This is a genomic window from Bacillota bacterium (assembly GCA_023511485.1).
Lineage (GTDB): Bacteria > Actinomycetota > Aquicultoria > Aquicultorales > Aquicultoraceae > CADDYS01.
The window spans coordinates 1-57,671 of record JAIMBH010000012.1 but is presented as its reverse complement, the minus strand read 5'-3'; the positions used below and the strand labels follow the sequence as shown (position 1 = coordinate 57,671).

Annotated in this window: 47 protein-coding genes, 1 tRNA gene and 1 riboswitch (1 of these 49 running past the window's edge); of the genes, 38 read left to right on the top strand and 10 right to left on the bottom strand. The window is 44.0% G+C overall.

What is annotated here, in order from left to right; genetic code table 11:
* On the bottom strand, nucleotides 1-1,551 hold the 5' portion of the coding sequence (locus tag K6T91_05530) for a PBP1A family penicillin-binding protein (GenBank protein ID MCL6472257.1). 573 nt of this gene lie to the left of the window's left edge; 1,551 of the gene's 2,124 nt are visible here — the first part of the coding sequence; the start codon lies at nucleotides 1,549-1,551; the stop codon falls past the left edge of the window.
* A 412-nt stretch (nucleotides 1,552-1,963) separates the two neighbouring features.
* Between K6T91_05530 and K6T91_05525 the strand changes: the two genes are divergently transcribed.
* The 4 genes from K6T91_05525 (at nucleotide 1,964) to K6T91_05510 (ending at nucleotide 7,650) form a co-directional block, all read left to right on the top strand.
* Nucleotides 1,964-4,495, top strand: a complete 2,532-nt coding sequence (locus K6T91_05525; protein ID MCL6472256.1) for a DUF3656 domain-containing protein — start codon at nucleotides 1,964-1,966, stop codon at nucleotides 4,493-4,495.
* A gap of 240 nt (nucleotides 4,496-4,735) precedes the next feature.
* The gene (gene ala / locus K6T91_05520; protein ID MCL6472255.1) at nucleotides 4,736-5,698 is read left to right on the top strand and encodes an alanine dehydrogenase; all 963 of its coding nucleotides are present in this window, start codon (nucleotides 4,736-4,738) and stop codon (nucleotides 5,696-5,698) included.
* 119 nt (nucleotides 5,699-5,817) lie between these two features.
* Nucleotides 5,818-6,015 carry a hypothetical protein gene (locus tag K6T91_05515; protein ID MCL6472254.1) on the top strand — a complete coding sequence of 66 codons (198 nt, stop codon included), beginning with the start codon at nucleotides 5,818-5,820 and terminating at the stop codon, nucleotides 6,013-6,015.
* 93 nt (nucleotides 6,016-6,108) lie between these two features.
* A complete protein-coding gene (locus K6T91_05510; protein MCL6472253.1) occupies nucleotides 6,109-7,650 on the top strand; it encodes a hypothetical protein in 1,542 nt (513 codons plus the stop codon).
* Between the two features lie 31 nt (nucleotides 7,651-7,681).
* Here K6T91_05510 and K6T91_05505 read toward each other — a convergent pair whose 3' ends face one another.
* Together K6T91_05505 and lsrF are read right to left on the bottom strand one after the other, a co-directional pair.
* Nucleotides 7,682-8,698, bottom strand: coding sequence for a zinc-dependent dehydrogenase (locus K6T91_05505; protein MCL6472252.1), 1,017 nt, complete (start codon nucleotides 8,696-8,698; stop codon nucleotides 7,682-7,684).
* Between the two features lie 16 nt (nucleotides 8,699-8,714).
* Entirely contained in the window at nucleotides 8,715-9,509 is a 795-nt protein-coding gene (gene lsrF, locus K6T91_05500) for a 3-hydroxy-5-phosphonooxypentane-2,4-dione thiolase (GenBank protein ID MCL6472251.1), read from the bottom strand.
* 218 nt (nucleotides 9,510-9,727) lie between these two features.
* On the opposite strand from lsrF, the gene K6T91_05495 reads away from it, so the two are divergent.
* The gene (locus K6T91_05495) at nucleotides 9,728-10,687 is read left to right on the top strand and encodes a transposase (protein MCL6472250.1); all 960 of its coding nucleotides are present in this window, start codon (nucleotides 9,728-9,730) and stop codon (nucleotides 10,685-10,687) included.
* Here K6T91_05495 and K6T91_05490 read toward each other — a convergent pair.
* Both K6T91_05490 and K6T91_05485 read right to left on the bottom strand, forming a co-directional pair.
* Nucleotides 10,672-12,234: a trehalose-6-phosphate synthase gene (locus tag K6T91_05490; protein ID MCL6472249.1), complete on the bottom strand. Its 1,563-nt coding sequence runs from the start codon at nucleotides 12,232-12,234 to the stop codon at nucleotides 10,672-10,674. The genes K6T91_05495 and K6T91_05490 overlap by 16 nt on opposite strands.
* Nucleotides 12,235-12,321: 87 nt before the next feature.
* On the bottom strand, nucleotides 12,322-13,590 hold the full coding sequence (locus K6T91_05485) for a glycosyltransferase (protein ID MCL6472248.1): 1,269 nt from the start codon (nucleotides 13,588-13,590) through the stop codon (nucleotides 12,322-12,324).
* A gap of 304 nt (nucleotides 13,591-13,894) precedes the next feature.
* Here K6T91_05485 and K6T91_05480 point away from each other — a divergent pair, with 304 nt between their 5' ends.
* Nucleotides 13,895-14,962 carry a glycosyltransferase family 4 protein gene (locus K6T91_05480; protein ID MCL6472247.1) on the top strand — a complete coding sequence of 356 codons (1,068 nt, stop codon included), beginning with the start codon at nucleotides 13,895-13,897 and terminating at the stop codon, nucleotides 14,960-14,962.
* 178 nt (nucleotides 14,963-15,140) lie between these two features.
* Here the strand turns inward: K6T91_05480 and galT are convergent, their stop codons facing one another.
* A complete protein-coding gene (galT, locus tag K6T91_05475) occupies nucleotides 15,141-16,133 on the bottom strand; it encodes a galactose-1-phosphate uridylyltransferase (GenBank protein ID MCL6472246.1) in 993 nt (330 codons plus the stop codon).
* Between the two features lie 350 nt (nucleotides 16,134-16,483).
* On the opposite strand from galT, the gene K6T91_05470 reads away from it, so the two are divergent.
* From K6T91_05470 to K6T91_05460, 3 genes are all read left to right on the top strand, one after another.
* Entirely contained in the window at nucleotides 16,484-20,590 is a 4,107-nt protein-coding gene (locus K6T91_05470; protein MCL6472245.1) for a GAF domain-containing protein, read from the top strand.
* Nucleotides 20,591-21,697: 1,107 nt separating this feature from the next.
* Complete coding sequence (locus tag K6T91_05465) at nucleotides 21,698-22,885, top strand: glucosyl-3-phosphoglycerate synthase (GenBank protein ID MCL6472244.1); 1,188 nt, start codon at nucleotides 21,698-21,700, stop codon at nucleotides 22,883-22,885.
* A gap of 60 nt (nucleotides 22,886-22,945) precedes the next feature.
* Nucleotides 22,946-23,022 (top strand) — tRNA-Pro (locus K6T91_05460).
* Nucleotides 23,023-23,029: 7 nt separating this feature from the next.
* Here the strand turns inward: K6T91_05460 and K6T91_05455 are convergent.
* Complete coding sequence (locus K6T91_05455) at nucleotides 23,030-23,365, bottom strand: hypothetical protein (protein ID MCL6472243.1); 336 nt, start codon at nucleotides 23,363-23,365, stop codon at nucleotides 23,030-23,032.
* Nucleotides 23,366-24,229: 864 nt separating this feature from the next.
* Between K6T91_05455 and K6T91_05450 the strand changes: the two genes are divergently transcribed.
* The 8 genes from K6T91_05450 to K6T91_05415 all read left to right on the top strand — a co-directional run bounded on the left by K6T91_05450 (nucleotide 24,230) and on the right by K6T91_05415 (nucleotide 32,140).
* Nucleotides 24,230-24,775: an RsbRD N-terminal domain-containing protein gene (locus tag K6T91_05450; GenBank protein ID MCL6472242.1), complete on the top strand. Its 546-nt coding sequence runs from the start codon at nucleotides 24,230-24,232 to the stop codon at nucleotides 24,773-24,775.
* 28 nt (nucleotides 24,776-24,803) lie between these two features.
* The gene (dsrM, locus tag K6T91_05445) at nucleotides 24,804-25,814 is read left to right on the top strand and encodes a sulfate reduction electron transfer complex DsrMKJOP subunit DsrM (protein MCL6472241.1); all 1,011 of its coding nucleotides are present in this window, start codon (nucleotides 24,804-24,806) and stop codon (nucleotides 25,812-25,814) included.
* Between the two features lie 57 nt (nucleotides 25,815-25,871).
* On the top strand, nucleotides 25,872-27,488 hold the full coding sequence (locus tag K6T91_05440) for a (Fe-S)-binding protein (protein ID MCL6472240.1): 1,617 nt from the start codon (nucleotides 25,872-25,874) through the stop codon (nucleotides 27,486-27,488).
* On the top strand, nucleotides 27,481-27,876 hold the full coding sequence (gene dsrJ, locus K6T91_05435) for a sulfate reduction electron transfer complex DsrMKJOP subunit DsrJ (protein MCL6472239.1): 396 nt from the start codon (nucleotides 27,481-27,483) through the stop codon (nucleotides 27,874-27,876). The genes K6T91_05440 and dsrJ overlap by 8 nt, the downstream gene beginning before the upstream one ends.
* Complete coding sequence (locus K6T91_05430; protein ID MCL6472238.1) at nucleotides 27,876-28,679, top strand: 4Fe-4S dicluster domain-containing protein; 804 nt, start codon at nucleotides 27,876-27,878, stop codon at nucleotides 28,677-28,679. Before dsrJ ends, K6T91_05430 begins: the two co-directional genes overlap by 1 nt.
* Nucleotides 28,672-29,844, top strand: a complete 1,173-nt coding sequence (gene nrfD, locus K6T91_05425) for a polysulfide reductase NrfD (GenBank protein MCL6472237.1) — start codon at nucleotides 28,672-28,674, stop codon at nucleotides 29,842-29,844. The genes K6T91_05430 and nrfD overlap by 8 nt, the downstream gene beginning before the upstream one ends.
* 196 nt (nucleotides 29,845-30,040) lie before the next feature.
* A riboswitch (cobalamin riboswitch) is annotated at nucleotides 30,041-30,238 on the top strand.
* A 258-nt stretch (nucleotides 30,239-30,496) separates the two neighbouring features.
* Nucleotides 30,497-31,279 carry a cobalt ECF transporter T component CbiQ gene (gene cbiQ / locus K6T91_05420; GenBank protein MCL6472236.1) on the top strand — a complete coding sequence of 261 codons (783 nt, stop codon included), beginning with the start codon at nucleotides 30,497-30,499 and terminating at the stop codon, nucleotides 31,277-31,279.
* A 3-nt stretch (nucleotides 31,280-31,282) separates the two neighbouring features.
* The gene (locus tag K6T91_05415; GenBank protein MCL6472235.1) at nucleotides 31,283-32,140 is read left to right on the top strand and encodes an ATP-binding cassette domain-containing protein; all 858 of its coding nucleotides are present in this window, start codon (nucleotides 31,283-31,285) and stop codon (nucleotides 32,138-32,140) included.
* Between the two features lie 89 nt (nucleotides 32,141-32,229).
* On the opposite strand, the gene K6T91_05410 is transcribed toward K6T91_05415, so the two are convergent.
* Complete coding sequence (locus K6T91_05410) at nucleotides 32,230-33,141, bottom strand: DUF475 domain-containing protein (GenBank protein MCL6472234.1); 912 nt, start codon at nucleotides 33,139-33,141, stop codon at nucleotides 32,230-32,232.
* A 327-nt stretch (nucleotides 33,142-33,468) separates the two neighbouring features.
* Here K6T91_05410 and K6T91_05405 point away from each other — a divergent pair, with 327 nt between their 5' ends.
* From K6T91_05405 to tusB, 13 genes are all read left to right on the top strand, one after another.
* Nucleotides 33,469-34,089 carry a DUF47 family protein gene (locus K6T91_05405; protein ID MCL6472233.1) on the top strand — a complete coding sequence of 207 codons (621 nt, stop codon included), beginning with the start codon at nucleotides 33,469-33,471 and terminating at the stop codon, nucleotides 34,087-34,089.
* Nucleotides 34,082-35,074 carry an inorganic phosphate transporter gene (locus K6T91_05400; GenBank protein MCL6472232.1) on the top strand — a complete coding sequence of 331 codons (993 nt, stop codon included), beginning with the start codon at nucleotides 34,082-34,084 and terminating at the stop codon, nucleotides 35,072-35,074. Before K6T91_05405 ends, K6T91_05400 begins: the two co-directional genes overlap by 8 nt.
* 188 nt (nucleotides 35,075-35,262) lie before the next feature.
* The gene (locus K6T91_05395) at nucleotides 35,263-35,916 is read left to right on the top strand and encodes a response regulator transcription factor (GenBank protein MCL6472231.1); all 654 of its coding nucleotides are present in this window, start codon (nucleotides 35,263-35,265) and stop codon (nucleotides 35,914-35,916) included.
* Between the two features lie 7 nt (nucleotides 35,917-35,923).
* Nucleotides 35,924-37,402 carry a PAS domain S-box protein gene (locus K6T91_05390; protein MCL6472230.1) on the top strand — a complete coding sequence of 493 codons (1,479 nt, stop codon included), beginning with the start codon at nucleotides 35,924-35,926 and terminating at the stop codon, nucleotides 37,400-37,402.
* A gap of 268 nt (nucleotides 37,403-37,670) precedes the next feature.
* Nucleotides 37,671-37,868, top strand: a complete 198-nt coding sequence (locus K6T91_05385) for a hypothetical protein (protein ID MCL6472229.1) — start codon at nucleotides 37,671-37,673, stop codon at nucleotides 37,866-37,868.
* 98 nt (nucleotides 37,869-37,966) lie between these two features.
* Nucleotides 37,967-38,899 carry a sulfite exporter TauE/SafE family protein gene (locus K6T91_05380; GenBank protein MCL6472228.1) on the top strand — a complete coding sequence of 311 codons (933 nt, stop codon included), beginning with the start codon at nucleotides 37,967-37,969 and terminating at the stop codon, nucleotides 38,897-38,899.
* An 18-nt stretch (nucleotides 38,900-38,917) separates the two neighbouring features.
* Nucleotides 38,918-39,370, top strand: a complete 453-nt coding sequence (locus tag K6T91_05375) for a TIGR02186 family protein (protein MCL6472227.1) — start codon at nucleotides 38,918-38,920, stop codon at nucleotides 39,368-39,370.
* 2 nt (nucleotides 39,371-39,372) lie between these two features.
* Nucleotides 39,373-39,690: a TIGR02186 family protein gene (locus tag K6T91_05370; protein MCL6472226.1), complete on the top strand. Its 318-nt coding sequence runs from the start codon at nucleotides 39,373-39,375 to the stop codon at nucleotides 39,688-39,690.
* Nucleotides 39,691-39,720: 30 nt separating this feature from the next.
* Complete coding sequence (locus tag K6T91_05365) at nucleotides 39,721-40,575, top strand: universal stress protein (protein MCL6472225.1); 855 nt, start codon at nucleotides 39,721-39,723, stop codon at nucleotides 40,573-40,575.
* Nucleotides 40,576-40,772: 197 nt separating this feature from the next.
* Nucleotides 40,773-41,339, top strand: a complete 567-nt coding sequence (locus K6T91_05360) for a TMEM165/GDT1 family protein (GenBank protein ID MCL6472224.1) — start codon at nucleotides 40,773-40,775, stop codon at nucleotides 41,337-41,339.
* 183 nt (nucleotides 41,340-41,522) lie between these two features.
* Nucleotides 41,523-41,879, top strand: coding sequence for a sulfurtransferase complex subunit TusD (tusD, locus tag K6T91_05355; protein ID MCL6472223.1), 357 nt, complete (start codon nucleotides 41,523-41,525; stop codon nucleotides 41,877-41,879).
* Between the two features lie 38 nt (nucleotides 41,880-41,917).
* Nucleotides 41,918-42,265 (top strand): sulfurtransferase complex subunit TusC, encoded by a 348-nt coding sequence (tusC, locus tag K6T91_05350; protein ID MCL6472222.1) that lies wholly within the window; start codon nucleotides 41,918-41,920, stop codon nucleotides 42,263-42,265.
* 19 nt (nucleotides 42,266-42,284) lie between these two features.
* On the top strand, nucleotides 42,285-42,578 hold the full coding sequence (tusB, locus tag K6T91_05345; GenBank protein MCL6472221.1) for a sulfurtransferase complex subunit TusB: 294 nt from the start codon (nucleotides 42,285-42,287) through the stop codon (nucleotides 42,576-42,578).
* Between the two features lie 267 nt (nucleotides 42,579-42,845).
* Here the strand turns inward: tusB and K6T91_05340 are convergent, their stop codons facing one another.
* Both K6T91_05340 and K6T91_05335 read right to left on the bottom strand, forming a co-directional pair.
* Nucleotides 42,846-44,144: a hypothetical protein gene (locus K6T91_05340; protein ID MCL6472220.1), complete on the bottom strand. Its 1,299-nt coding sequence runs from the start codon at nucleotides 44,142-44,144 to the stop codon at nucleotides 42,846-42,848.
* A 108-nt stretch (nucleotides 44,145-44,252) separates the two neighbouring features.
* Complete coding sequence (locus K6T91_05335) at nucleotides 44,253-45,431, bottom strand: MFS transporter (protein MCL6472219.1); 1,179 nt, start codon at nucleotides 45,429-45,431, stop codon at nucleotides 44,253-44,255.
* 883 nt (nucleotides 45,432-46,314) lie between these two features.
* Here K6T91_05335 and K6T91_05330 point away from each other — a divergent pair.
* From K6T91_05330 to K6T91_05295, 8 genes are all read left to right on the top strand, one after another.
* Nucleotides 46,315-46,551, top strand: coding sequence for a sulfurtransferase TusA family protein (locus tag K6T91_05330; GenBank protein ID MCL6472218.1), 237 nt, complete (start codon nucleotides 46,315-46,317; stop codon nucleotides 46,549-46,551).
* A 719-nt stretch (nucleotides 46,552-47,270) separates the two neighbouring features.
* A complete protein-coding gene (aprB, locus tag K6T91_05325) occupies nucleotides 47,271-47,699 on the top strand; it encodes an adenylyl-sulfate reductase subunit beta (protein ID MCL6472217.1) in 429 nt (142 codons plus the stop codon).
* A gap of 12 nt (nucleotides 47,700-47,711) precedes the next feature.
* The gene (gene aprA / locus K6T91_05320; GenBank protein ID MCL6472216.1) at nucleotides 47,712-49,697 is read left to right on the top strand and encodes an adenylyl-sulfate reductase subunit alpha; all 1,986 of its coding nucleotides are present in this window, start codon (nucleotides 47,712-47,714) and stop codon (nucleotides 49,695-49,697) included.
* Nucleotides 49,698-50,045: 348 nt separating this feature from the next.
* The gene (locus K6T91_05315; protein MCL6472215.1) at nucleotides 50,046-51,314 is read left to right on the top strand and encodes a CoB--CoM heterodisulfide reductase iron-sulfur subunit A family protein; all 1,269 of its coding nucleotides are present in this window, start codon (nucleotides 50,046-50,048) and stop codon (nucleotides 51,312-51,314) included.
* A gap of 4 nt (nucleotides 51,315-51,318) precedes the next feature.
* A complete protein-coding gene (locus K6T91_05310; protein ID MCL6472214.1) occupies nucleotides 51,319-53,463 on the top strand; it encodes an FAD-dependent oxidoreductase in 2,145 nt (714 codons plus the stop codon).
* Nucleotides 53,464-53,474: 11 nt separating this feature from the next.
* Nucleotides 53,475-54,692, top strand: coding sequence for a quinone-interacting membrane-bound oxidoreductase complex subunit QmoC (qmoC, locus tag K6T91_05305; GenBank protein ID MCL6472213.1), 1,218 nt, complete (start codon nucleotides 53,475-53,477; stop codon nucleotides 54,690-54,692).
* Nucleotides 54,693-54,824: 132 nt separating this feature from the next.
* A complete protein-coding gene (locus tag K6T91_05300; GenBank protein MCL6472212.1) occupies nucleotides 54,825-55,478 on the top strand; it encodes a response regulator transcription factor in 654 nt (217 codons plus the stop codon).
* A gap of 14 nt (nucleotides 55,479-55,492) precedes the next feature.
* Nucleotides 55,493-57,523 (top strand): PAS domain S-box protein, encoded by a 2,031-nt coding sequence (locus K6T91_05295; GenBank protein MCL6472211.1) that lies wholly within the window; start codon nucleotides 55,493-55,495, stop codon nucleotides 57,521-57,523.
* Nucleotides 57,524-57,671: the final 148 nt, after the last annotated feature.

Genomic DNA, 57,671 nt, shown 5'->3' with positions numbered 1-57,671 from the left:
GCCTTTCATGATATCAATAGCCCGGTAAGCTATTTGCGGGTCTAGGGCCTGAGAACTTTCTGTTTTAGTTTGCTTTATTATATTGCCCTTTGCATCAGTTATTTTAGTAATAGATACGGGTTTTACGTGTGCGCCACCGTTAGCTATCGTCCCATAGGCTGAGGCCATCTCAAGAGGAGATACACCAACTGTAAGACCCCCGATGCCGATAGCAGGGTACGGGTCGATACGGGTTGTTATTCCCATAGAGTGGGCGGTATCAGCCACATTTTGCGGTCCAACTTTGACTACAAGCTGAGCGTATACCGCGTTGACCGATTTGACTGTTGCTTCGCGAAGAGTCATCGCACCATAGCCGCTTCCCTCACTGTTGTGAACGATCCACGGCGGATTATAGCGGCCGGGTTTGCCTATCTGTATTGCTTTTGGCGAGCTTGAATCAAAGACATCGTTTGGGCCATAACCTTGTTTAAGTGCTGTAATTAATACAAATGGTTTAAATGCCGATCCTGGCTGCCGCTTGCCCTGAACAGCCAGGTTGTATTTAATATTTGAAAAGTCACGACCTCCAACCATTGCGATAATGTGCCCATTCTGCGGAACGATTGATACCAACGCTGCCTGTGGGTCCTTTGGCAGGTTAAGCGTTGAATTTATTGCATCTTGAGCCAGGTTTTGTGCCCGAATATTTAGGGTCGTATAAACACGAAGCCCACCCTTAAATACTTTCTCGACACCGTATTCTTTAATAAGCTGTTGCTTTACATACTCAACAAAATAAGGCGCTATAACCGGTTCCGGTTTAATCGGAGCAAGCTGCGGCCTGTTTTGTTTTGCCGCCTCAGCCTCTGCCCTGGTTATGTAACCCTGCTCAACCATTTTATCAAGTACGATCGCTTGCCTTTGATAGGCAGCTTCGGGATGGGTATAAGGCGAAAATAAGTCGGGTGCCTTTGTTATCCCGGCGAGAAGCGCGGCCTCAGAGAGATTTAGCTCACCGACTTTCTTGTTAAAGAAGACCTCCGATGCCGCCTCTACCCCGTATGCTCCTTGGCCAAAATAGATTGTATTAAGATATGCTTCAAGTATCTGCTGTTTAGTGTATTTTCTCTCAAGCTTAGAAGCGAGTATTGCTTCCCTTATTTTCCTGGAGTAGGTTCTCTCTGTGTTACCAAGACTGAGCTTGACATATTGTTGGGTAATGGTACTACCGCCTTCTACAATTTTGCCGGACCTTATATTAGCCAGAAAAGCTCTTGAAATACCGTAAAAGTCTACCCCATGGTGTTCATAGAAACGCTCATCTTCAATTGCAATGAAAGCGTTTTGAACATACTTTGGAATGCTTTCAAGCGGAACATCTTCACGATTTTCGATGTAAAGACGGGTGAGAACTGTGCCGTCATCGGCTAAAATGTAGGACCTTTGCGCCGTTTTGGTGAGACCTTTATTTTCCGCTTTAACCATCTGGTTTGCCTCACCCGCAAAAGCACTCGCTAACCGTACGGTAAGAAAGAATGCAACAGCAACTAGTAAAGCGTACCTCTTCAATGAACATCACTCTTTCTACAGGAATTTTAACTTTGGACTTAATAAGACTACGGTTATTACGCGTGATTTATCTATTCCCGAAAAACGTTGAAATGAGCCAGGCGGTTACGAATTTTAAAATAATTTTTACTGTCTGGCAAGGTGGTTAAGGCCCAATAAGGCTGGAAAAGGGCATATTTGTTGTTTTTTGCCGAAACGGTAAATTTACCCTTACTCAGAGCATGATAGCTCCGCAGGCATGGGATAAAGTTTTCTTGTTTAATGAGTGAAGGTGGGTTATTTTTGTGTAGTGTGATTTGCGGTTAAAGAAGGTTGCAGCCGTTTATACGGTGCGGACGCACTGCAAATAGATATTTTATCAAAAGCACCGGTAACGGTATTACTAAGTAACTTGTTTTTAGGTGATTGCTTGATGATCGATTATGACGAAAACAAGATTCATAGAAAGCTCGAGCTCCTATCGCCTGCTGGCAGCAGGGCTGCTTTTGATGCAGCATTAAATGCTGGGGCTGATGCAATTTATCTTGGTACCGATAAATTTAACGCAAGACGTGGGGCTGAAAATTTCTCCCTCGATGAGCTCACGAACGTTATAAAGCAAGCCCATCTGAGGAATGTCATGGTATATATTACATTCAACACAATAATCTCCGACGAAGAGCTTCCTGTTGCTGTTGAAAGACTTGCCGCTGTTTGCGATGCTGGCGCTGATGCGGTGATTGTCCAGGACTGGGGCCTTTTCAACATCATAAAGCGCATAATGCCAAATCTGCCGGTTCATGCAAGCACACAGATGAATGCGCACAATACGGCGATGGTAAAACTTCTGGAAGAAAAAGGCGCAAAAAGGGTAACGCTTGCCCGTGAGCTATCCATTGGAGAGATAGAAAAAATATGCGCCTCGACCGCCCTTGAAATTGAGGCTTTTATCCATGGGGCTCTTTGCTTTTCCTACTCGGGTCAGTGTTTGTTTAGCAGCATGGTTGGCAATCGCAGTGGAAACAGGGGTCTTTGCCCGCAGGCATGCCGTATGGGCTACGAACTTGTCGTTGCAGGCAAAAAAGAAGAGGTCTGGCCAATCCCGGGGCGACACATTTTAAGCACGAGGGATTTATGCGGGATACGGCTTATTCCTGAACTGGCAAAAGCAGGCGTAACAGCGCTTAAGATCGAAGGGCGTATGAAGTCGCCGGAATATGTCGCCACGGTTACACGTATATACAGAAGTGCGATAGACAGGTATACGGATGACCCCGACCGTTTTACCATAACCGACGACGAGATAGACGAGCTACAGGAAGCATTTAGCCGTGGCTTTACTGAGGGTTATTTCAAGAAGATAAGGGATGCGCGGATGATGAGCTTTGAAAGGCCTAATGACCGCGGTATTTTCCTTGGCCGGGTAACCTATCTTGATGTTTATAAGGCAAAATTGGGGATCCAGATAAGGCGTGAACTCTGCGTGGGCGATGAGATAGAGATTTGGGTAACAAAAGGCGGAAGAATCAAGGTCAAGGTTGAGGACCTGTTTATCGATAATAAGCTAGTTAAGTGTGCGCCGGCAGGATCAAAAGTGGTCATTACCATAAAAGCGAAAAGGCACAAGATAAAAGCCGGGGATAGGGTTTTTAGGACTTATAACGTTAACATAGCCAAAAAAGCAAAGGATGCGATACAGGGGGCCGATGCAAAGCGCATTCCTATAAGCGTGTCAGCTTATATCGAGGTAGGAGAGCCTATCGTTCTTAAAGCTTCCGTGATTGGGAGCGGTACTTACCCGGAGGTAGAAATAAAAAGTGAATTTCCCGCAGAGAGGGCAGAGCGCAGGACTTTATCAGAGGATGACGTTATCACGCAGTTAAATCGCCTGGGTAATACTGTATATAAGGTTGAATCATGGGATATACATGTGGGCTCGGGCGTCATGGTTCCGCTTGGCAAGCTAAATGATTTGCGCCGAGGGCTAACTAGAGAACTCGACAACCTAAGGCTCAGCGCTTATGAGCGGCCAAAGATTTCAATAAAGAAGGCAAGAGATAAACTTTTAGAGATAATAAAACCTGAGCCGGTAGAAAGAACTGGCAAACCTGCCCTTGCTGCGGATATAAGCAATATAGGGCAAGCCCACAAAGCGGCAGAGGCAGGCGCCGATTGGATTTATATAAGGCCCGGTTTGTCGCGGGTCGGCGGCCCCGATCTCTCCCTGTTTTCAGAGCTTCGCTCAAGCAGTGGTATAAAGCTTGCTTTAGCTACTGGAAATATAATACACGAGCATGAGGCTAAGACATTAGTCGAGTTTATAAAGGATAATAATGTAAACCTAGATGCACTGCTGGTTGACAATATAGGCATGTTTTATTTGGCCAGGGGTATTGGGCTACCCATAATCCTCGACTACCACATAAACAACTTTAATATGGTAAGCACCCGTTTTTTTAAGGAAGCCGGAGCTTTTAGGATAACGCTCTCGCCTGAGCTGGCGCTTGATCAGATAGCTGTAATTTCTAATTCCGTTGATGTAGAGAGCGAATCGCTCGTGCATGGATGGCTCGAGATAATGACTGCCGAGCACTGCGTACCAAGCACGTCCAAGGGAAGCTGTAACGTGTGCTCGTCGCGGAAGTTTTATATTATCGACCAAAAGGGGTTCAAATTTCCGGTTGAGCAGGATACAGAGTGCCGCTCACATATCTATAACTCGCACGAGCTTTATATGCTTCCAAATATAGAGAAGCTTATCAGTGCCGGCATAGCTTCAATGCGCCTGCTTCTAAATCGCTATGAGCCTGAGGCGGTGGGTGAAGCTGTCTCCCTCTACCGCAGAGCGATAGACTTAATATCTTCAGGTGTAAACGATATTACACCTGTTTTAAAGCAAGCAGAGCGTACTGTATTGCGGGATACACAAACCACGACAGGGCATTTTTTTAGGCCAACGCAATAAATAAGTGCAGGAAAAGTGCCAAAGTCTTAATGAGCGACAGCAACAATGTTCTTATTCTCTGACTTTGGCACTTTGGCGCTTATGGACTTCGTACACGCCCTAGATCCATATCACAAAGGATGTAAATGATTCAGAGATTACTTGCTTGGGAATGCTAAGGGTAGCCTATGTACTATGTAATAATATTTGTTACAGATGCCGATAAGTATACAGGAGGGTTTTTATAAAGTGGAGGTTAAATTGAAGACACGCCTGCTCACAGCCTCTGATATATCAAAGATAATTAATATGCCGGATGTGCTTGAGGCGGTAGAAACTGCGTTTCGTGAATATGGCCTGGGTAAAGCAACAATGCCTCCAAAGCTATATCTGGATCTTAAGCAGTATAACGGCGATTTTCGTGCTATGCCTGCGTTTGTCAATAATACGGCCGGTTTAAAGTGGGTGAGCGTTTATCCGGACAACCCTGGAAAAGGCTTACCAACGGTAATGGCGATGCTGGCCTTAAACGACCCTGAAACAGGATTCCCGCTTGCTATTATGGATGCAACACAGATTACAAACTTCAGGACGGGCGCTGCTGGTGGCGTTGCCGCAAAATATCTTGCAAGAGCGGATTCAAAAACGCTTGGCTTGGTTGGTGCAGGTGCTCAGGCCAAAGCACAGCTGACTGCGCTTTTGAATATCTTTGCTTTCGATAAAATATACGCCTGGAGCTTGCGTGATGATGAGGTTGAGTTGTTAAAGGAAAGTTTTAAGAATCAGCCGATAGTAAAGGCGGAGATTGAAGAAGCCGCAGCTTGCGACATAGTCTGCACGACCACTCCTGCACGGGAGTTTATCGTCAGACGGGAGTGGATAAAACCTGGTGCCCATATCAATGCAATTGGTGCCGACGCACCCGGAAAGCAAGAATTAGACCCGAGAATATTAAAAGAGGCCAGGGTTATTGTTGATGATATAGCGCAGGCTGTACATAGCGGCGAAATCAATATGGCGGTAAAGAGAGGGCAGTTTTCTGCAAGCGATATTTACTCTACGCTGGGCGAAATAATAACGGGTGTCAAAAAAGGCAGAACGGGCGATGAAATAACTGTTTTCGACTCGACCGGACTTGCCATTCAGGATATTGCAACAGCAAAAATTCTTTTTGAGAAAGCCAAGCGGGGTGGTATAGGCCACGATTTTGATGTTGTTGGGTAATCGTTAGCCTATTTACCAATTAAACATAGATATTAGCAGGGAGTATCTGTATAATTAGCGAATTAGAAAATAGGTATTCACATACCATAAATGCGTTATTTGTGACAAAGGGGGAGCTAATGGCAGGTATAGGCTTGGTTGAAGTTATCTTAATACTTATGCTAATAGTACTACCGGCAGTGGCAGTATGGAAGATATCTTCGAGGGTAGGCCTGCCACCGGTAATAGCAGTAACACAATTTTTTCCGGTAGTTAACATTGTCGGTCTGCTATATATCGCATTTGCGCAGTGGCCGAACTACGACAAGCAATACTAAAGATTAATAGGCATAGTCAGTCTAGATAATGATATACTAATTTCCATGAGGCCTCTTAATATTAAAACTACTGTTTATCAACTTTTTCGCAGTATGCTGCTTAAAGTTAATGCTGCTCCTGGCAAGGTTACGGCGATTGCTGTTGCTGCTGGGATGTTATTGTTTACCGTCAGTTGTTCACCTAATGGCATGCAAAGTATATCCACTCAGGCTAAAGAAGTGCTGAAACCGATAACCTCAGTGGCCCAAGAAGAGGATGTGCTTAAACATAACTTTCCGGGCCGGGGAATTCCAAAGCTAGTTGACTTGGCTAGCGAGCAATCAAATGACCCGGGCACTTTCGATCCTGCACAGGCGGCTAACACTGACCTTATAACTCTGGCAGTTAATTATAGGGTCGTGCCCTTAAAGGAAAATCCAAGTATTGTCAATCGGCTTGGCCTTGGAATGAAGCCAAAGTTTGTGTTAGTCACCTTAATACCAAAAACGTTAGAGAGCAAGCAACAAGTTTTAAGTACGCAATTTTCCGTAAAGCCTTCCAGAGTGTTTGATTTGGGGAATAACAGGTACGCTGAATTTATTATCGATGACCTCAAAGATACTGTTGATATTCGTATTGAGTCGCGAATAAAGCTCTTTAGGTACGACCTTTCCACTGCAAAAAGTAATCCAAGCGGCTCTGCTTCTACGGATTCGGCTGGCGAGATGTACTTAAAAGAGGAGGAGTATATCGACTTGAGCAACCCAGTTATAAAAGCCGCTTCGGAGCAAATACAAGGGCAAGACGATATTAGTATTGTAAGAAATATCTATGATTTTGATTTACAAACCCTCTCCTACGATTATGAAAAGGCAAATGCGGCAAACGGAAGAACGCTAGGTGCATCTGCCGCAATCCTGGCAAAAAAGGGCGTCTGTGTTGAATATGCCGATGTCTTTGTGGCGCTCTGCAGGGCAAAGGGAATCCCCGCAAAATACGTGGGTGGCATCCCTACCGAGGGAGGTTTGCCTTCAGAGCAGCAGGGAGTCCCGACGGGAGGAAATGCACCGACTGGCCATAAGAAAATATCAAAAGGCCACGCTTGGGCCGAGGCCTATATAAGGCCGTATGGCTGGGTTCCTTTCGACCCCACATGGGGAGATACAAAAGCCGCAAGTTTTGACAGGCTAAGGCCGCTTTATGTCTACCTGACCGATGTGCGAAACGACGAGGTGCTGGGTGGCTCAGATATTTACATGTATAAATATTGGGGCACCTCGGTAAATATAGACTTCTCAATGGAAGTAGACTCAAGCAGGGCAGCGTATCTAAGCAAGTTGCTCTCGCAGATAAATGGCGGGAAAGCAGAGTTAGATCAGCTGAAAAAGCAGCTTGATGCCTCTTATTCTGAGCTGGAATTTTTGAAGGCAGAGTTGGGTCAGCTTAATGGCAATCTTAAGCAGTTAGAAGCAGAAGCGAAAGCAACTTACGATGAGGGTGCGATTGCAAAGTATAATAGTATGGTTGAGACTTACAACGCAAAGGTTGCGGCTTATAATAAAAAAGTAGGTGCATACCAGGCTCAACGTGACGTCTACGAGGCAAAGCGCCGTGCAGTAAATGCTCAGGTAGATAGATATAACAGCCTTAATTAAAGGTGAATGTACAGAGGGGTGTATCAGGGTGTTAATTATCGGGAATTATTACAACCTTAAGAGAGTCTTTTCCGCTCAGCGCTAACTTGAACCCTTTTACTATCTCAGAAAGGGGAATTTTGTGTGTCACCATCTTCCTTGCATTTATCTTGCCGCTTTTGATTAACTTAAGCGCCTCTTTAAGGTCTTCTGGGGCTGCGCCGTATGAAAACGTTACCGTTACTTCATCTCTCCAAAACCTTGTAAATGGAAGCGCCATATCTGTGCTGGGTATGGCAAAAAATAATATTTTTCCGTTTCTATCAATAGAAGAAAAGGCATCGATAACTGCTTTTTCTGCGCCTGCGCAGACTATAACAATGTCGGCCAACCTGCCGCCATTAATGGTTTTTAATTCATCTATAGAGTATTTGTCGGCGTTGATTGCATGATCAGCGCCAAACTCCATTGCCTTTCCCAACCTGTATTCATTGATATCGGTTGCTATGACTCTTGCACCTTTAAGTTTAGCAAGCTGAATATGCAAAAGACCTGAGATTCCTGAGCCTATTATTAAAACAGACTGGTCTTTTCCCAGGTTAACAATCCTTTGGCCTCTGATGACACAGCCTAGTGGCTCAATCATGGTTGCATCGGAATATGTAATTTCGGGGGGAAGGAGAAGTGTGCCGTATTTTACGTTTTCTGCAGGGACCCTTATAAACTCAGAAAATCCCCCGGGTTCATAATTGCCGGTATGTAGCAGCTCGCACGCTGTGTGATTGCCGGCGACGCAATAATTGCATTGATAGCATGGAACATGATGCGATACAAATACCCGGTCGCCCCTCTTAAATCCATCTACGCCCTCTCCAACTTCTACAATTTCACCGGCCATCTCATGACCAAGCACGCGAGGCGCTTTTTTTATCCTGTACCACTCCATCGTATCTGTACCACAGATACCGCATGCCTCCATCCTGACCAGTATTTCTCCTGGAGAAACTGTGGGGACAGGACGCTCTTCAATCCTTATATCGTTGTTATTGTAATAGACAGCTACTTTCACGGTTCAACTGTTTAATTTATACTTCAGCCGGCTGCTTTTTTGAGCTTTGATAGATATCAAATGCCTCATCAACCGATGTGCCGTTATGAACTATCGCTCTTATTGCTTTCATCATGCCAATCGGACTATCGCTCTGGAAGATATTTCTTCCCATATCAACGCCGGAAGCACCTTCACTTATGGCATTAAACGTCATTTGCAAGGCATCTCTTTCCGGCATCTTCTTGCCGCCAGCCATAACAATTGGGACCGGGCAACTTTCAACCACTTTGTAAAACTCCTCACAATAGTATGTTTTTACAAAGTGCGCTCCTATCTCGGCGGCGATTCTGCAGGCAAGCGCAAGATACCTCGCGTCTCTGGCCATGTCTCTGCCGACCGCTGTTATAGCAAGAACGGGCATACCGTATCGCTCTGCCTCGTTTACCAACCTGCCAAGATTAGATATTGTTCTATCCTCGTTGGGTGCGCCAACAAAAATAGACATTCCAACCCCTGAGGCATTAAGCCTTATAGCTTCTTCCATTGACGTTGTGATATCTTCATTTGACAATTCCCCAAGTATGCTAGGGCCACCCGAGACTCTAAGGCAGATTGGAATATCGTTTGTTGGATCAACGCTTGTTCTTAGCATACCTCTTGTAATAAACAGGCAATCTGCATGGGGGATAAGGGGTGTGACGGTGCTTTTAAGATCTCTTAAACCAGTGGTAGGCCCCTGGAAGTATCCGTGGTCAACCGCAAGCATTACAGTCTTGCCTGTTTCGGGTTTGATGATTCTTGAGAGTCTATTTTTTAATCCAAAATCCATACTAACCTCCCGGGATAGTCGTCGCCTGAAACATCTACCAATTATTTAACACGTTTAATCATATCAGAAGGCAATATTTTGATTCAAACACAGGGGACGTTCCTGAAAAACTGAAAAACTTTCATCTGCCAATGGAAGCATCGATAACTATAGGCACAAAAGCGCAGTTGTGTTAATATCCTCTAAAAGGCAATCGTTCTTATTAGTAGGAGGGTCAGATGCCGCGAGGGCCAAGGGCAGAATATCCGGGCGCGCTTTATCATGTAATAGCGAGAGGCAATAACAAACAAGAGATCTTTCATGAACATGAAGACTACAAGTATTACATAAAAAAGCTTAGAACAACTAAAGAGAGTTACGAGTTTTATCTCTACAGTTATTGTCTTATGCCAAATCATGTCCACTTGTTGCTCAGTACTAAGACATGTTCGCTATCGCATATCATGAGGATTGTTCAAACCTCATATGCAAGTTATTACAATCGAAAGTACAATAGGGTAGGGCATGTGTTTCAGGGCCGATATAAATCGATCATATGCGATGCGGACAGATATCTTCTTAAGCTAATCCGATATATCCATCTAAACCCAGTAAGAGCGGGCATCGTTGATGTGCCACAAAGTTACCCTTGGAGTAGCCACAGCAACTACCTACAAAATACAAAAGGGACGCTAGTCGACTCCAGACTGGTCTTGCCTATGTTTTCTAAAAAGGCATTTTTAGCAAGGCAGCTTTTTGGTTGTTTTGTGCTTGACGGGATAAATGGTAGCAACAAAGAAGACCTTTACATAACAGAACATGAAAGGTTTCTAGGTGATGATGAATTTATCGAAGACTTAAGCCAAAGGCTTGATGAAGCAAAGACATGTAAGGCTGCGCTCAAAGCTTGTAAAAGGCCAAGCCTAAAAAGCATTCTTGAGAAAGTTGCTGAGCATTTTTGTTTGGGGGAGCTTGATATTCTGAGCAAAGGACGTTCTAGAGCGGTTGTGCTGCCACGGTACATCTTCATATATATAGCAAAAGAAATGTGCGATTTTCAGTGTAGTGAAATAGCTAATATTTTGGGACGGGATGATTCCTTAGTAAGTCATGCTGTAAAAAACATAAGGGTGCGTTTTAAAGAGGATGAAACGCTAAAATTGTTAGTAGATAACATATATGATCAGGTGGTTATGTAATTATTCAGTTTTTCAGGAACGTCCCCTGACACCCTGACACTGACACGTTTCTTCTCCAAACTTACGATATCTTTTAACTGATAGTGCAGCCACTTAATTGAGTTGTTTTGTTCTACAACCTCTTTTAGAGATTTTGCGCGAATTTGTTTTTCGGAGTCGCTCATGGTAAGTGCCTGATACATTGCGTTGGCGGTCTCTTCGATGTCAAAGGGGTTTACGATAATGCTCGAGCTGCCAAGCTCAGACGATGCACCGGCGTTCTGTGAGAGAACCAAAACGCCGTTGCGCGTATTTATTGCGGGACCTTCTTTTGCCACAAGGTTCATGCCATCAAAAATGGGGTTGACCAGCAATACGTCGTAACATTTAAGTGCGGCAATTGATTCAGGGTAATTATCCTTAAGTCTTAAATAGATAGGGGTCCACTTCTTGGTTTTGTGCCGCTTATTGATTGCCTCAACGGTTGCCTCTATCTCACTGCGGTACCTTTTGTATTCCCGGATATTTTCACGCGTTGGATACAGAAGCGCAAGGAACTTAACTTTTTCTTTTAGCTCTGGGTGCTTGGTGAGCAAAACATCGTAGGCCATAAATCCCCGGACGATGTTCTTCGAAGGGTCGCTTCTGTCGGTGCGCACGATCAAATTCATGCCCTCGTTTTCTTCAAGCAGTTTTTGCTCAAGCTTTAGCACTTTACTGCTTTCGCTCATCTTATGCAGGTTGGCGTGGTCAATTGATATGGGATAGGTGCGCACGTAAACCTCACGACCCTGCCAGACAACAGTTCTTTTTCTCCAGTTTACCTGGGCGCCGAGCAAAGATTCACAACAGAGCAAGAAGTTGCCTGCATAATGTCTTGACTGGAAGCCAACCATATCATTTGCAAGCATTCCTTTTAGAAGTTGTTGCCGTATATCGAAGGGCAGGATGCTCATGTAATCCGGCTCCGGCCAGGGGATATGTGTAAAATGAAATAAAAATGGTTCGTCTGTGATCTCCCTTATATATTTAGCAGCAATAAATAGGTGGTAATCCTGAAGCATTATTATTGGGCTGTCATGTTTGAGGCTCTCTTTAGCCACTGCTTCGGCAAAAAGCTTATTTGCAACGACATATCCATTTTTCCAGGCCTGATGAGTCTCAGCAGTAAATGAGGGGGTCTCGGTTAGATTCCAAATATAGTGGTGAATAAACCAAAGAAGGGGATTACTTATGGTGTTATAATAACTGTTGTATACGTCTTTTGGTATATTAACCAACTTGACACGGTATTGCGGGCTGTCTTCGGGGAAGCCTATCAACGAGTTGTCCTGCGCTATTGATCGCTCCACATCATTCATTGCGGCCGATATCCACACTGCATGCGCCGCCTCGCTAACGGCTGTCATAGCCGTTACGAGCCCTCCGCCTCCTCTTTTCATTTCTATGTCGCCGGAATTGTCTTGCCTGAATTCGACCGGACCGCGATTAGACGCTATAATTATAGGCCTATTTTTGAGAAGCTTCGTAAGGCCTGGCGATCCTCGTTCCCTAATACTGCTTTGCAAGTCGACCATTCCTTAAGATTATAGCCTTGGACGTTAATTAAATTTTAGAGTTACCGTGCTATGCTACGGACGTTACGCTTTATGCTATTATACTACAATCTTTAAGGTGCCGCTCGTATACAGGTAATTAAATAGGTCCATGTAATCGGCCAGCTGTCTTGGACTTAAGAAATTCTTTCTCACATGCTCTTTACCGAACGCACCCATTTCACGCGCCATCTGCGGATCTTTAAGCAATTGGATTAATCTTTGACCGCAGTCAAAAACGTTGCTTACAAGATACCCATTTTGGCCGTTTATAACCTGAAGCGGAATTCCGCCAACGTCGCCACCGATTACCGGCTTTTCTTTCCATAGGGCCTCGCTTACAACAAGACCAAATCCTTCTCGGGTAGACTTCTGTATGATAACATCGGATGCTCTCTGGAAGGCATTGACTTCAAGGTTACCTACGCCTTCGAGGTTAGAGAGAAGATGAATGTCTGGGTCACCGCCGGCATGTCTTGAGGTTTTTTCATAATAGTGCATGCCTTCTGGGTCATCGGTTGCCATGGAGGCAATCATGAGAAGCTGTAAATCTGGAATCTCATTCTTTGCGATCCTGTAGGCGTCGATTACCCCAAGCGGGTCTTTCCATGGGTCGAATCTTGATACCTGAGTGGCAATTGGTCGATTTGGGTCTATATTATATCTTTCAAGGATGCTGTTTATTGTTTCAGTGCTAATGTCCATATTTTTTGGACTCAAAGGATCGATTGTCGGCGGCACTATCGCAATCTTCTCCATCTGGAAACCTTCTTTTACGTATTGCGGCATAGTAAAGACGGCAGCGTCGTACAGCTCCAGGTATGGTTTTAAGAATTCCCAGACAGATAATTTTGCTGCTGTAAGGTCGATATGGCATCGCCAAATCCACTTGCCGCTCCTCTTTCCTTTATCATCTAGGAAGGCAAGCATTGCCGCCGGTTGTGGGTCATGCACCATTACAACGTCGTAATCGCCTGTAAACTGCTCTGCATTTTGCTCGTTTTGCTTTAAATACGCTTCGATCATCTCAGGGGTTGCGATTAAGTCCATACCCTGAAGAGCGTTATGGAATAGCTTAGTTACAGTAAAGAAATCCTCGCTGCCGGGGATTACCTGCCAATCGGCTTCAAGTCCAACATCTCTCATAAGGGGGACGAGCGTGTAAAGCAACTCGGCGACTCCGCCACCAAAGGCAGTAGAGTTGATGTTTAGAATCCTTGCGCCCTTCATATCTTTACCGAGCTGTCGAACCTTTTCGATAATTTCTTCATCAACAATGTTCTCATAATCTTTTAGCGATTTTGTCCCAACAGGAACTGGTGTTAACATGGCATCATTCTCCTTGTACTATGATTTATTCCCGCTACGTACCGGCGAAAAACTGCCTCTAAAATCACATATGTTACAGTATTTATTGTAAATTACAATATCTACCAGCATGGTTTATAAAAAACTTCCATATTATCCCATACAAAAAACCTCTAAAGTACCTATTTTGCGAACTCGATACTTATATCGGTGATACTTATATCGGTAAAAGTTAAAGCCGCTGTAGAATTTTTTAACGATTATTTTGCAAGCAAGAGTCAGAACCAGGAACAGAACTATTGATGAAAGAAAGCGAGGAGAAGTCATGAAGATAGCACAGATTGCTCCAATTTGGTACGCAATACCACCGAAAGGATATGGCGGCATTGAGTACGTCGTTCACTGCATAACTGAGGGGTTGGTAAGAAAAGGCCATGATGTCACTTTGTTTGCAGCGGGTGACTCAGTTACAGATGCGAAGCTTGTAAGTGTATACGACGTTGCGCCGAGCGAGAAGATTGGCCAGACTTATCCAGATCTTTTACATGTAATGAATGCCTATCAGGCGGCCGGTGATTTTGACCTAATCCATGACCACAGCGGCTTAATTGGCCCAGTTATAGGGTCGTTCGTGGATACACCGGTACTTCACACACTCCATGGCCCGGCAACCCAAGAAGCAAAAGATTTTTACCACCGACTGAAAGACAGCATTTACTACAATGCAATTAGTGATTACCAGAGGGAGAGATTCGGCGACCTCAACTTTATCGGCACCATCTATAACGGAGTCGATACAGCTAAGTATACCTACCGCGAGGATAAGGAAGATTTTATCTTCTTTATTGGTAGAATGAATCCGGAAAAGGGCTCGCATGTTGCTGTTGAGGTGGCTAAGAAAACCGGCAAGAAGATGATTATGGTCTCAAAGATGACCGAGCCGCATGAGAGAGCCTACTTTAAAGAGAAGGTTGAGCCGGTACTTAAAGGGGCAAAGAATATTGAGCTTATCGGTGAGATCGATACCAAGACCAAGATTGAGATGTATCAGAAAGCAAGCTGCGTGCTCTTCCCAATCCAGTGGCCCGAACCGTTTGGCTTAGTTATGACAGAGGCCATGGCATGCGGAACTCCTGTTATTGCGATGAGGAACGGTTCAGTGCCTGAAGTAATCGCACACGGCAAGACTGGATTTATCTGCGACAGCACTGATGATATGGTCAAGGCAGTTGCAAGAGTGGACGAAATCGACACAATGGACTGCAGGAAGCATGTTGAGCGTTATTTTAGCGTAGAGAAACAGGTTGATAACTACATCAGGGCTTATGAGGAAATACTCGAAAGAGAAGGCGGTCAGATCAGAGGTCAACTCGAGTTGCTTAAAACCGCCTAAGCGACAAATATAGAAAATTAACTGTAGTAGGGTTTGTCAGCGGTCTCAGTGGAGCTTCATATGAAGCTCCACTTTTTCGTTAATGCAAAAATCTTATTCAGCCATTGATAGAGGAAGTTTATCCTGAACTAAGCGAAAGGCCCAGGCAGTTCTTTAGCTCTTGAGGGCGCCCGGTAGGCTATTCCTCTATGCTTCTTAAAAATTCTGCAGCATCTTCAGGTAGGGTCACATTTATCCATACGTTTGCGCCTAGTTCGAACCCGGCGGCTACTGTTAGCTTAGGGATTATGGATATATGCCAGTGGTAGCTTTCAATCATATCGTAGCCGGGAGGGCTCGTGTGCAGGTACATATTATAGGGTACGTCTCTAAGACCGAAATAGAAGCGTCTGAGCGACCTTCTAAATACGGCGGCAAGCTCTTCTATTTCGCCATCGGATATTTCTTCAAACTGTGGGCGGTGCTTAACCGGCATAATCCGTGTTTCAAAAGGAAGTTTCGCCGCAAAAGGGACGTAGGCAATGTAGTTGTCTGTTATCTCGATGACTCTGTGCCCATCTTTTATTTCAGATGCTATCATATCGCAGTAGACGCAGCGATTGTTAGCTTGATAATATTTGGCGGCTCCCTTAAGCTCAGAATTGGGCAATGGCGGAATAAAAGGTATAGCAAAAATCTGCGAGTGGTCGTGCTCAAGCGATGCCCCAGCCGGTTTTCCATGATTTATAATAATAAGAATATATTTGCCGTACGGTTGTGACATATGATACCTATAACGATGCACATACGCTTTTAGAACTGCCTCAGACTGCTGTATGGGATAGGTGGCCAGATCCAAGTTATGATCAGGCCCGTGTATTACAACCTCGTGGGCTCCGTATGCTTTACGGGTCTTGAACAAGCCATTTTTTGATTCCTCAAAATTGTCTGGCGTAAAAGCGGAGAATTTATTTGGAACAACCCTTACTATCCAACCAGGTGAATTGGGCGGTATATTGTCTGGCCTGAATGCAAACGTTTCAGGCGGGGTCATCGATTCATGTCCATAGTCGAAGGGGCAAACAGGTGGTGCTCCGGCTCCTCCCTCAATGAAGTCACGTGGCCGTTTGGCTCTTTCTTTAGCAATGACAACCCAGTTTTTTGTCACGGGATCCTGTCTTAGTTCAGGCATATTTTATGTCTCCTTATCGCTTTCATTAATACTTGCGTTGCACTCTTAAGAATACAAAATTCACAGCTCCGGGGCTAGAATATATCAATAGGTTGGACTGTTTGCGCTCCTCTATTCCACTTTTATGGACAGTAATGGATAATGTAGTGGAGAAATTGCTGGAATGTTTTCCATATTCTTGTACCTTCACCACATTAAAGCAAGCAAAAGTTTTTTGAGAGTTTTTGCGATTCTTGTTTAATCTAAACACGTAACGGGTAATCTGAAATTTGGTATTTTTATTGACCGCTTACATACCTAATAAGCAATCCGATAACACATTTACATAGCAAGACCAGGGGGCGCACCGTATGTCAATTAACGATCGAAATACAGCTATCGAGGATTTAGTGGGATTGGATTTAGATTTTTCCGACGAAGACGAAAAATTCTGGCAAAAAACATTTACTCAGCTAGTTAAAGGCAACCTTGACATCGGACATGAAATGCAACAAATCTTATCCGGAATTCTTGAGCCGTTTCTTGTCATCTTCAAAGCCAAAACAGGCATTATATTACTCAGAAGCAACGAAGGGACCGATTTTATTGAAGTCACCAGTAATGGTTTTATCCGCGAACAGCCTATAGTCATTAGGAAGAATACAAATGTCGAAAAAGCCCTTTTTAAGTATCTCCCTAAAGACGTTATAAGCGATAGCCGTTGTTTTACAATTATAACTTTAGACGATAAAGGCTCAAATCTTGGAGTTCTTGCATTATATGGCGACAAGAGGTTAAAGAGCGACCCCGCAACAAGGAGTCTGCTTGATGCTTTAAAAAACCACATATCTGATGGGATTAGCAGAATACACTATCTTGATACAACAAAGCGTCGCGATATAGTTACTAAAGCCTCACTAATGCATCTTGGGAAGGCTATGGGAAGTACACTCGATTTAAAGAGGCTAACCCGCCAAATTACGCAAGCGGGCATAGCTATAGCAGAGGCTGATTTATGCGACATATTGCTTGTTAGAGGAGGCTGCCTCGAGTTTCAGGTAGCTTCGGGACATAACAAGATACTAAAGGGTTTTGGAAATGTTCCATTAAAGGATGATCCAGCGGCAAGCATTGTTAAAAACAAAAATCCCTTGCTGATAAAAAATGTCCGATCAAAAAGCCGCTTTCATGATCGACCCTGGATCAATCAAAAACAGTTTAAGTCATATGTTGGAGTGCCAATAAAGCAGGATGAACAGGTTATTGGGGTGCTTGAGGCTTTTAGTGCAAGGCCATCAAGATTTAGTAACGATGACCTAAAGCTGCTTCAATCACTCGCAGGCCCAGTTGCTGCAGCGCTAAAGAACATCAAACTTTTTGAAGAAACAAAAAAGAAGGCAGAAGAGCTAAGGATTTTGCATACGCATATATCCCAAATTGTTGCAGAAATGGATATAGGCAAAATGATGGAGGAGATTGTAAACGCTGCAAGAGAGGCGGTTGGCTCGTTGATGGCCGCCGCCGCATTGTATGATCCGAAAACTGGGCGTTTTGAGTATCGCACATCAAACATTGATCCTACTTTGGGTGTGCCTGCTCAAAGTGAGAACCCGGCTGATAAGTTTTCCTACAATGTAAAGGCTTATGCGCAGATTCTGCGCACTGGAAAACCGCTTAGATTAGATGATATCAGGCTTCTTGAGGGAGGAGGTATTGAGAAGCCTGGTAATCTTCCCCTTAGAGGATTTCTGGGTGTGCCGCTTATCGACCAAAATAAAAAGCCATGCGGTCTGGTTATGGCTAGCCTGAAAAAGGATGGAAGTCTTTTTACCGAAGCCGATGAAGAGGTTCTTACCACACTGGCAAACCAGGCGTCCATAGCAATTCAAAATGCGCAGCTTTACCGACAGCTTGAATATAGAGTAAAAGGTCTAAAAAATCTCTTCAGCGTGAGCCAAAAAATAAGCTCATCGCATGATAGCAAGAAGATTCAAAAGACGGTAGTTGCCGCTATATCGAAATTTTTTAATACGAAGATGGTAGGCATTGCCCTTTGCGATGCACTGGGGAACGAGCTGCGCATTACCGAGTTTTTAGCTGATAATGATATAAATATAGCAGGGAAAAAGCTAGTTTTTGATAAGGCTGGTAAAGCAAGGATTTTCAAGGGAAAGAAACCGTTACTAATAACCTCAGTAAATGGAAGGCTAAGACTTAACGATGAGCAATGCAGCAAATATTTCGATTCTTTTCTTGGTATTCCGCTGATTGTTCAAAATAGGGTTATTGGAATACTAGGCCTATCATCTGATTGGACTCGCGACAGGGCGAGATTCGAGGAAGAAATCGAACTCTTGCAGATTTTTGCGAATCAGATTGCCATATCTATTGATAACTCACGTTTGTATGAAGAGGCCTTATCAAAGGCCGAAAAGCTGGCAATGATATTAGAGGTTTCTAAAATAATTGCAAGCGAGGTGGACCTGGAGTCGATATTTAAGCAAATAGGCAAGGCCTTAAAGAAGTTGTTTGGGATAAAGCACGGGGCTATTTTCTTAAGCGACCGGTCTGATGAGACTCTTGAGCTGGCTTATAAGTGGGGTATATCTTTCTCAGTTATTAAAGAAAAGAGGATACCGGTAACTAATAATACATTAATAGGGAAGGCCTATAGAAGCAGAGCACCGATTATTATTGACAACTTGGAGGAACACGATGAATCACTCACGCCATTGATTAAAATAGGCGAGCCGTTAAGATCCAGGGTGCTTATTCCTTTGCTGGTTAAGGGAAAAGCTTGCGGGATTATAACATTATACTCAAAGGAACCACGTTTCTTTAATGAAGAGCGCCTCTCAATAATAAATATTTTTGTTAACCAGTTTGCTATTGCCATCCGGAATAATCAGCTTTACACAAGGGTGACCGAAGAGAAGGTGGCAAGAAGAGAGGCAGAGCTCTCAGTCGAGTTGCTTGAAGAAAAGGCAAAAAGCGCTGTTGTTCTTGAGAGGACCAGGGAGGGTGTATTTGTAGTCGATCCTGATTTTAGAATCCAGTTATTTAATCCGGCCCTGGAGAAAATAACTGGCAAAAGCGTCGACAAAGCTATTGGTAGGAAATGCTATGAGGTATTTAAAGATGTTTATGTTGATGGTCCACCATGCGATATATGCCCGATGCATGGAAAGAACGGACATATGGAAAAAATAAAAGCCAACATTCGCTCAAGGAATGGTGACTTAAAGTTTGTCGAGATCAATCACTCTTTAATAGACCCCAATGAAAAAAGAGGAGTAATAGGTTCGATAAGGGATATAACAAAAGACCATGAGCTTGAGACCTACCATCACGACCTGCGAATCGCTACCGAAGTACAAAAGAATATTCTGCCGAGAGTCAGGCCGGAGGTAGCCGGGCTTGATATAGGTTTCATGTGCAAGCCTGCTAAGCAAATAGGCGGCGATTACTTTGATTTTATTCCCCTGGATAAAGGCAAAGTAGGTATAGCAATTGGTGATGTTTCGGGCAAAAGCCTGCCCGCAGCCCTTCTTGTATCTATGCATAAGTATATATTACGGTCGGCAGCCGCAAATACCGACTCAGTAATATCACCATTAAGAGCATTAAACCAGATACTCTGGGAAGATACGTCCCCTGAAGTCTTTGTAACGACTATATATGGTGTCTATAATCCGGCAACCGCAAACTTTGTTTATGCTAATGCCGGCCATTTGCCACCGCTTTATTTCTCAAATGGTGTTACAAAATATCTGTGGTCGCCTCAAACACCCCTTGGTATTCAGCAGAACCTTTTTATCGAACAGCAGCAGGTAAAGCTAAGAAAGGGCGATATTCTTGTTCTACTAAGTGACGGTGTTACCGACATGAGAAATAGCCGGGGGGATTGCTATGGTTTCGAACGCTTGAGGAGATTGGTCAAGAAGTTTGCACATCTTGGAAGTCAGGAATTAGCAAATCTTATCTTTGAGCAAACTGTGCGATTCTCAACAGGCGACATGATAGATGACTTTACAATAGTAGTCTTAAAATGCATAAAGGACATCGATGAAGCTCCGGTAAAAGAGCTTGTAATTTCCAATAAGCCTATTGCTGTAACCGATGCACGAAGATTTGTCGCCGAAGCGCTAAGAGAAACCCCAATATCCAAGGCTGATTCATCCGATATTCTCATAGCCGTCTGTGAAGCGGTTACCAATTGTGTCCTGCATGGGCAATCTCCAGATGGCGAGGATAATAATATTAGGGTTAGCTGTGGCCTTGAGCATGGTTATTTCAAGGTAACAATCTCTGATAAAGGCATAGGTTACAACCCGAACCTGACTGAGTGGAGACCGCCTGATTTGATACGGGATAGAGGTAGGGGCATTTATCTTATGCAGCAACTTATGGATGAAGTGCAATTTATTCAGGGAGACAGAGGAGTTATAGTTGTGCTTAAGAAAAAAGTTCACTCTTAGAGTGCGCACGTAGAGTCATACATGGAATGAGCAGATAGGTGGCTCAAATGTCAAATCCAAACATTATCCTAAGATTCCCTTCACTTGTGTGTCCACCTGAGACATAGCAATAGAATGGTTGTAGAGCTTAAAAAAACTTAGCTGGACCTATATTGTTTAATAATTGCTTTTACGCAGTGATGGTTTTGGGTATATAAATTTCACATCAAGAACATGTTAGTCAAGCTTGCAATCCATTAGTAAAATATCGAGCCCTGAAGTGATATATCTTGTTGAGCCGCTTATGCGATATAGCAATTATCAATTAGTTACCGCCTTGGCTCGAAAGCAGAATTTTTTAACGATGGGTATATCATAGAGAAACATCCGTGCATGGATACGGGAGGTAATGGAGTGTTCTATTCGTCCTCTGAATTTAAAATTTTGCTGCCGCTAGTAGGCAGCGATATAAGCACGGACACTATAAAAATAGCGTCTTCAATTTTAGCTGAAAAGCAAGGTAGCCTAGTCATTCTTGGTACCGTTGAGGTACCGGAAGAGATGTCTTTAAGTACGGGTGCGCTACAAGCCAGGAATTTTCGCAATTTTCTGGAGAACTTGAATTGGTTTGACAATGCTCATGCAATCGAGATAAGAAATCGCGTCAAGGTATCACGGCGCATCTGGGATGCAATAGATGCTGCTGTAAAAGATGAGAGCTGCAATCTCTTAATAATCCCATGGTTAGATGAGGATAAGGGCAATATGAGCCAAAGTGTTTTAATAAATGAAGTGCTCGATAAATCTTCGACCGATTTGCTTATTATAAGGCCGGGAAAAAAGAAGAACATAAGGAAAATTCTAGTTCCTCTTAGGGGAGCGCCTCATGTTGACCTGATCATTGATACGGTCATGGCGATTTCGCATAAATTTAATGCGGAGCTTACAATAATGCGCATATTAAACGAAGATGTTACCGACAAAGAAATGAGGCGCGAAGAGGCGCTCTTAAACTCTTATCTAGTAAGGAGAGGCCTTAATAAAGACGACTATAACTTCTTGGCTGCTTGCTCAAATAATACAGCGGAAACGATTATCAAGGAAGCATCACAGCACGACCTTATCATAATGGGAACGCCGCTGTACTCAAAATCGAATGGGACACGGCTGGGGCGTGTAATAAAAACAGTGATTAACAATACCGATGCAACCGTTTTGATTGCACAGGCAGTTGATGCCGCAACTAACACGACCTTCTTGCCAGAGGAGCTACTGAGGTTGAGAAATGGGGAAAGTACCGCTAGCATATCTGAAGTCGTTGACAAGTGGTTTGCGGAGAATACGTTTCATGCCAGCGAATTTTCCAATATCGAAAAACTAATTGAGCTTAAACTTAGACAGGGCTTGACCATAAGCCTTGGCTTACCGGCTTTAAACGAAGAGCAGACCATAGGAGACATCATCGAAACTATTAAGGGTTATCTGTACGACAGGTACCCATTGCTCGATGAGATAGCCGTGATTGATAGCGGATCGTCGGATAAGACAGTCGAGATTGCAAAAAGCTACGGCATAAAAGTTTTTAAAGACGACGAGATATTGCCGCAGTGGGGATCTCGTCTTGGTAAAGGTTGTGCCCTGTGGAAAAGCCTCTACGCGTTAAAAGGAGACATAATCGCCTGGATAGATACTGATATAAAAAATATCCACCCGCGCTTTGTGTATGGCTTGGTCGGCCCAATTCTTAAGTACCCCAGGATAAAATATGTAAAGGGCTATTATAGAAGACCGGTAAAAATCGGCGATCAATTTATAGAAACCGGTGGTGGAAGAGTAACCGAGCTAACGGCGAGGCCGCTTTTAAACCTTTTCTTTCCTGAGTTATCTGGGCTGGTGCAGCCTCTTTCCGGTGAGTATGCAGGCCGCCGTGAGGTACTAGAGAAGGTTGGATTTTACAACGGTTACGGTGTAGAGATGGGCCTGCTCATAAATATACTAGAGCAGTTTGGGCTAGATGTTATCGGTCAGGTTGATTTAATAGAGCGCATACACCGCAATCAGTCTTTGGAAAATTTGAGCAAGATGTCTTTCGCAATAATTCAGGTTGTTATTGAAAATCTGGAAAAGAGGCACCGTGTAGAGCTATTGCAAAAGATGAATAAAACAATGAAGCTCATCATGCACGAACCCAGCCAGTTTTATCTTGAGCTCAAAGCTATCGAGGAATCCATGAAGCCTCCCATTGCCACAGTACCTGAGTATGAGGACAGATTTAATGAATTAATTAGCGAAAATCTGCTTGAAGATATAGGGTGACCGCTAAGCAGCCATGTCGTAACGTTAAAATATTTGTTATAATATCTGTGCAAATTCAGACGGGGCGTAGCGCAGCTTGGTAGCGCACACGGCTGGGGGCCGTGCGGTCGCAGGTTCAAATCCTGTCGCCCCGACCAGAAATTCTTATTTGAACTTGGAGAAAAAAATTACGTCAAAAGGCTCAGCAAACTCATGATTGCTAGCCTTTTTGCCGTTTAGATAGATTTTCTTAAAGAGTGCTTGGTTAAACATTCTCTTGGTCTTCGGCGATCCTTTTTTTGTAAGCTTCATGGCAATTAGAAGCATGGATATAGCCAAATAAATGGTTTCCTCAACTTCATCATTTGTAGCTGTTAATTCTTCAAGTCTGGTCTCAGCGGTCAATAAAGCGTCTGCAATCTTGTTTTGCTCTTCTTTTAGAAGGTCTAGAGGAAAAGCTTTATCAAGATAAGCCACAAGAAGAAGTTGTCTTTTTCCCAAGAGTTTCTTAACTCGTTTATTCTGAAATTCTTGTTTCTTGAGTAGCAAAACCTCGCGTTTGTATAGCTCTTGGACTATAAGCCTTAAGACCGGATAAAAAGGCAAGACTATTTTCTTGTCCGGTTTTAGGGGTTTACTTCAGAGGGTCTCGCTTTTGCTTTACCGTTCGCATCAGATATTTAATTTGGGTTAACGCCACTTTTTAGCGATTCGAATAAATATCTGGAAGCAATCTAAATGAAATTAAGTTATACATAATCTGGAAGTATGGGTGAAACCTGGCGCCTTATAACTAAAAAGCATATCCCTCATGAATTTTATAAGTATTAGAAGAAGTATTTATGCAAAAACAGCATTCACCCTTGACTGATTCCGAATACTAGTAAATCATTGAAATTAATAACGTCGTTTCCATGAAGATAGCTGGCATATACCAGGATTGGTGGTCGGAATTATAGGCATATGCAAGGAAGATTTCTGCCTGGCTCAAAAGCTAACCATAGCGAGGAAAAAGATAAATGAAACAACTTAAAGACCATTAAGGGAGCGTCTCAATTTAGCGAAATACAAAGTAGGCTCTACGGGGGATAAAAAGAAAATAGTGCTGAGATTATTGGTTTTACTATCGGTATGTAGACAGATAAGCTATCTGGCTTTAACGCGTTATTACCGAGTTGTTTGGTGTTTTATTCACGTTAGACATGTTTTATAATGGCATGAAAGGTGGTCAAGGAGGTGAAAAAGATGGAAGTAAGGATACCCTTATGAGATCTTCACTTAATTATGTTACCGGAAAGGCCAATATAAGGCCAGAAGCAAAGACTGGTGTGCCTGGTAAGCAGAATTGCCAGAAACGGAGGCAATATGGAAGCAAAGCTTAAGGACATCTTAAGGGAGAAGAAGCCCGCTATCCTGAAGAGCTGGTTTGATGTGATAATGGAGACGTATCCAGCCGAAGCTGCAGGCTTCTTAAAAGGAACTAAGAACAGGTTTACAGGTGCGGTGGGATATACTATCCATGAGGGCATAGACGGTATCATTGAGGCACTTATAAGAGGGGTGCCATTTGAAGAAATCACTCCTCTCCTCGATAATATCATCAAACTCAGAGCTGTGCAGAATTTTTCTCCTTCACAAGCTGTGGCCTTTATCTTCCATCTAAAAAAGATAATCAAAGAAGAGCTTCGGAATGTTAGCGACACACATGGCGTTATAGACAATGAAACGTTATCTTCACTCGAGTCAAAAATAGATACCCTTGCGCTTATGTCCTTTGATATTTACATGCAATCGCGTGAGAAGATCAATGAGCTAAAAGTAGATGAGGCGAAAAATATGGTCTTCAGGCTGCTACAGAGACAGAGACAATTGTACGGGGCACAAGAGCAAGGTTCAAATATAAAAAGATAAACTCAAGACAAAGAAAAGAGGTGAGAGAATGGGAGCTTTATCTTCCTTTGTTGTAGTGGTACTGCTTATCTTGCTTGCTTACATAGGAGTTGAAGCTGCCGGTTTGCAGTCTTTCTTTGGAATAGCGATACCTTATGCGGCAGTACTAACTTTCATTGTGGGGTTTATTTATCGCGTAATAACGTGGGGAAAGTCGCCCGTCCCTTTCGCTATCACTACAACTGGCGGTCAGCAAAAATCCCTCCCATGGATAAAGCAAGCTAAACTCGATAATCCCTCCAGTACAGCAGGTGTGATCGGTAGAATGGTACTCGAGATACTTCTCTTCCGTTCACTTTTCAGAAACACCCAGAGCGAATTGAGGGATGGGAAGCTTGGCTATGGTTCGGCTAAATGGCTATGGTTGGCAGCGATAGCGTTTCATTGGTCGTTCTGGATTGTCCTGCTTCGACACATCAGATTCTTTGCAACTCCCGCCCCAGCATACTTAGGTTTATTGGAAAGCCTTGATGGTTTTTTACAGATCGGTACTCCAAGGCTATTTCTAACGGGCGTAATATTGCTGGTGGCTGTAACTTACCTGCTGCTTAGAAGATTTTATATACCAAAGGTACGCTATATTTCTCTCGCGTCCGATTATTTCCCACTCTTTTTAATTATGGCGATTGCTTCTACAGGCATCCTTATGAGGTATTTCTTCAGGGTAGATATTACGGGCGTGAAAGAGCTAACGATGGGTTTGGTGACTTTTAACCCTGTTATCCCGGATGGAGTTAGCGCTATATTCTATATCCATATATTCCTTGTCAGTTCTCTGTTTGCTTACTTCCCTTTTAGTAAGCTGGTGCATATGGGTGGTGTGTTTCTCAGCCCAACAAGAAATCTGGCGAACAACAGCCGTGCGGTAAGGCACATTAACCCATGGAATTATCCTGTCAAAGTCCACACATACGAAGAGTATGAGGAGGAATTCAGAGAGAAAATGGAAAACGCTGGGATACCGGTCGAACGTCCCTCGGCAGCATTGATAGAAGACTAGTAGAGGATCTGAAAAGGAAACAAAAGACGCTGTGATACCAGCGGGAAAGGAGTGAATATGGCAAAAGTTCCAAAACCAGAGGAGCTATCAACGATAGATTATAAACTTCCCAAAACGGGCTGGATGGACACCCCTGTAGAATTCCGGGAGGGGATGTATTGTAACGGGGCAAGGCCTGACTATCTTGAAATAGTTGATTTTCCAAACCCCAGGAGATGGTCTCCTGCGGAAGAGGATTGGAAACTGCCCGAAAACTGGAAAGAGATAATCTTAAATGGCATGAAGGAAAGACTTGAAAAGTATCGTTCCTTCCGTCTATTTATGGATATCTGTGTAAGATGCGGTGCATGTGCTGACAAGTGTCACTTCTTCCTTGGTACGGGTGACCCTAAAAATATGCCCGTTCTCAGGGCAGAACTTATGAGGTCGGTTTATAGAAGGTACTTCACGACTTCAGGGAGGATGTTGGGAAGACTTGCAGGCGGTAGGGAGCTTACGCTAGACGTGCTTAAGGAGTGGTGGTATTACTTTTACCAGTGCTCAGAGTGCCGTCGCTGCTCAGTCTTTTGCCCATACGGCATTGATCAGGCCGAAATCACAATGATTGGCAGGGAGTTGTTGAATCTTATCGGTCTAAACACAGATTGGATTGCAGGTCCTGTATCAAATTGCTATATGAAGGGCAACCACCTTGGGCTTGAGCCCCACACGATCAAAGGCAACTTTGAGTTCATGATAGACGATATAGAGGAGATAACGGGCATCAGGGTCGAGCCGACCTTCAACAGAAAAGGTGCTGAAGTCCTCTTTGTCGCACCATCGGGCGATATGTTTGGCGATCCCGGTACGTACACATGTATGGGCTATATGATGCTCTTACACGAAATCGGTCTTGATTACACATGGAGCACATACGCATCCGAGGGTGGCAACTTTGGTTTCTTCACCTCGATGGAGATGGCCAAGAGGCTTAATGCTAAGATATACGCTGAGGCCAAAAGATTGGGTGTAAAGTGGATACTGGGCGGTGAGTGTGGCCATATGTGGAGGGTTATAAACCAGTATATGGACACATGGAATGGGCCTGCTGATTTTCTTGAGGTACCTGTTTCACCTATAACAGGCACAAAATTTGAGCATGCCAAATCGACAAAAATGATTCACATCGCCGAATTTACAGCCGACTTAATTAGGCATGGTAAGCTAAAACTTGACCCAAGCCGCAATGATCATCTCAAGGTGACGTTCCATGACTCGTGCAACACCGCAAGGGGCATGGGAATACTTGATGAGCCAAGATATATCCTTAAAAACGTCTGCAATAATTTTTACGAAATGCCTGAAGATACTATAAGGGAGAAGACATTTTGCTGCGGCAGCGGTTCTGGTTTGAATGCAGCAGAAAATATGGAATTGAGATTGAGAGGCGGCTTCCCAAGAGCAAATGCGGTTAAATACGTCCACGAGAGATACGGCGTGAATATGCTGGCAAATATATGTGCTATCGATAGAGCGGCCCTTCCAACTCTTATGAAATATTGGGTTCCTGGCGTGGATGTAGCAGGCGTTCATGAACTTGTGGCAAATGCTTTAGTTATGAAGGGCGAGAAGAAGAGGACACAAGACTTGCGGCTTGAGGATCTGCCTGAAAGGGAGGGTGCTGAAGATGTATAATGGCGGTAAAATCCTTTTAGGTCTCTTTATATTCCTAGCCGTTGTAACATTCCCGTTTTATAATAACGTTGGAAAGGCCAATGTAGCACCCAAGCCAAGTATTGATACACCTGCAATACAGAAACTTGCGGATAAAAAGTGCATTGAATCTACTGCATTTATGAAAGCTGAGCACATGCAGTTGCTGAACCAGTGGCGGGATTCAGCGGTTCGCGATAACAGTAGGGTTTATGTGGCCAGCGACGGTAAGAAATACATCATAAGTCTACAGAATACATGCATGAAGTGTCACTCAAACAAGAAGGAATTTTGTGATAGTTGTCATAACTATGCGGGTGTTAATCCCTACTGCTGGGATTGCCATTTGGCGCCAAAGGAGGGTAAGTAATGGGCATCGATAGAAGAGAATTCCTAAAAATAGTAGGCGCCTCTGCTGTCTTTGCATTAGGCGGTATGACGATAGTAGATGCTATCATGAATGATAACGCTGAGGCAGCGCAGTATACGCCAGAGCCAGGAGCCCTTGTGGCGAAGCAGTGGGCCATGGTTATCGATGTGCGCAAGTTTAAGACAGAGGAAGATTACAAAAGGGTCATAAACGCTTGCAACAGTATCCACAATATTCCCGATTTTGGTGAGTCAAAAGATGAAGTGAAGTGGATATGGACTGACACATTTGAGCATGCATTCCCTGAGCAACAGGAGCCGGAGTTAATGCAAGAGTCTCTCAAGGAATTGCCATTTCTCTTGCTATGCAACCACTGCAAAAACCCTCCCTGTGTAAGGGTATGTCCGACAAAAGCCACGTTTAAGAGGTCGGATGGAATTGTTATGCAAGATATGCACCGCTGCATTGGATGTAGATTTTGTATGGCAGCATGTCCATACGGCTCAAGGAGCTTTAATTGGAAAGACCCAAGACCTCACATCAAAAATGAGAATCCCGACTATCCAACAAGGACAAAAGGCGTTGTTGAGAAATGCACGTTCTGTGTGGAGAGGCTCGCAAAGGGCCTAATGCCTGCCTGTGTGGAGGCGTCCAACGGCGCCATTTTATTCGGCGATATAACAGATCCTAACTCAGAGGTCAGAAAAGCCCTTAGCTCAAATTACGCTATCAGAAGAAAACCAGAGCTTGGGACAGGTCCAAATATCTATTATATTATAGGAGGAGGGTCTGATAATGCTTGAGAAGGCGCTAGAGGGTAGTAGGAAGTATTGGGCCTGGGTAATATTTTTGCTCATTCTTATCGGAATAGGCTTTGTTTTCTATCTCAGGCAGTTTGGTTATGGTTTAGGGATAACAGGCATGAGTAGAGATGTATCCTGGGGCCTCTACATCGGCCAGTTCACCTTCCTAGTGGGTGTGGCGGCCTCTGCTGTTATGCTTGTCATACCGCTTTACCTGCATAACTTTAAGAAGTTTAGCAAGATTGTTATTCTTGGGGAGTTTTTGGCTGTAGCTGCCGTTACCATGTGCATGACGTTTATCTTTGTGGATATGGGTCAACCTACAAGGGTAATGAACGTTATACTGCACCCAACCCCAAATTCTATCATGTTCTTTGATTTCCTGGTTTTGACCGGCTATCTACTGCTCAATATTGTAATTGGCTGGACCAGCATGGGTGCCGAGCGCAAGGGATTTCCTCCACCGGCTTGGGTTAAGCCACTTGTGTATATATCGATACCGTGGGCGATAAGCATTCACACTGTAACGGCCTTCCTCTATGCAGGTTTGCCTGGAAGGGAGTACTGGCTTACTGCTATCATGGCGGCACGTTTTCTTGCTTCTGCGTTTGCTGCAGGTCCTGCTTTGCTGATAATCCTGGCCATGGTAGTAAGGAAACTCACCAAATTTGATCCCGGAACAGAGGTTATTCAGTCAATCAGTAAAATTGTGGCCTATGCAATGGTTGCCAATGTATTCTTTTTACTGCTTGAAGTGTTTACCGCCTTTTATAGCAACATCCCAGGCGAGAAGAATCCTTTCTTTTACCTTTACGCTGGGATACAGGGGCATGGGAAGCTTGTTCCTTTAATGTGGGCTAGTGCCATACTCGCAGTGGTTTCTCTTGTGCTTCTAATCTATCCCGGTACGCGAAGGATGGAAAAAACCTTAGCAGTAGCTTGCGTAGCAGTATTTGCTTCTCTTTGGATTGATAAGGGATTTGGATTGACCGTTGGCGGATTTGTGCCCAATCCTTTTGGTAGAATAACCGAATACTGGCCCACGTTACCTGAGTCGTTAATAATACTTGGAGTTTGGGCAATAGGTGCGCTAGTGCTTACCATTCTTTACAAGGTAGCTATCGCAGTAAGGGAGGATACCATAGGCTTAGAGATAGAGCATTAATGACGATTCGGTATCCATTGTGCGAAAGCTCGGTATTGGTATAAGGCTGGGCCAGGCTAAATAAAGTGATAAGTGCCACTTTTGTTAGTATAAAGAAGTCGGGTTTAGAAGCCCGACTTCTTTATGCATTTATTCGATGTCTGGACGGTAGTTTTTACTTTACTCGATTTACTATCACATGTTATACTGGTAGCTAATTTAATATGAGCTTCTAGGTTGCTGGACTAGTAAATTTACTAGTCAGATGCATAAAAGGGAAGCTGGTGAAAATCCAGCGCGAGCCCGTCACTGTAACCGCGGAGCGAGCTACAAGATGCCACTGGTTTTAATCTGGGAAGGCGTAGTAAGCGATGAGGCGGAAGCCAGGAGACCTGCCTAGAGCTTGAAAAGTCATCACTCTCGAGGCCTGGAGTGAAAGGCGCGTTGTTCAAGAGTAACCCCGGCTCAAAGAGAGCCGTTTTTTATTTGCGGTTAATAATGAAAAGAGATCAGGTGCATTTTTGGTAATTAAAGCTGTGCTGTTACTGGCATGCACGGCGCATAAATCTTAAGATATAAATCCTGTTTTAGCGCCGGCCTTTAAGGAGACGATAAACCTGACTGGCATATGTAGTCGTAAAACGAAGATAGCTTAACGGGAGACATATAGTTGGTGAATTACAAAATCGAGCTATTCTCTGATTACTTTACCCATAGAGAAAATATCTTTACTCTAATCGATGCCCGTTTAAAGCTTGTTTTTGTGCTATTTATCTTATCTCTTGTACTTTTTAGCAATAGGATTAGTCTGATGTTTGCGGTGACCTTCTTGTGTCTGATTTCGCTTCTCCTGGTGCAGATTCCTTTTAAGATGCTAGTGGTAAGATTAGCGAGCCCACTTTCGATGGCTCTAGTTATCCTTATACTCCAGGGTATATTTTTTGGCAAGAGCGCACTTTACTCATTCGACTTTTCTGGATTTAGCTTTCATATTTACCATGAGGGCATTAATAGAGGACTACTGATTGCTGGTCGGATTATTGCCGGTACGTCACTAATGCTTTTTCTAAGTATGACAACAAGCTTAAATAAGTTGCTGGCTGCATTAAAGTTCTTTCGCATACCGAACGGTTGGATTGAAATAGCAACGTTTTCTTATAGATTCATTTTTATTTTTATAGAAGAGGCCCAAAGCGTAATGGATGCACAGAGACTACGGCTTGGCTATAAAGGAATCAGAAACAGGTTGCACTCCTGGGGGGCTTTGGTAGGAGCCTTATTTGTAAAGGTTTACGATCAGGCAAATACAACCTATAACTCAATGGTTCTTCGCGGGTATAATGGTGTACTTTACATTCAAAAACCAGAACGTATAACCAACCATGACTTTGTTGCCGGATCAGCAATGTTGGTATTATGTTTACTCTTGCTATTACTGGCATTTTATGGAGGTTAACTTTTGTCATATCTGGAGATTAAGAACTTAACGTATAAGTACGAAGATGGAACTGTGGCTCTCGATAACGTCTCCATGTCAGTGGAAAAAGGTGAATTTATCGGCCTTTTAGCGTCAAACGGGGGCGGTAAAACGACATTGCTTAAAACTATTGTAGGCCTTCTCAAGCCAGGAAAAGGAGCAATTACAATCGACAAAGTCCCTTTGGCTAGGATGAGTCGTGCCGAAATATCAACTAAGGTCGGGCTGGTTTTTCAAAACCCAAGCGACCAGCTTTTTGCTCCTACCTTAGAAGAAGACGTAGCATTTGGACCGAGAAACTTGGGATTATCTAACCATGAGGTCAAACAGAGAGTTCAGGAGGCTATAGAGATGGTGGGTCTTGAGGGCTGTGCCAAAAAAGTGGTGCACCACCTCAGTTTCGGCCAGCAGAAAAAAGCATGTATTGCTGGAGTGCTGGCAATGAAGCCGGACATAATTCTTCTTGATGAGCCAACAGCTGGGCTAGACCCAAGTAGCGAATCTAACCTTCTTAGTGTTCTTGGAAGATTAAACAAGGAGATCGGTGTGACAGTAATTATAGCAACTCATATGGTTGATCTCATGCCATTGTTTGTCGATCGAATTTATGTGCTAAGAGAGGGCAGAATGGCCATCGAAGGGACACCCGAGGCGGTATTTTCGAGCACTCAAATGATGCAGGAGGTAGACTTAAGGCTCCCTTATATAACCCATCTGATTGAGGAGTTAAGACAAAAGGATCAGTTACCGTTTGATTCGCTTCCTCTTACAATTAAGGATGCACGAAGCAAACTTGTATCCATGATAATGAAAAACAACATTAACATCTATGGTAATTAATTGGATAAAAATCAAGCTATTTTCCTTTAGTGCACTGATGGTTATATATGCCTATGTATCGGAGGGCTTAGGATAAATTAACGCAGCATTTATAAAGCCTTCCTTATTGATCGCCAGAAAAAGTAACCGACGATGATAAACGTGATAACCGGTGTTATCCAGCTCGGGATGTGAAGCCCGAAGCTATCTGCAATCATGATCAGACCCAGATACAAGATAGAGTACATGGCTCCATTTTTAAGGTAAGGGTATCTTTTGATCCTATCGATATTGCTGATGGTTAATTGTCGAACTGCTAGCGCTCCAAGGCCGTTGCCCAAAACAATAAGAGGGACTGATAAAGTAAAAGCGAATGCGCCAAGCACACCATCTATCGAGAAGCTGGCATCGATAAGCTCCAGGTAAAGAACCTTGCTTAGATCGGAATATTTTTTCTCACTCATCAAATCCTTCTCCGCTTTTTCAGCAAATTCCCTAAATCCGTGAATGATAAAATAAGCGGTTGAGCCAAGTACGGCGCCGAAAGCCATAAGTGGAGCCTCCTTTATAGCAAACCAGACAATGGTGGCAAGAACAACCGAAACTACAGTAAAGAACCAAACGCCATTGGAGGCGAAAAACTTCTCGATACTAAGGCCATAGTTTTTTGTCTCCAGAAACAGCCAGTGAAAAAATAAAAAGACCAGAAAAGTTCCGCCGCTGATCAATAGGATTGGTGCTGAGGATTCAACAGCTTCAGCTACTTTAGGGTCTGCGCTTAGGGTAGAGATAAATGCCCCTACAGGACCAAGTGAAGGGGTAGTTCCCCAAATGATAAGCCAGGGCAATAAACCTCTCAGCAAAAAAACGGCGATAAGAAGACCCCATACTAAAAACCATCTACGCGCTTTGGGACCCATTGTTGAGAGTACTTCGGCGTTGATGACTGCGTTATCTACGCTAATAATTGTTTCATAGACTGCAAGGCCTAGAACTATAAGTATGATAGAGAGTAGGTCCATATTCTGATTTTATCCTAAGCGATTCTGTTAATAAAGAAGTTTGCGGTTTGATATCGTAAAAGCAGCGGGAGCACCCTATAGCCATGCTGGCAAGAAAAGCGCTGATATGGTTTTGTAAAAGCCCTCTAGAATATTCTAGAATGGAATAGAGAATATCGAGCCAGGTTGGAAGCTCATGGGCTTGAATTCTAGGGCTTGAGAACGGTGTTTTTATAATTGAGACGGAAAAAATATAATTCTGGGCTTGCTTAGCTATCTATAACTTTCAGCATTATCCCATTTAAAAAATCTTGTACCTCTAGGACTTGTGTGTTAATTTAATAGCGTATGAAACTCAATATAATTCCAAGAAATGACATTTACTTTGAACTTTTCAATAAAGCGACGGAGAATCTAACCGAGGCTGCTCGGCTATTGCGTGACATGCTAAAGAATCCTGAAAAGGCGCCAGCTAACGCTAAGGCAATTAACGAGCTTGAGCACAGGGGTGATGATATTGTCGCTGAAATTACCCAAAAACTCGCAAAGACGTTTGTTACTCCATTTGACCCTGAAGATATACATGAACTAAAGAGCATTATCGACTCGATACTTGACTCGATAGATTCGATTGCGGAACGAATAACGCTTTATAACGTAAAAGAAATTCCTAAGCCTGCAATAGAGCTAGCGCAGGAGCTCGTAAATTCTGTAAAGATCTTAACGAAACTTGCAAGTTGCCTTAAGAAGATGCAGCTATGTGACCATAATTTAGTAAAAGAATTAAAGAGCTGTGAATCGGTTGCAGATAAGACGTATAGAAGAGCTATCGCAGACCTTTTCTCGAATGGGTTTGAAGTCATAGAGGTCATCAAATGGAAGGACCTCTATGAAGACTTAGAAGATGCGGTTGATTTTTGTCACGAAGCTGCAATAACCATCGAGGGAATCATCTTAAAATATGCCTAACCTAGAAATAGTAATTCTGATAATCGCCGTCGCGTTAGTGTTCGATTTTATAAACGGCTTCCACGATGCAGCCAACTCTATTGCCACTGTGGTCGCCACAAGAGTACTTTCACCGAGACTTGCAGTCATTTGGGCCGCTTTCTTTAACTTTGCTGCGGCTTTTGTTTTTGGCCTTCACGTAGCAAAAACTGTCGGTAAAGGGATTGTTCTACCAAGCGTGGTTGATAATGCTATTATTGCCAGTGCGTTAATCGGTGCTGTTGTCTGGGGCATTATAACCTGGTGGAAGGGCATTCCATCTAGCTCATCTCATGCGCTCATAGGTGGGCTTATAGGGGCAGCTCTGGTTAAAGTAGGCCCGTCATCTTTGATCTATTCAGGAATAAACAAAACCGTGCTATTTATTGTTCTATCACCGATGATCGGTTTTATCTTAGCCGTTGTTATTACAAACGTATTATTCGGAGCTTTAAAAAATGTTGATGCAGGAAAAGCAAACCACGTTTTTAGAAGAGCTCAGCTGTTTTCTGCCGCTGCTTATAGTTTAGGCCACGGTGGAAATGATGCTCAAAAAACTATTGGCATAATAACAGCGCTATTGTTTGCAGCTGGCTATATTAAAGGGGATTTCAATGTTCCCCTTTGGGTTATTGCAATTTCCTATTCTGCTATGGCTTTTGGAACCCTTTTTGGCGGCTTTAGAATTGTAAAGACAATGGGCTCGAGACTCACCAAATTAAAGCCAGTGGGCGGATTTATAGCAGAGACATCAGGAGCCGTTACGCTTTTCTTTGCTTCATTCCTCGGGGTTCCGGTATCTACCACTCACACCATAACCGGCTCGATAGTAGGAGTTGGTTCAACAAAAAGATTTAAGGCCGTAAGATGGCCTTTAGCTTCGCGCATTGTCTGGGCATGGATATTAACTATCCCAGCATCTGCCGCAATCGCTGCCTTATCGTTGTTTGCAATCAGGCTATTTTAGCTACAAGCAACCTTATCTAAGAAGTTAGCAAACCCTGCCAAGTGCCAGAACCTTAATGTTGCCCTTCATGGAGCCGGCTACAAAATAAGTCGTAATAATGTTTACGCGCCATAACGGAGATTACTGATGCAGTAGTCAATGTTATGAGGGATTTAAGGTATGCCAATACGCACTATAATTAAATTACCATGGGAAAAATCAGAATATTGCTTGCCGAGGACCACGTACTGGTAAGGCAAAGTCTTAGGGACTATCTAGAAAAAGAAGAGGATTTTGAGGTAATAGGTGAGGCTGGCGACGGAGAGCAGCTTGTAGCTTTAGCCAAGAATTTAAAACCAGACATCATCATAATGGATGTTGCAATGCCTAAACTTAATGGAATCAAAGCTACAAAAAAGATAAAGGCAATGAACATCCAGGTGCCGATACTCATTTTGACCGCATATGATATTGACCAATATATATTCTCGCTTATAGAGGCCGGTGCGGCCGGGTACTTGCTAAAGGATATCGACGGCGAAGACTTAAAGGATAGCATTCGCCGCGTGAGTAGCGGGGACTCAGTACTTCACCCAACCGTAGCAAAAAAATTGATGGAACGGTTTAGATCTACAGGTAAGAGGCAGGATCAAAGCTCTTTTGAACTACTGACAGACCGAGAGCTGGAGACGCTTGAGCTGGCGGCACAGGGAAAGAGTAACAAAGAAATTGCCGAGACACTTAATGTAACTGTTCACACGGTCGAATCGCATTTAGGACATATATTCAGCAAGTTGGGAGTCGGATCAAGAACTGAAGCCGTTGTTATTGCCCTAAAAAAGGGATGGATAGGCCTGGAATAATTTGGTAATGGCAATGAGACATATAGTAGAAAAATACAGAAATTGGCAGGGTAAACAGCGAAGGCACTTTACCAGCAATCCCCAATTCTGGTCGATAGTAAGCATTTTTATCTTAATAACCCTGCATTATTATGATAACCTCACCAGCTTCAGGCTGTTTTCGACACCTGACCTTCCGCTTGGCATAACAAGGCATACTGTTGATCGAATATTGTATCTGGTGCCTATTGCGCTTGCTAGTCTAATTTTTGGTGTAAGGGGTGGATTATTAACCGTTGCGGCCGCCTTTGCGGCAATGTTGCCGCGAGATCTCTTTATCACACGCTATACAGCTGCAACGTTTCTTGAAACAGTCATCATTACATTCATAGGAAGCCTTGTTTCGGTTGGACTGGAACACTACAAAGACCAGGGCGAACAATTAGAGGTTACTCTGGAAAAGCTTGAAAGATCCGAAAAGAAATATAGGCAGCTTTTCGAGAATGCCCATGACGCAATATGGGTTCAGGACCTCTCCGGTAAAGTTACCGATGCCAATCAAGCAGCGTCTGAGCTTTTCGGGTACGATTTGGAAACCTTGATCGGAATGGATCACCGCCAATTTTTTTCGGATGAAGCTTTCGCATTAGCCCAGGCGGCGCAGAGAAATCTCTTAAATGGTCATGACAACCACCAGCCTTACGGCCAGGAGATTATTAAGAAAAACGGTAAAAAGGCTTACGTTATGCTGACTGCAAACCTTATCTCAAGCAACGGTGAGCCGGATGGTATTCAATTTATAGGAAGAGATATCACCAGAGAAGTGAGGATGCAGGAAAACCAAGCTTTCTATCTTCAGCAGATCACAAGGGCGCACGAAGAAGAACGCCAGCGTATCTCGCGCGACCTGCACGACAGCACGGTGCAGAATCTCATAGCTACACTTCGGTCGCTGGAAAAGTTTTGCGAAGAAGACAACGAACTGTCGCCGCAAAGATTAGAGATGTTATGCAGCTATCGCCGTAATCTCAAAGAAGTTGTAAAAGAGATACGCCAGATAAGTAGGGATCTAAGACCATCGATTATCGATGACCTAGGCCTTTTACCGGCGGTTGAGTGGTTGGCGGAGCAATTTAAAGCTGAGTACGGGGTTGCTGTTAATTTCAAGGTGTTGGGCACAGAAAGGGAGTTCTCTCCTGAGGTCGAAGTAACCTTATTTAGAATCATCCAAGAGGCCTTAAGAAATATCGCGAAGCATGCTGATGCTACTAAGGTTTGGATAACGATCGATTTTGAACAGAACGAAACTATAATCAACATTATTGATAACGGAAAAGGATTTGAGCTTTCTTCAAGCTTAGGCCAGCTTTCCCGTCAGGGAAAGCTGGGTATAGATGGAATGAAGACCAGAGCCCGGTTGGTAGGTGGAACATTAGATATCCAGTCTAGCCCCGGCGATGGGACAGCAATTGCCGTTGTTATTCCCAATCACCCTGAGAAGCATTAGATATTATTACGTGATTTCCGCTAGATGTCTGCTATAAAAATCCATGCCAGTGCCATTAAGGTGACTTAGAGCAGCAGTACCAGATAACGGTGAGGTTTTAATGCTAGTTATTTGAGCTGCAAATTCGTCAGTCACACCGATGTAATTCCTCCCGGCAAATGTTCAAATTAAATCATCTATTTGGTAGGAGTACAGGCTGAACAAGGCAGTTGATCGAGCTAACTGTATCTTCTGAATTGAACTGCCTGCATAGTGAAAAGGAGGAAAAATGGAGCGCATAAAGAGGTTCTTTAGAAAGCTGGATGATGAGATGGCGGCTTACGCTTTCGCTGAAGAGGGAGAGCTTCAGATGGCGAAGCAGATTCTTGCGGAGTCAGGCCGAGAGGTAGAAGAGAAAAAAACGGACCAGATATTTAAGCGTAAACGTGATTCGGTGGCTTTGATTGAAGTTGAATTAGACGCTTAGCTGGCTTAAACCCATAGGCTGGGTTAATAACTGGCAGCGGTTAGTGTTCAGGAATTCGCCCATTCTTCGGGGTTATTGCTATCAAGTTGAAATAGAAGGTGAGTTCTGAAGTGTTTCTCTACCTACCTGTCGCACTGACAAGTGTCAGTACGATTGTTATATTGTCAATTGGTTTGAGCATAGGTTTATTGTCAGGTTTGTTTGGTGTAGGTGGGGGTTTTCTAATAACCCCCATCCTTATGATGCTAGGGATCCCTCCTACTGTTGCAGCAGCGTCGGGCGCCAGCCAGATGGTAGGGGCATCGGCTTCAGGTACCTATACGCACTGGAAGCTAGGAAACGTCGATTTTAAAATGGGTATATATTTACTAATCGGAAGTTTCTTAGGTGGAGTAGCCGGCGTATATGCAGTGTCGATCCTAAAGTCGCTTGGCAACGCCGATTTTATAATAAAACTTACCTACGTTTTAATTCCCCTGTTTATAGGTACCTACATGGCATTTGAGAGCCTACAAAGCATGAGGAAAGCGAAAACCCACGCAGGTCGTGAGGAGAGGTCGCAAGAGCCGTCGGGATTTAAAAAATTCCTCAGGTCACTACCGCTGCAGACTGACTTTGAGAAATCCGGTGTAAGGCACTCGCTGTTGCTGCCAATAACCATTGGCATACTGGTCGGTTTACTGGCTGCCATAATGGGAGTCGGCGGTGGATTTATTATGGTGCCTATTATGCTTTACGTCTTGGACATGCCGATTCTGGTTGTTGTCGGAACAAGTTTGTTCCAAGTGCTATTCACGGTAATCGAGGTAACATTCCTATCCGCCTACACAAACCATACGGTTGATCTTATACTTGCACTGCTCATGCTGGTAGGTTCAAGCATTGGGGCACAGCTGGGAACCAAGCTAAGCAAAAAAATGGATGCAGAACAACTAAAGATATTGTTGGCGCTACTGATTCTTGCAGTCGGTATAAAAGTCCTAACCGAGCTTACGTTGAGTCCGACAATACGCCTGGCGTTAACTAGCTAGCATAGAAAGGGGTCGCAGATGGAGAAAGAAAAGACGGGCATAATAATTGCACTACTATCTATGGCCCTGCTTATACTTTTAGTATTTGCAAGTACCGCCTTTGCGCAGATCATAGTAAATACAAATGCCGACGACATAAAAATCCGTGCTTTTTATCATGGCGGCAGAGTTGATATTAGCGGCAAAACCGATCCTGGGGCCGATGTAATTGTAAAAATAACTTCGTCGGAAGAAAAAACAAAGTTGCGAGAGAAAGGCAAGGTAGGATTCTTCTGGTTAAATAAAGATCCGCTAATTTTTGAGCGCGTCCCCAATCTGTATCTTCTCTATAGCACGAAAGATATACCCAGTATCTTGAACCGGGAGGAGATGGATAAATACGTCATTGGATATCCGGCCCTAAAGAAGCATATCGAGATAGTTCCCGTAAAAAATGAGAGCGAAAAAACAAGTGGTTTAACGAGTTTATAAAATTGAAAGAGACCTCTAGATTATATGCTATATCGCCAAAAACGGTTGCTATGGCTAAAACCGGGAATTTTGAGAAATATGCTGTCGAAATTGACTGGCCTTATCAAGCTCCTCCCGGCCAATATAAAGCTATTGCTTATGAGGTAAAAGACATGAAAGTAAGTGACGTAGCGCAGACAAATATTACAGTTGAGCAGGACGGTATAGTCAAGGCAATATCGACAATGGCGAGAAGGAATGGGGCTCTATACGGAGCTCTATCAATAATCATTGCACTTGCAGTTGGTTTTGGCATCAGCCTAGTATTTAAAAAAATCTAGTGTATTGGGAGTGAACGGCAAATACCATTTATGGAAAAGAACGGAAATATTTTAGTTGCCTTTGATGGTTCAGAGTCAAGCATAAACGCATTAAGGCAGACCATAAGGTACTCGAAAATAAACAGAAAAGCGGTATTGGTTTTAACCGTTCAGCCCCCTTATGAGGGTGAGCTTGAGTATGGGTTAGTCAAAAATATAAAAGCGGTTTTCAGAAAACATGGGGAAAAGATTTTATCGAGTGCTGAAGCAATCGCTAAAGAAGAGGGTGGCCGAATTGAAGCAATCCTTCAAGAAGGTCAGATATACGATGTAATTGCCGATACTGCGAGGAAGCGCAATTGCGGGCTTATAGTCCTGGGCAGGAGGGGACTTAATAAGATTGATAGAGTGCTTATGGGAAGTATAACGGCACGGGTTATTGGTTTCAGCCCGGTCAATGTACTAGTTGTACCGAACAACGCACAAGTTAGGTGGAGCCGTATATTGCTGGCGGTCGATGGTTCACAATGCAGTGAAGTGGCCGCTATCAAAGCCATTAAGATGGCGCGTGATTACAATGGCGAATTAAAAGTGCTCTCGGTAGTGGATGTACCACCGGAGGTTTACCCTGAGGCCCAGGATGTAATTGAAGCAATGATTGGAGAAGCGAGAGAGATCGTAAGAAATATAGAGGACCTGGCAAGGTTGCATAGCATTAGAGTAGAATCGTTTATAAGAGAAGGAAACGCGTTTGAGAAAATCATTGAGTTATCTAACGAATTGAAAGTAGACCTTATCTGCATGGGAAGTCATGGAAGAACAGGGCTTAGAAGGCTTCTTGTGGGAAGCGTAACTGAAAAGGTTATCGGTGGCGCAGCACGCCCTATACTTGTAGTTAAAGATTGATAGAACCCTTTAAGACCTGCCTTAATATTTATGCTTGTTTTAAGCCGGCCGGCAGTTTTAATCTGATTGTTATCTGATTGTTACCTCTGAAACAACCTGTTCTTATCTGCCACATAAACACAAATAATCCTTTTTAGCAAAAGCTTTGGCATGAAATGTTATAATGCTAAAGACAACCCAACTTAAAGGAAGACTTGATGCTTGCATTTATATCTTCGATGTTACTGGTGGCCGTTGCTGAGTTGGGAGATAAGACCCAACTTCTTGTGCTTTCCTTTACAACGAGATACAAATTGTCAAAGGTGCTTATTGGAGTAGGCATAGCACTTTTTGGGTTACAGCTCCTTGCTGTTGTTGCCGGACAAGTATTGTTCCGGGTCGTACCAATAAACTACCTGCGGATAATTATAGGTATTTCATTTATTGGTTTTGGTATATGGATAATCAAAGGCGAGGATGAGGGCAAGGATGTCAAAACGGATGCGTCTCGTTTAGGTGCAATTGCATCAATAGCGTTAGCCTTTTTTCTTGCTGAACTAGGGGATAAAACGCAGCTTACAACCGTTTCGCTTGCTGCCAAGTATCACTCTTTTGTTGGCGTGTGGCTGGGTTCGACTCTTGGTATGATTATTGCCGATAGCGCTGCGCTAGTTGTTGGAATACTTGCTGGTAGACGGCTACCACAAGAAAAAATAAGGTACTTTTCAGCAACGGTACTTATACTCTTTGGTATATTAACGCTGGTTCAGGCATTTACCAGTTAAACCTTTATTTAAGCCGCCGGAAAAGGAATTTAGCTATTGACATTATACCATACGGGGTATACCATAAAAGTAGATTTATATTGTTCGAATTAAGGGCATCTGGTTTCCAGCTGCTTTTTTAAAGTTAATGCAATTGCCTTATTGTATAATAATTAGCCAGATACAAGGGAAGGAGCGATAAGTGTGAAGTTTGGGGTACTGGTTCAAGAAGGACCTTATCACCATGAGTCTTCGGATAGTGCTTATAACTTTGTTAAAGCCGCTATGGACAAAGGTCATGAAATCGTTGGCGTATTTTTCTACCATGACGGGGTTATTAATTCTACAAAGCTAACAGACCCGCAACAGGATGACAGGCACATACAAAAAAGGTGGTCTGAAATCGCAGAAAAAGGTGTCGATCTGGTAGTCTGCATTGCAGCTGCCAAGCGCAGAGGAATTAATGACGACGTTTTGGCTCCCGGTTTTAGGATCTCAGGTCTTGGACAGTTGACCGAAATGGCCATTAAGGCGGATAGATTTGTTACTTTTGGAGCATAATCGAAAGGGTGAATGACCGAGTGAGCGAATTAACAAAAATGTTATTTATGATGCGCAAGGCACCGTACGGGACAATCTACTCTTTTGAAGGTCTTGAGGCCGTATTGGTCATGGGCGCATACGAGCAGGATATCAGCCTTCTGTTTATCGATGACGGCGTCTACGCTATAAAGAAGGGAATGGATACATCTCCTCTTGGTATAAAAGACTTTTCCCCTACATTTAGGGTGCTTGAGGGCTACGATATCGAGAAACTTTACATCGATAAAGAATCGATGGAGGCAAGAGGGCTGACGCTGGATGATTTTGTGGTTGAACCAGAAATATTGGACAAGGATCAGATAACAAAGCTCATGGAAGAGCAGGACGTTATATTTCCGTTTTAGGTAAAGCGAAGGAGGCAAAATGCTTCATTTGATAAATAAATCGCCATTTAATTCAGCAAGCTTAGATAGCTGTGTAAAGGTTGCTTCAAAAGGCTCACCGATTCTATTTATCGAAGATGCGATATATGGAGCAATGGCCGGAACAGCCATCGAGTCAAAGATAACTGAAATAATGAAAGACCACCCAATATATGCGCTAAAAGAAGATTTAATGGCAAGAGGCGTTTCTAATCTTATCCCAGGAATAAAAGAAATTGACTATACGGGATTCGTTGAGCTGGTCGAGCAACACAAAACCTGCACCTGGTCGTAATGTAGCGTGGCAACGTCTTTATTATAGCACTTTATAGTGCTGCAGTTTGTAAGCGCTGCAATGCTGTCATAAGGCTAAAAGGGCCAAAAATGGAAGAAATATCATCATAGGCCCTTCGACTCCGCTCAGGGTAAACTGCGCATCGAGCAGGTTGCAAGGAGCAGAGTCGAAGGGCCTAAATATCAAATAATATCAAAAGTTACTGCCCTCGTTACCTGCTTTCACTAGCTGAAAGCTGTCAACTAAAAGAGCTGATAGCCGACTGCTTTAATCGGCTTTGGCATGCTGGCATACTGCCTTTAAAAGTGGCAACAGCATCTCATCAATCCTATCGATAATCTGCTTAAAATATCCGCCGAAGCTTTTCGAATTTGCGAAAAGCTCCTCCCTGAGCAACCTGATGTTTTCATTATCGGTCTTAAGAGGGCTGATCGGCCCGCTATTCATCGCAGCTTTTTCCAAAGATAGGAGTTCCCTGGCTTTTTCAAAGAAAGGCAGAGCGAGTTCCCGGAGCTCGGCTAATACGCTAACCGTCACGGCATCATGGTTTGCGTTTTGTTCTAACAGCTCCAATAATCTTCTAAGCATCAAGAAAAGTGTGCAGTACTCAATGCCTCGCACACCGCGGCGCCATTGCAATATCCAGGGCTGTCTCCAGTACCACAATCCATTATTTTCTCCGAAGCTGATTAAATCACGTGCCGCGGTTTCAAGATGTTTAGCCATCTCAATTAACCGGCGGTCTGCATTTTTGCTGCATTTCGTAAGAGATGCATTGCCGGCAGTTGAAATGGTGCAATCAGCGCGCACTTTTTTCCCTGAAAGGTAGTCCAAGATATTAAGCAGGGCCTTGTAGCCCTGCTTATGGCCTAGGGTTTCAAAGTGAAGATAAGATAGAAGAACCTTGCCCTTACCATAACCAGCCTCTACCACAGCAGGCTCTCCCTTTATACGTGAAGGATTCAGGTTAGTCCCATAGCTTCTCTCTAAACTGTCCCAATCTATGTTGGGGCGAACTGGTATATCTGAAACGAATGCTCCATCATGAGGCTCATCGTAAGAAGCAAGTACTCTAACAGAATTAGGTTTACGAAGGGAAAACTGGCCTGGCCACCAGGCGTAAAATCCTGTCCTGTCAGGAATGCCTTGCCAAATAGGATGTTTGGGATGTTCTTGGATAATACCTATCTTTCCGCTAAAGCTGGGAACGCGCTCGCTTGTAGGCTTTCGGGTTATCGGGACTAGCCCAAGCCCATCTTTATGGCTTAGGGCAAGACCAGCACCACCGCAAATACCGAGGTAGCTACCTCCACCATCAACAAAACTCTGTATATTCTCCTTTCCCTTATCACCAAGGGATTTAATTTTATTGCTTGCCCAGCCGCCTGGGACAAAGAGAATATCGTAGCCTTTAAGGGCGCCACTTTTTATGTCAGATGACGTTACGAGGTTGAAGTTTAACGAAAGATTGGTAAAAGCGTCGTATGCGACAATGCCCCAGAGGAACGACTCATCCCAAAAGAAAGCAATTTTTAAGTTATCATCTGAGCCAAATAAACTGACCATTTGCCATATTATATGTCATAGGTAAGCTACAGGCTATAAAATTGCTTCTGCAGAACGAGGGAATAATAAGGCAGCAGTTTTTTATCTACCCTGGGTTATGTGGCTTTGCTATATCGCATCCTGCCCATGCGCCAACCTAATAGCTATGTATCCAAATGAAGGAAGAATGATCACAATTCCACCGGTTATCCAAAAGACACTGTTTAGATTAGGCATAATGCCCAATATTGGAGGGCCAATGGTTTGGCCAATGCGCATAGCTAGCCCAAACAACGAAACAAGACTTCCGCGATACCTATCAGGAGCGAGCTCTGTTGCAATAGTTTGTAGTGAGGGCATATTTATACCGTGGCCGATGCCAAAGAGGACTACAGGCAAAAAAAGCTCTGGCAGGCTCTTTGCAAAGGGGATGAGGAAAAGCGAGAAAGCATAGAAGGTAAAACCAGCAAGCACTAGATACGATTTTAAGAATCGCTTGTGCAACCTCCCAGCCTGCGAAGAAGATATAGCCGCTGCAAGCGACATCACGCTTAAATATAATCCGATCATTGAAGAGCCAGCACCAAAATTTTTGTTTAAAAGTATTCCTAAGTAAGTCAAAATACCGCCATATAGGGACACGAAGGTTAAAATACCGGCGCCAAAAAGCGCAAGGGGACGAGGTCTTTTAATAAGAAACCAGATATCTGCCACATACCTATTAAGGCTGAAATCGTTTTGAATTGTTGGGCAATCCATGAGGATAACCGCTACTGCCAGCGGAATCGCAAAAATAAACAATAAATAGGGATAATTCCAGGATATTAGAGCTAGAAGACCTCCGGCAAGAGGGGATACGCCAGTCGCTATACTTAATATGCTCGCATTTTCCCCCATTGCTACTGACCTATCTAGGCCATGGAACATATCGCCAATCAGCGTGGTCCCAAGCAATATTAACCCGGCTCCGCCTATACCCTGCACCATTCTAAGTAAAAGGAGCATCTCTGAGCTTTTTGCCAGGAAGCAACCGCTTCCGGCAAGGCCAAACACAATTAAGCTGGGAGCCAGAACCTGCTTTCTTCCGTATTTATCGGCAAGCATACCTATCAGTGGCGTTAGTAGCAATCCAGGCAAAGTAAAAGTGGTAATTAGCCAACCAAGATTTACCTTAGGTATATTCAGAGCTGCAGCAGTCGCTGGGAGGGCAGGTGCAATTAAGTTCACGCCCATAGTACTTATGAACGTTGTGGCGAAAATGATCCAGAGACTTGCATTTTTATGAACTGGTCGAATGGTATTAATCATAGACTTATTAACCGAATTTATCATTAGTCGTTTTAATACCCAAAAAGCCTTCGCTACTTGGCAACCTGCAATTTACTCTTAAGCCCTGTTTTTCGGCTTTGGCGGGCAACTAAAGGCTGATAACCGTCAGTTAAAAAGTAGGGGCACAGCACAAATAACCCTAAATCGCCTAATTCAAAGCTTTAAGAAACATGTCTATTTACTAAGAGCCGGGTCGATATCAACATAATTGCCAACACAGGAATTGCCGCAGAAAGGACGTTGAACTTCCCAGATGCCTGAGAGGAAGCAGGCGTTACAGTATAGCCAAATCAGCCGCTCTTCGCGCCATATGAATAATAAAAAGAGCTGCTTTATCTTTAGCTTGAATAAAGAAACGTCGAAATATTGAAATAGCGTAATATGTATCCTGGTGACTGAACTTTGCATCTATTTCAGCTGGAAGAGCAATGGCTTCTACGATAGCCCTATATATTACAGCGTGTAAAAGGTCCGTAGGGGCTGAAGCCAAGGCATATAAGTCATATACAAATGACCTTAAATGCAGTATTTAGTCAGATGTTAGTGAAAGCCGTAAGTTATTTCGAAAGGAGTTGAATAATCTGCCGATAACTATATACTAAGGGGGGTATATTATGATATAATAAAAATGCATTTGAAGCACAAGCTATTTTATAGCCCCTCAGCAAAGGATAAGACACCATAATAAAGAATGTAATATAGAATGGTTAGCTAGATGATATTTTAGGCTTGATAGAGGGTCAGTTTCAGAATTTATTTTGCTGTTAACCTGTAGGGACAATTTAAACGTAAGCAAAAGTGCTATTGTTTTAATAAATAGATTGAAATCTTAGCTTGGAGGATTAAAAAGGAGGTTGGGAAGATGGCAAATATAAAGGCGGACCAGGTTTTGGATTGCAAAGGCGATGTATGCCCAATGCCGATCCTGAAGACGAAAAAGGCAATGGATAGCCTGTCATCGGGCCAGGTTCTGCAAATGATGAGCACTGATCCAGGGTCTCATAATGACCTGCTTTCCTGGTGTGAGCGCACCGGCAATGAGCTAATTGAAAAAGAAGATAGCGGCGGTGTTTTTACATACTACGTCAGGAAAAAATAAGGAGAAAAAGAAGCGGCCATCGGCCGCTTCTTTCATTTTAATGTCAATTTTATTTCCCTGCTTTATATCATTATTTAAAAAAGAGCTTTGCGGATCTCCAACATAGTTATTGCATAAACAGGCGTGCGTATAATAACCAAAGGCTTGGGAAATAAGCGGAGGGTATGGAATGCAGACGGATTATATAAAATTTAGCGAACTTTAGCTTATCTACTTATATAATGTTATGCTATCTTACGCACGCGCAGACGCCTTAAGCTGAAGTTGGTATAGGGGTAATCGAAATTTTGTTTGATAGGCTCTTGACAAAGACCACAGGAATTGATATTATCCACGTAACAATTGGTACATGGCCATTGTTTATCTCTTTCCCGGAAATTCTGAATGAATTATATATTAGGTGAAGGCCGCTGGACGCCATCGTTTCTTTTTGGCAGCTAAGACTTACAGTCCCCGAAGCATTAGATACCGATAGTACCTAAGTAAATATCGGCTGCTTGAGGCTTCAAGGGAGCTTTCTGTAGATCCTGTAAGATATGTTGTCGAGATGTATGCGTCAGGCGTAGCATCACGCCTGGAGTTATTGGGAAGGGGGTTTGCGATAGGTTAAATAAATTAGAAGGGGGAGTTTGTAACAAGAGTATCTAGCTAGCTAAGTATTCTCAAGTTACCAAGAGAAAAGTAATTTTCAATCTCAAAACAATGTAGGGAGGTAAGGTATGCCCAGTTTCGTAATGACTGAGAAATGTGACGGGTGCAAAGGACAAGACAAGACTGCTTGCATGTACATTTGCCCTCACGACCTGATGGTTCTCGACAAAGAGAGAATGAAAGCTTACAACCAAGAGCCAGAGCAGTGCTGGGAGTGCTACAACTGCGTAAAGATCTGCCCGCAACAGGCAATTGAGGTAAGGGCCTACGCAGACTTCGCTCCGCTTGGCGCAAGCGTTATCCCGATGAGGGGTACCGACTCCATTATGTGGACCGTTAAATTCAGAAACGGCACACTCAAGAGGTTCAAATTCCCAATCAGGTTAACCCCAGAAGGTTCAATCGATCCGTATGCAGGGAAACCAGAGCCTAATTATGACGACATCAAGAAACCCGGTTTGTTTACTCAAACAGCCGATCAAGTAGCAGTAAAGTAAGGGGGAGGGAAAATGGAGAAAGAAGTCAACAACTTTCAATACGTTGAAAAGCCAGAAGTTGTCGAGATAGAGACCGATATTCTTTTGATCGGCGGCGGTATGGCTGGTGCTGGCGCAGCTTATGAGGCTTGCCGCTGGGCTACCCCAAAAGGCCTTAAGGTCACCATGGTTGACAAAGCAGCAGTTGACAGAAGCGGTGCTGTTGCACAGGGTCTTTCAGCTATCAACACCTACATCGGCGAAAACGATGTTCAGGATTACGTAAGATATGTTAGAGGCGACCTGATGGGTATCATCAGAGAGGACCTCGTATGGGATCTCGGTCGCGTTGTAGACGACTCCGTACACCTCTTTGAGGAATGGGGTCTTCCGATTTGGAAAAAAGGTGACGATGGTTTCTCGATGGACGGTTTTCAGGCACGCGATGCCGGAAAACCATTGCTGAAAGATGGAGGAACCCCAGTTCGTTCCGGTAGATGGCAGATCATGATCAACGGTGAGTCCTACAAGGCGATCGTTGCTGAGGCTGCCAAGAAAGCTCTAGAGTACAATAGGGCTGCGACCGGTCAGGATCAGAACCTCTATGAAAGGGTTTACTGCACAAGGCTACTACTTGATGCTAATATCCCGAATAGGGTTGCCGGTGTAATTGGCTTTAGCGTAAGAGAGCACAAGGTATATGTTATTAAGGCAAACGCCATCCTCAATGCTTCCGGCGGCGCTGTAAACGTATTTAGGCCAAGGTCGGTTGGTGAAGGTATGGGCCGTGCATGGTTCCCAGTTTGGAATTCTGGTTCCGGTTATGCGATGGGAATCCAGGCAGGCGCAGAGCTAACCCTTATGGAGAACCGTTTCGTCCCAATGAGGTTTAAAGATGGTTACGGTCCTGTTGGTGCATGGTTCCTCTTCTTTAAGGCTACTGCAACCAATGCTCTTGGTGAGGATTATTGCGTAAAGTATGCAGACAAGCTAAAAGAGCTTTATGCTCCTTATGATACTCCAGTTACCACCAACCTCCGTAACGCTGCGGCTATGTGGGATATGCAGGCTGGCAACGGCCCAATCCTGATGCATACCGACAAGGCGCTGCAGGCTATGGCTCAGCAGATGGATCCGAAGAGGTTGAAACACCTAGAGGCCGAGGCATGGGAGGACTTCCTCGATATGACAATTGCACAGGCCGGTCTCTGGGCTGCAAACAACGTCGAGCCGGAGAAAGTCCCATCCGAGCTTATGCCGTCTGAGCCGTATCTACTTGGCTCGCACGCTGGATGCGCAGGCTTCTGGGTAAGTGGTCCTGGCGATATCCCGGGTGCTCCTGCTGAGTGGTCATGGGGCTACAACAGGATGTCAACAGTTGATGGCCTCTTCATGGCTGGCGACGTAGTTGGCGCATCAGGCCACAAGTTCTCCTCAGGTTCACACGCTGAGGGTCGTATTGCCGGTAAGTCAATGGTTGCATGGTGCCTCGATCATGCTGACTACAAACCGACTATCAAAGAAAGCATTGATGAACTAGTTGCCGAGATCTACCTCCCGATGGAGATTTATGGCAAGTATAAATCATACACAACCGCTCCGGATAACATCGACGTCAACCCGCACTACATCAGGCCAAGAATGATGCAGTTCCGTCTCATGAAAATTATGGACGAGTACGTCGGTGGAGTTTCAACCTGGTACACAACCAGCAAAACCATGCTTGAGGAAGGCCTCAGGAGACTCACCATGCTCAAAGAGGATTCCGCAAGAATGGCTGCCCAGAATCTCCACGAGCTGCTTCGCTGCTGGGAGAATTACCACAGGATTTGGGCTGCTGAGGCTCACGCACGTCACATCCTCTTCAGGGAAGAGACAAGGTATCCAGGATACTATTTCAGGGGCGATTTCCCGAAGATCGACGACGCCAACTGGAAATGCTTCAACAACTCGAAGTACGATCCGAACACTGGCGAGTGGGTAAACTTCAAGAAGGATTACGTACAGATCGTATCCTAGTAGAACAAAAGAAAACTCCAGGCGCCTTATGGCGCCTGGAGAATATTTTTTAGCCATCGGCTATCAGCGGTCAGCGGTCAGCTCTTTTAAAAACAGCTGATAGCTGACTACTGATGGCTGATAAGTGGTTTTATATGTAACAAATCTTACATTTAACTGCAAATTATTGTATAATTTGCTTGGCTCAGGGTTTACTTAGCTCCGGACTGGAGCATGGATTGCTGATTAGAGGGACTCCAAGGTAGCCTCAAAATCTATGCCCAGATTGGATTTAATAGATAGAATTAATGAATCGTTACTAATCGTTGTGATGCATGCCTTGAGATTAGTCACAACTGGGAGGAACAGATGTCTGAAGAAAAAAGTTTAGGGAGTATTCTAGTTGTCGGAGGAGGGATAAGTGGTTTAACTACCGCGCTTGAGGCCGCGGAGACAGGCTACGAAGCATACCTTATCGAGAAGACTCCATCCATGGGTGGAAGGGTAGCTCAGTTAAATCAATATTTCCCGAAGCTCTGCCCGCCGACATGCGGCCTTGAAATCAACTATCAAAGGATCCGCAAAAACCAGAAGGTTAAATACCTAACATTATCCGAAGTAGAGAGTATTTCGGGAACACCTGGGAACTACGAGGTAACGGTTAAGGTAAATCCAAGATATGTAAATGATAACTGCACGAACTGTGGTGCGTGCACTGAGGCATGCCCGGTTGAAAGGCCAAATGAATATAACTTTGGCATCGATACTACAAAAGCGATTTACTTACCGCACCAGATGGCATTCCCAATGCGATATGTGATAGATGGTAAAGCGTGCAAGGGAGCGGAGTGTGGCAAGTGCGTCGAGGCATGTAAGTACAACGCAATTGAGCTGGATATGCAGCCAGAAACTATTACTCTAAAAGTTGGTTCAGTTGTCTTTGCGACTGGTTGGAATCCATACGATCCCACAAGGTTAGGAAATCTAGGGTTCGGGACAGCAACTAACGTCATCACCAATATGATGATGGAAAGATACGCTGCGAAGAATGGGCCAACAGGAGGCAAAATAGTTAGGCCATCCGACGGTCAGGCTCCGCAGAGCGTAGCTTTCGTCCAATGTGCTGGGTCAAGAGATGAGAACCACCTCTCATATTGCTCTTATATATGCTGCATGGCTTCTTTTAAACAGGCTACTTATATAAGAGAGCAATACCCGGATGCAAAAATTTATATATATTACATAGACCTTCGTGCTCCAGGCAGATACGAGAAATTTCTTAATAAAATAGAAAGTGATGAGAATATTCACTTTATAAAGGGCAAGGTAGCAAGAATAGTCGAAGACCCAGATACAGGCGATGTAATTGTCGAAGCCGAAGACATAATAAACGGCGGCAAGAAAATACGCCAGAATGTTAGCATGGCGGTGTTGGCTACAGGAATGCAGCCATCGACCGCCGAAAATAAGCTGCCCGTTGACCTTAAATATGATGAGAACGGGTTGATTCTCGATGAACCCGATGGGTCGGGGATTTACGCTACCGGTTGCGCTAGAAGGCCGGTCGATGTTACCACGAGCGTAAAAGATGCTACCGGAGCAGCTCTGAAGGCTATTCAAACTATGGTGAGGAGGTAGCGCTGTGGAGAAGAAGTTTGGTTTGTACATCTGCACAGGCTGTGGTATAGGGGAATCCCTTGATACGGAAAAACTTGCGAACATGGGTCCGCAGGTTGGGGCTGCGGTTGTAAAAACACACGAGTTTTTATGTGGGGATCAAGGCGCTCAATTAATCAAGAATGATATCCAAAATGAGGGCGTTAATACCATAGCTATAGCGGCCTGCTCACCCAGAGTAAACTTTGATGTGTTTAACTTCCCAGGTTGTGTGGTCGAGAGAGTTAACTTAAGGGAGCATGTTGTGTGGTCTCATACGCCAAATGACGAAGACACCCAAATGCTGGCTGAAGATTATATAAGGATGGGTGCGTCAAAGGTCAAAAAAATGGAGCTTCCCGAGCCACACATCGAAGAGGATATAGTTAGAACTGTTCTTGTTATCGGTGGAGGCACAACAGGAATGACTGCTGCATTAGAGACAGCAAAGGCTGGCTACAATGTAGTCTTAGTTGAGAAAGAAGCTAGCCTGGGCGGTTTTGCAGCTAAGATGTACAAGAAACTCCCGTCAAGCTATCCATACGATAAGCTTGAAGATACGGGCGTCGATGCGATGATCCAAGAAGTTACCAGTAATCCCAACATTAAGGTTTATACCTCGGCATCAGTTGAGGCAATCGCAGGACAGCCAGGTAAATTCAACGTAACAATAGCTTCTAATGGTAGCTCTACTGAGGAGAAGATCGGCTCGGTTATAATGGCCACTGGATGGAAGCCATACGATGCTTCAAAACTCGATACATACGGATATGGACAGTATGTGAACGTAGTGACCAACGTCCAGTTTGAAGAAATGGCGAAAAACGGCCAGATAACGCGCCCATCCGATGGCGCACCGGCAAAGAACGTGGCCTTCATCCAATGTGCGGGTCAAAGAGATGAAAACCACCTTCCGTATTGCTCATCGGTTTGTTGCGCAACTTCTCTAAAGCAGGCGGCTTACGTGCGCGAAAAAGATCCAAATGCTAAAGCGTACATATTCTATAAAGACATGAGGACACCTGGGCAGTATGAGCTATTCTACAAAGCGGCGCAAAATGACCCAGGTATATTCCTTACAAAAGGAAACGTTGCAACCATCAGTGAAGATGGCGCAAATAATATAGTGCTTGAGGTTGAAGATACGCTGCTTGGTGGCCCGATTAGGGTTTCAGCAGACCTGCTGGTTTTGGCCACCGGGATGGTTCCGACCACCGCAGATGAGCCAATCCTAAATCTACAATACAGGCAAGGACCAGGTCTACCAGATCTCGAGCTATATAACGGGTTTGCAGATTCGAACTTTATCTGCTTCCCGTATGAGACAAGAAGAACCGGTGTTTATTCGGCGGGTCCGGTTAAGATGCCGCAGACTATAGCTGAAAGCATGGAGGATGCTAGAGGTGCGGCGCTTAAAGCAATTCAGGTTATCGAGTCCGTGGCAGTTGGTAGAGCAGTTCACCCACGAGCAGGCGATGAGACCTATCCTGAGTTTTTCCTACAGAGGTGTACTCAGTGCAAGAGGTGTACAGAGGAATGCCCATTTGGAACTCTTGATGAGGACGAGAAAGGCACACCAAAGCCAAACCCGAATCGCTGCAGGCGATGCGGAATATGTTTGGGTGCTTGTCCGGAAAGAATCATCTCGTTTAAGAACTACAGCGTTGATATAGTTGCATCGGCAGTTAAGGCAATTGATGTACCGGGTGAAGAGGAAGGCAAGCCTAGAATTATAGCCTTTGTATGCGAAAATGATGCATACCCAGCATTTGATATGGCGGGAATCAATCGCCTAAACTACAATCCAAATGTTAGAATGGTTCCTGTTAGATGCCTTGGTTCCGTTAACACTGTTTGGATCTCCGACTCTCTATCAAGCGGTATAGATGGAATTCTTATGATTGGCTGCAAGTACGGCGATGATTACCAGTGCCACTTCGCTAAGGGTAGCGAGCTTGCTAACTACAGGATGGGTAAGGTTCAGGAAACGCTGAATAGGCTCATGCTGGAAGCTGAAAGGATTCAGATACTTCAGCTTGCCATAAATGAGTATGACCAGATACCGGGCATAATAGACGAGTTTATAGAGAAACTTGGGGAAATTGGGCCTAATCCCTATAAGGGCTTCTAGGGGGTATGAAGATGTCAGAACAACAATACTTGGTCGAACCGGATTTACAATTCATAAAGGACATACAAGCGGCGGGAGGCGGCGATTTAAAGAAGTGCTTCCAGTGTGCGACATGCTCGGTTGTTTGCAACGTGACGCCTGAAGATAGTCCTTTTCCAAGGAAAGAGATGATTTGGGCCCAGTGGGGTCAAAAAGAAAAATTGATGAGCGATCCCGATGTATGGCTTTGCCACCAGTGTAATGACTGCACGGCAAATTGCCCGAGGGGCGCAAAACCCGGCGATGTTTTTGCTGCTATAAGAAATATGGCGGTAAGAAGCTATGCATTCCCAAGTTTCATGGGTAATCTATTAGGCAAACCATCACTTGCGATTTTTGCCTGGGCCATACCGGTACTCATCTTACTTATAGTGATAAGCTTGATACCGACGATTTATTCGATACTGCCGCATAATTTAGATCCGAATAGCACGCTAGGTGGTATGATTCACGAACTTCAGCATTCAGGATGGAGCAATATGCCGGCTGATAAACCAATAAGGTATGGTAACTTCTATCCGGAGATGGCCATCGATATGACTTTTATTACGCTGGCAGCCTTGGGGTTGATATCACTTTTCGTCGGTATCCTACGGATGTGGAGGTCTATGGTTAAAAACCATGGCGAACAGGGATTGATGGGTGCGCCTGTGCCTAACCTACTCAAAGCTATTCCGACAATATTTAGACACAAAAAATTTATGGAATGCGATGAAAGCAAAAACAGGTACTATGGCCACCTGGGCGTATTTTACGGTTTCGTGGGAGCGTTTGTAACTACCGCATTTGTTTCTATTGGTTTTTACGCTTTCGGTATAAGCACCCCTTATGCGCAGTTTAGTCACGTAAAGCTGTTTGGAAATTTAAGCGCAGCTGCGATAATTATCGGCGGTATAGTGCTCTGGGTTCAAAGGGCGACATACAAAAAGAGTGCATCCAGCTATTTTGACTGGACGCTAATTGTGTTGGTAACGGGGCTTGGTGTAACAGGCCTGGCTACCGAGCTAGTAAGACTCGCAGATTTAAGGGCGATTGCATATCCAACTTATTTCATACACCTCGTATTTGTGGCATATCTATTCCTCTATCTACCGTTCTCAAAGATGGCTCACCTCGCATATAGAAGTGTGGCAATGGCATTTGCGAGGCAGGCTCAGAGGGATCTGGTTTTTGAGGATGAGATTGCATAATTTATAACCACTAATTAGGGGAAAATTATTAAAGGGTAGAACTTAAAAGTTCTACCCTTTATGTTGAGGATTGCGAATAAGTAATTTCCCGAATTTGAATTAATCCGCTGGCAGGATTATAATAAGTTCACTATGGGAAATATACGAATTTTATTAGCAGAAGACCACGTACTTGTAAGGGAAAGTCTTCGCCAGTATTTAGAAAAGGACCAAAACCTAAAGGTTGTAGGTGAGGCAGGCGACGGCGAAGAGATGGTAGCTTTGGCCAAAGAGCTCAAGCCAGATATTATTATCGCCGATATTGCCATGCCTAAGCTAAACGGTATTGAGGCTACAAAACAAATCAAGGAAATGAACATGCCGATTCCGGTGTTGATACTAACAGCCTATGACCTTGACCAGTACATATTTCCCCTGCTTGAGGCCGGGGCCGCAGGCTATCTATTGAAGGACATCAGTGGACAAGAGCTAATAGACAGCGTTTACCGTGTAAACAGGGGAGATTCTGTACTTCACCCCGCAGTCATGCGCAAAGTAATGCAGCGGTTCAGACATACGGCTGATGGAAAGGATGCCCCATCATTTGATATACTTACTGATAGAGAGGTAGAAGTACTTACGCTTGCTGCCCGTGGAAAGACCAATAAAGAGATAGCTGAAGAGCTAAGCGTAAGCGTACGAACGGTTGAAGCACACCTGGGTCATATTTTTACCAAGCTAGATGTTGGGTCGCGAACCGAAGCTGTAATTCTTGCTCTCAAGAAAGGCTGGGTTGGTTTAGAATAGCAAAGCGGCAGGCTATGGAAGCAGAAATGGTCCAGAGAGAACATGGCAAGGGGCCGGATTCGCAGCCGACCTATCTATTTACTAACCCTCAATTCTGGTCGATACTTAGCATTTTCATACTGATAACCCTGCATCACTATGATAACCTAACAAGTTTTAGAATTTTTGCTGGACCCGATTTACCTTTAGGTCTGACTCGCCATACCATCGATCGGATACTTTATCTCGTGCCCGTAATCCTGAGCAGCTTTGCTTTCGGATCGAGGGGTGGCAAAATAACGCTTGTATTTGCAGCAATAGCAATGTTGCCGCGTGCTATATTCATATCTGAATATCCCATAACGTCTCTTTGGGAGACAGCAATAATTGTAGCACTCGGAAGCCTAGCGCCTCTTGGCTTAGATCATTATAAGCAACAGGAAAAACAGCTTGAGGAAACCAAAGAGAGACTCGAATCTACCGAGCGCGAACTTCATACCACCGTCCAGCTAACCCTTGAGCAGGAACGTCAACTCTCGGTTATCAATTCGTTTTCAATGATGCTGAGCCAGTCCCTGAACATTGAGCAGGTTATGAAAGCTGCCATACATATGGTAAGGGAAGTTATCGATGTTGAAGTCGTAATGATACACACTATTGATCACGGTGAGCAATTTTTAAAGCTTGTGGCGTACAAGGGCATCAGTAAAGAAGCTTCGGACATCCTTGGTCGCATAAGGATAGGCGAGGGCTTGTGCGGAAAAGTTGCGTCTACAGGCGATCCGATTGTAACAGATGACGTTGTACATGATCCTAAGTTTAATGCTGCACGGGTACAGGAAGAAAGTTTAATATCAAAACTATGTGTGCCGCTGGCAGCACGAGGGGAAACTATTGGAACAATCTGCGTAGCCTCAAGAGAAGAACGTGTGTTCAGAGATCCCGAAATTGAGTTGTTATCCGCGCTTGGAAATTTAATTGGAATTGCCATAAATAATTCGGTTCTTTATAGAGAAAGACAAATCGCTGCAGATCAACTTAAGGTATCGGAGAAAAGATACCGCCAGCTTTTTGAAAATGCACATGATGCAATTTGGGTGCAGGACCTATCGGGTAAAATTACTGCTGCAAATCAGGCAGCAGCCGATCTATTCGGCTGCGAACTTAAAGAACTGATTGGAATGGATAGCGGCCGATTCTTTCTGCCCGAGAAGCCGGTCCTAAGCAATGAAAGGCGTGAAGCAATTTTAAGAGGACAAGAAGGCGAGGAACCATACAGGCGAAAAATAATTAAGAAAGACGGAACCGAAGCTTTCGTGATGCTGACAGCAAATTTAATTACCAGGGATGGCGGTCCTGAAGGTATCCAGTTTATAGGAAGGGACATAACAGAAGAAGTACGGATGCAGGAGAACCAGGCTTTTTATCTTCAGCAAATAACAAAAGGACATGAGGATGAGAGGCAACGGATATCTCGAGACCTTCATGATTCAACAGCGCAAAATTTAATTGCTATGCTCAGGCAGTTAGAAAAATTTAACGAGGATAATACCCAACTACCAAAAGAGAAACAGGAATTTTTGTGGAAGCTACATGGTCAGATTAAAAGTACCCTACAGGAGATACGGCAGCTCAGCCGCGATTTAAGGCCTTCGGTTCTTGATAACTTAGGTCTTCTACCAGCCGTGGAGTGGTTAGTTGAGATGCTTGAGACAGAGGATGGCGTAAAAACAACGCTAATAGTTTCCGGTAAAGAGAAACGATTTTCTCAAGAGATTGAGATAACGCTTTTTAGAATTGTGCAAGAGGCCTTACGAAATATTGCAAGACATGCTGAAGCGAAAAACGCTAAGGTTATTATGGAATTTAAAGACAAAGAAACAAGGGTTGAGATAGTTGATGATGGAAAGGGATTTGAGCTACCGTCAACTATTGGGGACTTGTCACGCCGCGGCAAACTTGGGATAGATGGCATGCAGACCAGGGCAAAACTTGCAGGCGGTACATTTGAAATACAATCTAGACCGGGTGAAGGAACGGTAATAACAGTTACAATTCCTGTGTAAAGGCAGCGTTCTTCGATGAGCATAATATAGAAAAGGCATGGCTCAGCTTAATCTTGACTTCCGCATCCCTCATTTTAGCATCTAATAACTACTGGTCAAGCGGCATACAGCCTTACAATTTGGGTGCTGCAAGGAGTTCTCTTTAAAT

Coding starts and splice junctions, on each gene's coding strand:
- K6T91_05525 (MCL6472256.1), top strand. CDS start 1,964: ATGATCGATTATGACGAAAACAAGATTCATAGAAAGCTCGAGCTCCTA.
- K6T91_05515 (MCL6472254.1), top strand. CDS start 5,818: ATGGCAGGTATAGGCTTGGTTGAAGTTATCTTAATACTTATGCTAATA.
- K6T91_05510 (MCL6472253.1), top strand. CDS start 6,109: ATGCTGCTTAAAGTTAATGCTGCTCCTGGCAAGGTTACGGCGATTGCT.
- lsrF (MCL6472251.1), bottom strand. CDS start 9,509: ATGGATTTTGGATTAAAAAATAGACTCTCAAGAATCATCAAACCCGAA.
- K6T91_05495 (MCL6472250.1), top strand. CDS start 9,728: ATGCCGCGAGGGCCAAGGGCAGAATATCCGGGCGCGCTTTATCATGTA.
- K6T91_05485 (MCL6472248.1), bottom strand. CDS start 13,590: ATGTTAACACCAGTTCCTGTTGGGACAAAATCGCTAAAAGATTATGAG.
- K6T91_05480 (MCL6472247.1), top strand. CDS start 13,895: ATGAAGATAGCACAGATTGCTCCAATTTGGTACGCAATACCACCGAAA.
- galT (MCL6472246.1), bottom strand. CDS start 16,133: ATGCCTGAACTAAGACAGGATCCCGTGACAAAAAACTGGGTTGTCATT.
- K6T91_05470 (MCL6472245.1), top strand. CDS start 16,484: ATGTCAATTAACGATCGAAATACAGCTATCGAGGATTTAGTGGGATTG.
- K6T91_05465 (MCL6472244.1), top strand. CDS start 21,698: ATGGGAACGCCGCTGTACTCAAAATCGAATGGGACACGGCTGGGGCGT.
- K6T91_05450 (MCL6472242.1), top strand. CDS start 24,230: ATGGAAGCAAAGCTTAAGGACATCTTAAGGGAGAAGAAGCCCGCTATC.
- dsrM (MCL6472241.1), top strand. CDS start 24,804: ATGGGAGCTTTATCTTCCTTTGTTGTAGTGGTACTGCTTATCTTGCTT.
- K6T91_05440 (MCL6472240.1), top strand. CDS start 25,872: ATGGCAAAAGTTCCAAAACCAGAGGAGCTATCAACGATAGATTATAAA.
- dsrJ (MCL6472239.1), top strand. CDS start 27,481: ATGTATAATGGCGGTAAAATCCTTTTAGGTCTCTTTATATTCCTAGCC.
- K6T91_05430 (MCL6472238.1), top strand. CDS start 27,876: ATGGGCATCGATAGAAGAGAATTCCTAAAAATAGTAGGCGCCTCTGCT.
- nrfD (MCL6472237.1), top strand. CDS start 28,672: ATGCTTGAGAAGGCGCTAGAGGGTAGTAGGAAGTATTGGGCCTGGGTA.
- K6T91_05410 (MCL6472234.1), bottom strand. CDS start 33,141: ATGGACCTACTCTCTATCATACTTATAGTTCTAGGCCTTGCAGTCTAT.
- K6T91_05405 (MCL6472233.1), top strand. CDS start 33,469: ATGAAACTCAATATAATTCCAAGAAATGACATTTACTTTGAACTTTTC.
- K6T91_05400 (MCL6472232.1), top strand. CDS start 34,082: ATGCCTAACCTAGAAATAGTAATTCTGATAATCGCCGTCGCGTTAGTG.
- K6T91_05395 (MCL6472231.1), top strand. CDS start 35,263: ATGGGAAAAATCAGAATATTGCTTGCCGAGGACCACGTACTGGTAAGG.
- K6T91_05390 (MCL6472230.1), top strand. CDS start 35,924: ATGGCAATGAGACATATAGTAGAAAAATACAGAAATTGGCAGGGTAAA.
- K6T91_05385 (MCL6472229.1), top strand. CDS start 37,671: ATGGAGCGCATAAAGAGGTTCTTTAGAAAGCTGGATGATGAGATGGCG.
- K6T91_05375 (MCL6472227.1), top strand. CDS start 38,918: ATGGAGAAAGAAAAGACGGGCATAATAATTGCACTACTATCTATGGCC.
- K6T91_05365 (MCL6472225.1), top strand. CDS start 39,721: ATGGAAAAGAACGGAAATATTTTAGTTGCCTTTGATGGTTCAGAGTCA.
- K6T91_05360 (MCL6472224.1), top strand. CDS start 40,773: ATGCTTGCATTTATATCTTCGATGTTACTGGTGGCCGTTGCTGAGTTG.
- tusC (MCL6472222.1), top strand. CDS start 41,918: ATGTTATTTATGATGCGCAAGGCACCGTACGGGACAATCTACTCTTTT.
- tusB (MCL6472221.1), top strand. CDS start 42,285: ATGCTTCATTTGATAAATAAATCGCCATTTAATTCAGCAAGCTTAGAT.
- K6T91_05340 (MCL6472220.1), bottom strand. CDS start 44,144: ATGGTCAGTTTATTTGGCTCAGATGATAACTTAAAAATTGCTTTCTTT.
- K6T91_05335 (MCL6472219.1), bottom strand. CDS start 45,431: ATGATTAATACCATTCGACCAGTTCATAAAAATGCAAGTCTCTGGATC.
- K6T91_05330 (MCL6472218.1), top strand. CDS start 46,315: ATGGCAAATATAAAGGCGGACCAGGTTTTGGATTGCAAAGGCGATGTA.
- aprB (MCL6472217.1), top strand. CDS start 47,271: ATGCCCAGTTTCGTAATGACTGAGAAATGTGACGGGTGCAAAGGACAA.
- aprA (MCL6472216.1), top strand. CDS start 47,712: ATGGAGAAAGAAGTCAACAACTTTCAATACGTTGAAAAGCCAGAAGTT.
- K6T91_05315 (MCL6472215.1), top strand. CDS start 50,046: ATGTCTGAAGAAAAAAGTTTAGGGAGTATTCTAGTTGTCGGAGGAGGG.
- qmoC (MCL6472213.1), top strand. CDS start 53,475: ATGTCAGAACAACAATACTTGGTCGAACCGGATTTACAATTCATAAAG.
- K6T91_05300 (MCL6472212.1), top strand. CDS start 54,825: ATGGGAAATATACGAATTTTATTAGCAGAAGACCACGTACTTGTAAGG.
- K6T91_05295 (MCL6472211.1), top strand. CDS start 55,493: ATGGAAGCAGAAATGGTCCAGAGAGAACATGGCAAGGGGCCGGATTCG.